The 55,181-nt window shown below is 61.3% G+C and carries 55 protein-coding genes, 1 tRNA gene and 1 pseudogene (2 of these 57 only partly in view); 30 read left to right on the top strand and 27 right to left on the bottom strand.

Annotated features, from left to right (window positions below):
- Window positions 1-320, bottom strand: the start of a protein-coding gene (mksB, locus tag HX821_RS21955; RefSeq protein ID WP_003214377.1) for an Mks condensin complex protein MksB. Its footprint begins 958 nt before the window's first position; only the first 320 of its 1,278 coding nucleotides appear in the window; it begins with the start codon at window positions 318-320; its stop codon lies beyond the left edge, outside the window.
- Window positions 321-526: 206 nt separating this feature from the next.
- Between mksB and HX821_RS21950 the strand changes: the two genes are divergently transcribed.
- Complete coding sequence (locus tag HX821_RS21950) at window positions 527-1,264, top strand: hypothetical protein (protein ID WP_003214379.1); 738 nt, start codon at window positions 527-529, stop codon at window positions 1,262-1,264.
- A complete protein-coding gene (gene rimI / locus HX821_RS21945) occupies window positions 1,257-1,709 on the top strand; it encodes a ribosomal protein S18-alanine N-acetyltransferase (protein ID WP_003214382.1) in 453 nt (150 codons plus the stop codon). The genes HX821_RS21950 and rimI overlap by 8 nt, the downstream gene beginning before the upstream one ends.
- Window positions 1,710-1,844: 135 nt before the next feature.
- Here the strand turns inward: rimI and HX821_RS21940 are convergent, their stop codons facing one another.
- Window positions 1,845-2,249: a hypothetical protein gene (locus HX821_RS21940; RefSeq protein ID WP_003214383.1), complete on the bottom strand. Its 405-nt coding sequence runs from the start codon at window positions 2,247-2,249 to the stop codon at window positions 1,845-1,847.
- A gap of 150 nt (window positions 2,250-2,399) precedes the next feature.
- On the opposite strand from HX821_RS21940, the gene can reads away from it, so the two are divergent.
- Complete coding sequence (gene can / locus HX821_RS21935; protein ID WP_003214385.1) at window positions 2,400-3,044, top strand: carbonate dehydratase; 645 nt, start codon at window positions 2,400-2,402, stop codon at window positions 3,042-3,044.
- On the opposite strand, the gene HX821_RS21930 is transcribed toward can, so the two are convergent.
- From HX821_RS21930 to HX821_RS21910, 5 genes are all read right to left on the bottom strand, one after another.
- Entirely contained in the window at window positions 3,041-3,565 is a 525-nt protein-coding gene (locus HX821_RS21930) for an SET domain-containing protein-lysine N-methyltransferase (protein ID WP_177036396.1), read from the bottom strand. The two genes, can and HX821_RS21930, sit on opposite strands and share 4 nt — an antisense overlap.
- 171 nt (window positions 3,566-3,736) lie before the next feature.
- Complete coding sequence (locus HX821_RS21925) at window positions 3,737-4,906, bottom strand: hypothetical protein (protein ID WP_177036395.1); 1,170 nt, start codon at window positions 4,904-4,906, stop codon at window positions 3,737-3,739.
- A gap of 122 nt (window positions 4,907-5,028) precedes the next feature.
- The gene (locus tag HX821_RS21920; RefSeq protein ID WP_177036394.1) at window positions 5,029-6,729 is read right to left on the bottom strand and encodes an acid phosphatase; all 1,701 of its coding nucleotides are present in this window, start codon (window positions 6,727-6,729) and stop codon (window positions 5,029-5,031) included.
- A gap of 101 nt (window positions 6,730-6,830) precedes the next feature.
- Entirely contained in the window at window positions 6,831-7,151 is a 321-nt protein-coding gene (locus tag HX821_RS21915; protein ID WP_010177091.1) for a hypothetical protein, read from the bottom strand.
- A gap of 137 nt (window positions 7,152-7,288) precedes the next feature.
- Complete coding sequence (locus HX821_RS21910; RefSeq protein WP_177036393.1) at window positions 7,289-8,707, bottom strand: TIGR00366 family protein; 1,419 nt, start codon at window positions 8,705-8,707, stop codon at window positions 7,289-7,291.
- A 188-nt stretch (window positions 8,708-8,895) separates the two neighbouring features.
- Between HX821_RS21910 and HX821_RS21905 the strand changes: the two genes are divergently transcribed.
- A complete protein-coding gene (locus HX821_RS21905) occupies window positions 8,896-10,179 on the top strand; it encodes an MFS transporter (protein ID WP_177036392.1) in 1,284 nt (427 codons plus the stop codon).
- Between the two features lie 105 nt (window positions 10,180-10,284).
- Here HX821_RS21905 and HX821_RS21900 read toward each other — a convergent pair whose 3' ends face one another.
- Window positions 10,285-11,655, bottom strand: a complete 1,371-nt coding sequence (locus HX821_RS21900) for a gluconate:H+ symporter (RefSeq protein ID WP_023659163.1) — start codon at window positions 11,653-11,655, stop codon at window positions 10,285-10,287.
- A gap of 217 nt (window positions 11,656-11,872) precedes the next feature.
- Between HX821_RS21900 and HX821_RS21895 the strand changes: the two genes are divergently transcribed.
- Entirely contained in the window at window positions 11,873-12,778 is a 906-nt protein-coding gene (locus tag HX821_RS21895) for a cation diffusion facilitator family transporter (protein WP_003214407.1), read from the top strand.
- A 3-nt stretch (window positions 12,779-12,781) separates the two neighbouring features.
- Here HX821_RS21895 and HX821_RS21890 read toward each other — a convergent pair whose 3' ends face one another.
- Window positions 12,782-13,456 carry a heavy metal response regulator transcription factor gene (locus HX821_RS21890; RefSeq protein ID WP_008437506.1) on the bottom strand — a complete coding sequence of 225 codons (675 nt, stop codon included), beginning with the start codon at window positions 13,454-13,456 and terminating at the stop codon, window positions 12,782-12,784.
- A 161-nt stretch (window positions 13,457-13,617) separates the two neighbouring features.
- On the opposite strand from HX821_RS21890, the gene HX821_RS21885 reads away from it, so the two are divergent.
- From HX821_RS21885 to HX821_RS21875, 3 genes are read left to right on the top strand one after another with little or no spacing between them, the layout of a single operon-like run.
- Window positions 13,618-14,841, top strand: a complete 1,224-nt coding sequence (locus HX821_RS21885) for a TolC family protein (protein ID WP_102604738.1) — start codon at window positions 13,618-13,620, stop codon at window positions 14,839-14,841.
- Between the two features lie 18 nt (window positions 14,842-14,859).
- Window positions 14,860-15,972 carry an efflux RND transporter periplasmic adaptor subunit gene (locus tag HX821_RS21880; protein ID WP_177022673.1) on the top strand — a complete coding sequence of 371 codons (1,113 nt, stop codon included), beginning with the start codon at window positions 14,860-14,862 and terminating at the stop codon, window positions 15,970-15,972.
- Window positions 15,973-15,990: 18 nt separating this feature from the next.
- The gene (locus tag HX821_RS21875) at window positions 15,991-19,152 is read left to right on the top strand and encodes a CusA/CzcA family heavy metal efflux RND transporter (protein WP_177036391.1); all 3,162 of its coding nucleotides are present in this window, start codon (window positions 15,991-15,993) and stop codon (window positions 19,150-19,152) included.
- A 37-nt stretch (window positions 19,153-19,189) separates the two neighbouring features.
- Here the strand turns inward: HX821_RS21875 and HX821_RS21870 are convergent, their stop codons facing one another.
- The 4 genes from HX821_RS21870 to HX821_RS21855 form a co-directional block, all read right to left on the bottom strand.
- A complete protein-coding gene (locus tag HX821_RS21870) occupies window positions 19,190-20,593 on the bottom strand; it encodes a heavy metal sensor histidine kinase (protein WP_177022675.1) in 1,404 nt (467 codons plus the stop codon).
- Complete coding sequence (locus HX821_RS21865) at window positions 20,590-21,264, bottom strand: heavy metal response regulator transcription factor (protein WP_003214417.1); 675 nt, start codon at window positions 21,262-21,264, stop codon at window positions 20,590-20,592. The genes HX821_RS21870 and HX821_RS21865 overlap by 4 nt, the downstream gene beginning before the upstream one ends.
- A gap of 219 nt (window positions 21,265-21,483) precedes the next feature.
- Window positions 21,484-21,669, bottom strand: coding sequence for a hypothetical protein (locus HX821_RS21860; RefSeq protein ID WP_008437498.1), 186 nt, complete (start codon window positions 21,667-21,669; stop codon window positions 21,484-21,486).
- A 160-nt stretch (window positions 21,670-21,829) separates the two neighbouring features.
- Window positions 21,830-23,158: an OprD family porin gene (locus tag HX821_RS21855; RefSeq protein ID WP_134325732.1), complete on the bottom strand. Its 1,329-nt coding sequence runs from the start codon at window positions 23,156-23,158 to the stop codon at window positions 21,830-21,832.
- Between the two features lie 238 nt (window positions 23,159-23,396).
- On the opposite strand from HX821_RS21855, the gene HX821_RS21850 reads away from it, so the two are divergent.
- The 4 genes and pseudogenes from HX821_RS21850 to HX821_RS21840 all read left to right on the top strand — a co-directional run bounded on the left by HX821_RS21850 (window position 23,397) and on the right by HX821_RS21840 (window position 25,782).
- Window positions 23,397-23,729 (top strand): DUF2790 domain-containing protein, encoded by a 333-nt coding sequence (locus tag HX821_RS21850; RefSeq protein ID WP_177022676.1) that lies wholly within the window; start codon window positions 23,397-23,399, stop codon window positions 23,727-23,729.
- 49 nt (window positions 23,730-23,778) lie between these two features.
- A pseudogene (locus tag HX821_RS32050) lies at window positions 23,779-24,612 on the top strand (PAS domain-containing protein); the annotation flags it as partial.
- A gap of 108 nt (window positions 24,613-24,720) precedes the next feature.
- Window positions 24,721-25,152 (top strand): methyl-accepting chemotaxis protein, encoded by a 432-nt coding sequence (locus HX821_RS32045; RefSeq protein ID WP_371132413.1) that lies wholly within the window; start codon window positions 24,721-24,723, stop codon window positions 25,150-25,152.
- A 54-nt stretch (window positions 25,153-25,206) separates the two neighbouring features.
- On the top strand, window positions 25,207-25,782 hold the full coding sequence (locus HX821_RS21840) for a flavin reductase family protein (RefSeq protein ID WP_003214424.1): 576 nt from the start codon (window positions 25,207-25,209) through the stop codon (window positions 25,780-25,782).
- A 164-nt stretch (window positions 25,783-25,946) separates the two neighbouring features.
- On the opposite strand, the gene HX821_RS21835 is transcribed toward HX821_RS21840, so the two are convergent.
- Entirely contained in the window at window positions 25,947-26,831 is an 885-nt protein-coding gene (locus HX821_RS21835; protein WP_177036390.1) for a LysR family transcriptional regulator, read from the bottom strand.
- Between the two features lie 121 nt (window positions 26,832-26,952).
- Here HX821_RS21835 and HX821_RS21830 point away from each other — a divergent pair, with 121 nt between their 5' ends.
- Window positions 26,953-28,323 carry an MFS transporter gene (locus HX821_RS21830; RefSeq protein ID WP_218168066.1) on the top strand — a complete coding sequence of 457 codons (1,371 nt, stop codon included), beginning with the start codon at window positions 26,953-26,955 and terminating at the stop codon, window positions 28,321-28,323.
- A gap of 121 nt (window positions 28,324-28,444) precedes the next feature.
- Here the strand turns inward: HX821_RS21830 and HX821_RS21825 are convergent, their stop codons facing one another.
- Window positions 28,445-29,245: an AraC family transcriptional regulator gene (locus HX821_RS21825; protein WP_003214430.1), complete on the bottom strand. Its 801-nt coding sequence runs from the start codon at window positions 29,243-29,245 to the stop codon at window positions 28,445-28,447.
- Between the two features lie 137 nt (window positions 29,246-29,382).
- On the opposite strand from HX821_RS21825, the gene HX821_RS21820 reads away from it, so the two are divergent.
- Both HX821_RS21820 and ddlA read left to right on the top strand, forming a co-directional pair.
- The gene (locus HX821_RS21820; RefSeq protein ID WP_177036388.1) at window positions 29,383-30,021 is read left to right on the top strand and encodes a LysE family translocator; all 639 of its coding nucleotides are present in this window, start codon (window positions 29,383-29,385) and stop codon (window positions 30,019-30,021) included.
- 43 nt (window positions 30,022-30,064) lie between these two features.
- Window positions 30,065-31,159, top strand: a complete 1,095-nt coding sequence (ddlA, locus tag HX821_RS21815) for a D-alanine--D-alanine ligase (protein ID WP_177036387.1) — start codon at window positions 30,065-30,067, stop codon at window positions 31,157-31,159.
- Between the two features lie 97 nt (window positions 31,160-31,256).
- On the opposite strand, the gene HX821_RS21810 is transcribed toward ddlA, so the two are convergent.
- Both HX821_RS21810 and ggt read right to left on the bottom strand, forming a co-directional pair.
- Complete coding sequence (locus HX821_RS21810; RefSeq protein ID WP_177036386.1) at window positions 31,257-31,985, bottom strand: polyphenol oxidase family protein; 729 nt, start codon at window positions 31,983-31,985, stop codon at window positions 31,257-31,259.
- Window positions 31,986-32,008: 23 nt separating this feature from the next.
- A complete protein-coding gene (gene ggt / locus HX821_RS21805) occupies window positions 32,009-33,835 on the bottom strand; it encodes a gamma-glutamyltransferase (RefSeq protein WP_177036385.1) in 1,827 nt (608 codons plus the stop codon).
- 196 nt (window positions 33,836-34,031) lie between these two features.
- Here ggt and HX821_RS21800 point away from each other — a divergent pair, with 196 nt between their 5' ends.
- Together HX821_RS21800 and HX821_RS21795 are read left to right on the top strand one after the other, a co-directional pair.
- Window positions 34,032-34,922 (top strand): bifunctional helix-turn-helix transcriptional regulator/GNAT family N-acetyltransferase, encoded by an 891-nt coding sequence (locus HX821_RS21800; RefSeq protein WP_218182506.1) that lies wholly within the window; start codon window positions 34,032-34,034, stop codon window positions 34,920-34,922.
- A 165-nt stretch (window positions 34,923-35,087) separates the two neighbouring features.
- A complete protein-coding gene (locus tag HX821_RS21795; protein ID WP_177036383.1) occupies window positions 35,088-36,128 on the top strand; it encodes a DMT family transporter in 1,041 nt (346 codons plus the stop codon).
- 81 nt (window positions 36,129-36,209) lie between these two features.
- On the opposite strand, the gene HX821_RS21790 is transcribed toward HX821_RS21795, so the two are convergent.
- Both HX821_RS21790 and HX821_RS21785 read right to left on the bottom strand, forming a co-directional pair.
- Window positions 36,210-36,286 (bottom strand) — tRNA-Met (locus HX821_RS21790).
- 269 nt (window positions 36,287-36,555) lie between these two features.
- Entirely contained in the window at window positions 36,556-36,876 is a 321-nt protein-coding gene (locus HX821_RS21785) for a DUF6124 family protein (protein WP_177036382.1), read from the bottom strand.
- Between the two features lie 425 nt (window positions 36,877-37,301).
- Between HX821_RS21785 and HX821_RS21780 the strand changes: the two genes are divergently transcribed.
- The gene (locus tag HX821_RS21780) at window positions 37,302-38,519 is read left to right on the top strand and encodes an MFS transporter (protein ID WP_093201834.1); all 1,218 of its coding nucleotides are present in this window, start codon (window positions 37,302-37,304) and stop codon (window positions 38,517-38,519) included.
- A 114-nt stretch (window positions 38,520-38,633) separates the two neighbouring features.
- Here HX821_RS21780 and HX821_RS21775 read toward each other — a convergent pair whose 3' ends face one another.
- A complete protein-coding gene (locus HX821_RS21775) occupies window positions 38,634-39,179 on the bottom strand; it encodes an RNA polymerase sigma factor (protein ID WP_177036381.1) in 546 nt (181 codons plus the stop codon).
- A 263-nt stretch (window positions 39,180-39,442) separates the two neighbouring features.
- On the opposite strand from HX821_RS21775, the gene sctW reads away from it, so the two are divergent.
- The 11 genes from sctW to sctU all read left to right on the top strand — a co-directional run bounded on the left by sctW (window position 39,443) and on the right by sctU (window position 49,663).
- Window positions 39,443-40,537, top strand: coding sequence for a type III secretion system gatekeeper subunit SctW (gene sctW / locus HX821_RS21770; protein WP_008430704.1), 1,095 nt, complete (start codon window positions 39,443-39,445; stop codon window positions 40,535-40,537).
- Window positions 40,534-42,630, top strand: a complete 2,097-nt coding sequence (gene sctV / locus HX821_RS21765; protein ID WP_177009594.1) for a type III secretion system export apparatus subunit SctV — start codon at window positions 40,534-40,536, stop codon at window positions 42,628-42,630. The genes sctW and sctV overlap by 4 nt, the downstream gene beginning before the upstream one ends.
- 85 nt (window positions 42,631-42,715) lie before the next feature.
- The gene (locus HX821_RS21760; RefSeq protein ID WP_008430700.1) at window positions 42,716-43,615 is read left to right on the top strand and encodes an FHA domain-containing protein; all 900 of its coding nucleotides are present in this window, start codon (window positions 42,716-42,718) and stop codon (window positions 43,613-43,615) included.
- A complete protein-coding gene (locus tag HX821_RS21755; protein ID WP_008430699.1) occupies window positions 43,612-44,970 on the top strand; it encodes a FliI/YscN family ATPase in 1,359 nt (452 codons plus the stop codon). Before HX821_RS21760 ends, HX821_RS21755 begins: the two co-directional genes overlap by 4 nt.
- On the top strand, window positions 44,957-45,385 hold the full coding sequence (locus HX821_RS21750) for a YscO family type III secretion system apparatus protein (protein WP_003208357.1): 429 nt from the start codon (window positions 44,957-44,959) through the stop codon (window positions 45,383-45,385). Before HX821_RS21755 ends, HX821_RS21750 begins: the two co-directional genes overlap by 14 nt.
- Window positions 45,382-45,840: a type III secretion system HrpP C-terminal domain-containing protein gene (locus HX821_RS31880; RefSeq protein WP_238544201.1), complete on the top strand. Its 459-nt coding sequence runs from the start codon at window positions 45,382-45,384 to the stop codon at window positions 45,838-45,840. Before HX821_RS21750 ends, HX821_RS31880 begins: the two co-directional genes overlap by 4 nt.
- On the top strand, window positions 45,837-46,850 hold the full coding sequence (locus HX821_RS21740) for a FliM/FliN family flagellar motor switch protein (protein WP_003208360.1): 1,014 nt from the start codon (window positions 45,837-45,839) through the stop codon (window positions 46,848-46,850). The genes HX821_RS31880 and HX821_RS21740 overlap by 4 nt, the downstream gene beginning before the upstream one ends.
- Window positions 46,847-47,500: a type III secretion system export apparatus subunit SctR gene (gene sctR, locus HX821_RS21735; RefSeq protein WP_003208361.1), complete on the top strand. Its 654-nt coding sequence runs from the start codon at window positions 46,847-46,849 to the stop codon at window positions 47,498-47,500. Before HX821_RS21740 ends, sctR begins: the two co-directional genes overlap by 4 nt.
- 7 nt (window positions 47,501-47,507) lie before the next feature.
- The gene (gene sctS, locus HX821_RS21730; RefSeq protein WP_003208363.1) at window positions 47,508-47,771 is read left to right on the top strand and encodes a type III secretion system export apparatus subunit SctS; all 264 of its coding nucleotides are present in this window, start codon (window positions 47,508-47,510) and stop codon (window positions 47,769-47,771) included.
- 10 nt (window positions 47,772-47,781) lie between these two features.
- Window positions 47,782-48,573 (top strand): type III secretion system export apparatus subunit SctT, encoded by a 792-nt coding sequence (sctT, locus tag HX821_RS21725; RefSeq protein ID WP_003208364.1) that lies wholly within the window; start codon window positions 47,782-47,784, stop codon window positions 48,571-48,573.
- A complete protein-coding gene (sctU, locus tag HX821_RS21720) occupies window positions 48,566-49,663 on the top strand; it encodes a type III secretion system export apparatus subunit SctU (protein ID WP_177036380.1) in 1,098 nt (365 codons plus the stop codon). The genes sctT and sctU overlap by 8 nt, the downstream gene beginning before the upstream one ends.
- On the opposite strand, the gene HX821_RS21715 is transcribed toward sctU, so the two are convergent.
- The 3 genes from HX821_RS21715 to sctC are packed head-to-tail and all read right to left on the bottom strand — an operon-like array spanning window position 49,660 to window position 52,357.
- On the bottom strand, window positions 49,660-50,019 hold the full coding sequence (locus HX821_RS21715; protein WP_177036379.1) for a transcriptional regulator: 360 nt from the start codon (window positions 50,017-50,019) through the stop codon (window positions 49,660-49,662). The genes sctU and HX821_RS21715 overlap by 4 nt on opposite strands.
- A 5-nt stretch (window positions 50,020-50,024) precedes the next feature.
- Window positions 50,025-50,219: an HrpT family type III secretion system protein gene (gene hrpT, locus HX821_RS21710; RefSeq protein WP_003208370.1), complete on the bottom strand. Its 195-nt coding sequence runs from the start codon at window positions 50,217-50,219 to the stop codon at window positions 50,025-50,027.
- On the bottom strand, window positions 50,216-52,357 hold the full coding sequence (gene sctC / locus HX821_RS21705; protein ID WP_177036378.1) for a type III secretion system outer membrane ring subunit SctC: 2,142 nt from the start codon (window positions 52,355-52,357) through the stop codon (window positions 50,216-50,218). The genes hrpT and sctC overlap by 4 nt, the downstream gene beginning before the upstream one ends.
- Window positions 52,358-52,429: 72 nt before the next feature.
- Here sctC and HX821_RS21700 point away from each other — a divergent pair, with 72 nt between their 5' ends.
- The gene (locus HX821_RS21700; RefSeq protein WP_173406097.1) at window positions 52,430-52,756 is read left to right on the top strand and encodes a hypothetical protein; all 327 of its coding nucleotides are present in this window, start codon (window positions 52,430-52,432) and stop codon (window positions 52,754-52,756) included.
- Between the two features lie 9 nt (window positions 52,757-52,765).
- On the opposite strand, the gene HX821_RS21695 is transcribed toward HX821_RS21700, so the two are convergent.
- The 4 genes from HX821_RS21695 to HX821_RS21680 form a co-directional block, all read right to left on the bottom strand.
- Window positions 52,766-52,984 carry a hypothetical protein gene (locus HX821_RS21695; RefSeq protein ID WP_003208375.1) on the bottom strand — a complete coding sequence of 73 codons (219 nt, stop codon included), beginning with the start codon at window positions 52,982-52,984 and terminating at the stop codon, window positions 52,766-52,768.
- Between the two features lie 107 nt (window positions 52,985-53,091).
- Window positions 53,092-53,679, bottom strand: coding sequence for a type III secretion system stator protein SctL (gene sctL / locus HX821_RS21690; protein ID WP_003208376.1), 588 nt, complete (start codon window positions 53,677-53,679; stop codon window positions 53,092-53,094).
- 551 nt (window positions 53,680-54,230) lie between these two features.
- Window positions 54,231-55,037 carry a type III secretion system inner membrane ring lipoprotein SctJ gene (sctJ, locus tag HX821_RS21685; protein ID WP_177009588.1) on the bottom strand — a complete coding sequence of 269 codons (807 nt, stop codon included), beginning with the start codon at window positions 55,035-55,037 and terminating at the stop codon, window positions 54,231-54,233.
- A 7-nt stretch (window positions 55,038-55,044) separates the two neighbouring features.
- A protein-coding gene (locus HX821_RS21680) for a hypothetical protein (RefSeq protein ID WP_177036377.1) crosses the window boundary here: on the bottom strand, window positions 55,045-55,181 show its final stretch. Its footprint extends 226 nt past the window's final position; the window shows 137 of its 363 coding nt (coding positions 227-363); its start codon lies off the right edge, out of view; it ends in the stop codon at window positions 55,045-55,047.

Raw genomic sequence — 55,181 nt, 5'->3', positions numbered from 1 at the left:
TCAAGGTGGCGCAGGTAGGCTTCGATTTCCAGGCACAGGCCTAGCCGGTGCTCCTTGCGAAGATACGCCAGGAAGTCGTGGATCTGTGCGTTGAGCTCGAAACGGTTCGGGCTCTTGGCGACAGGCACCAGGATATCCAGGCGAATCCACACGTCCAGCAGGCTGGTGATGTCCTGTGGCGTGCTGTCCAGTTGTTGGGCGGCCAGCTGGGCGCGCAGTTCGCTGAGGCTCAGGGTGCCTTGGTCGAAGTGTTCGCACAGTGGCTCAAGCAGGGCCCAGTGTTCGGCGAGGGCGCGCAAGACGCGCTTGGGTTCGATCATCGGAATGGCCGGCTGGTTAGCGATTAAAAGCAGCGATTGTACTGCATCGGGGGTGGGATTTATCCACAGCCGGTCGTGAGGCGCTCACCGGAACGATCAACTGCGGGCGATCTTCGTCGAAGGGCGGTAGAATCCCTGTTCTTTAGTTATCCACAAGTGGCCGACCTTTGCTTATCGAGTCCCGACGTCGCGCTTACTTGACCGCCATGCAGGTGGTCAACTGGCTGCCGCGCACTGAATTACCGTTCGCCGCCCCTTCGCGGCCCGAGCTGTTGGAGGCCCCGGAACCGTTCGAGGCTTTCGAGCCTTCGGGTGAGGAGGCGGCTGCTCCGGTGCCGCTGGTCAAGCCCGTGGCAGAAACCCCGGTGGTCCGGCCAAAGGTCGAAGTGCCGCGCCCGTCGCCGGTGGCGAAGCCGGTCGTCGCCGAAGAGGCGCCTGCCGTGGTCAAGGCTCCGGTCGTACCGCCGCCACGCTTTGCCCTGCAACTGCTGCGGGCCGGGCGTTGCCTGCTGCTGGTGGAGTTACCCACAGGCGAGCGCTTCCAGGCCCGCGACCCGGCCTATCTGCTGCTCAAGGACATGTTGCGCGCCGCCGGCCTGCCCGACAGTCCGCAAATCGTTGGCGAGCCGGTGCGCTGGCCGCTGCTGGCCCGGGGCACCATGGACCAGGGCCCGGAAGCTGCACGGGATTTTGTGCAAGGTTTTGTCTCGGCGCGCCTGGAAGACGAACCCTGCGTGTGCCTGTGGCTGATCGGCCTGCCCGCCGTGCGTTTTGCCGGCGAAGCGAATGCCGAGGCCTGGTACCGCGAACTGCAGGTCGAAGGCCTGGGCTCCGTCTGGGCCCTGCCGGGCCTGGAACTATTAATGGAAGAGCCACAGCGTAAGGCTGATGTCTGGCAAGCCATGCGCCGGCTGATGGCGCGCTGGAAAAGTACCGATGAGTGAAGCTTTATCCTTCCGCCCGATGACCGAGGCGGACCTCGACGCTGTACTGAAGATCGAATACGCAGCGTTCAGCCACCCCTGGACCCGCGGGATTTTTCTCGACGGGCTGGGCAAATACCAGATCTGGCTGATGTTCGAAGGCGAGCAGCAGGTGGGTCACGGGGTGGTGCAGATCATCCTCGATGAAGCACATTTGCTGAACATCACCGTCAAGCCGGAAAACCAGGGCCGTGGCCTGGGCTTGAGCTTGCTGGAGCACCTGATGTCCCGGGCCTACGAGGCCAAGGCGCGGGAATGTTTCCTGGAAGTGCGCGACAGCAACACCGGCGCGTTCCGGCTGTACGAGCGTTATGGTTTCAACGAAATTGGCCGTCGGCGGGATTATTACCCCGCCGTCGGTGGCCGCGAAGATGCGGTGGTGATGGCCTGCACCCTGGTCGACTAAACACAGGGCCCAATGTGGGAGCGGGCTTGGTGGGAGCGGGCTTGCTCGCGAAGGCGATGGTCCAGTCGCCAGATGTAATGACTGACACACCGCCTTCGCGAGCAAGCCCGCTCCCACATTCAGTTCGGCAGGGTGTCAGCGGTTGCCGTCTACTGGATCGATATCGGCCAACTCGGCCTCATCCAGGCCATTGCCGCCGCCGATCTCGTCCTCATCGACGATACTCAAATCGTAATCCGCCGGATGGTCTTCACCTGCTTCCTGCGCATCCCGCGCGCCATCCTCATGGATCAGCGTTTCCGGGCTCATGTCATCATCGGTTGAATCATGATCGTCAGTGGAAGCACCGGTCATCCCGGCTTCGCGCACCCGTTCGTCGGGCATCAGGTGCTCACGCTCCCGAGGCGGAATTTCGTCGCCGATTTCCGCAGTCGGCTCCTCCTTGTCAAAATCCAGCTCGCGCATTTCGCCCATGCGATCTTCGTTGTCATCAATCGGTTCCGGCTGTGTAGCGCCGTAGGGACGTCGTGATTCAGTCATGGCGATTCCTCATACTGTGGGGCTTATAGTGTGTGGACAGGCATGGCTCCCCAAGATTCAAGAAATTGCCGCCGGCTATCTTTATTGTTGGCGTGACCCGGACGGGCGGTCGAGTGTCAAAACTGCGCATCATTCCTGAGGCTTTCCCTGATGAACGAACTACAAGACTTGCTTGATAACAACGAACGCTGGGCGGATGCGATCAAACAGGAAGATCCCGAATTCTTCGCCAAGCTCGCCCGCCAGCAAACTCCGGAATACCTGTGGATCGGCTGTTCCGACGCCCGCGTGCCGGCCAACGAGATCGTCGGCATGCTGCCTGGCGACCTGTTTGTGCACCGCAACGTGGCCAACGTGGTATTGCACACCGACCTCAATTGCCTGTCGGTGATCCAGTACGCAGTCGACGTGCTCAAGGTCAAACACATCCTGGTGACCGGCCACTATGGCTGCGGTGGCGTACGCGCCTCGATGCAGGACAACCAGTTGGGCCTGATCGACGGCTGGCTGCGCACCATCCGTGACCTGTACTACGAAAACCGCGACGTACTGGCCCAGTTGCCCACGGAAGAGGAACGCGTAGACCGCCTGTGCGAACTGAACGTGATCCAGCAGGTGGCCAACGTCGGCCACACCAGCATCGTGCAGAACGCTTGGCACCGCGGGCAGAGCCTGTCGGTTCATGGCTGCATTTACGGGATCAAGGACGGCCGCTGGAAAAGCCTGAACACCACCATCAGTGGCTTCGAGCAACTGCCGCCGCAATACCGCCTGCGCCCGCTGGGTGCGGTCTAAGGGCTTTTGCGTTCGCGCCACTGCTCCATGAATTGCTGACCCTCGGGATTCAACGGCTCCTTCATGCCGGTGATCCAGCCCCGACAGTTGAGCTCGCCGCACTGGCAGCGAAACTGTCGGAACAATACGTCCTCGGTGTGGGCGTAATCCATGGTCAGCAGGGCGCCAGCGGGAATGGGCTGAACGGACCACAGTTCCAGGTATGTCATGTCGAGAAACGCGTTCGGGTTGCACGAGTGCGAAATCAGGCCGCTGAACCACGGGTCGTACAAGTGGATACGCGAGGACATCTGCACCGTATGCAGGCGCCGCTCATTCAATGCGTAGCCGGACACCCTGGCGATGCACATACGGCTGTCAAAGGTGACGCGGGTCTTGATTCCGTCGCCTGAACCGTCTCGGGTACGCACCACTTCATAGTCGCGAGCGCGGGGGTAGCCGTGTTCGGCGAGGGCGGTCGCGAACGGGTAAAGACACTTGCTCACAGCGGTTTTAGCCTTGTCCATGGCTTGAGTTTTCATGACTCTCCAGGAGGGGCTGCATCGACCTGCCGGTGGTGTCTTGAATGCCAGTCTTGCAGCGGATGGGCGCGGCTCAAGACTCGCTTAAGTGGGAACCAATTTCTACTGTCAAATCTGACAGTAGAAATTGGCTATCTTTTATGTAGGAAAATGCCCTTCTTGCAGCCTGCTTCAGAGCGCCGGTGCTTCAATCGCCGGTTCTGGCACGGCGCTTTTCAATTGCCTCAGCTGGGTTTTGATCGCCGGCTGGGCACACTTGGCGTTCGCTTGATCGGGCGTCAGCTCGCGGATAGAGGTGTAGAACAGTTCGCAGGTCTGCTCCTTGCGCGTTACCTGCCAGGTGTTCATGCAGCCTTTGAGCTGCACATTCGGATCGCTGGCTGGCTTCTGGCCCATCGAGGCCTGCCAGCAGGCGGCGCTCAAGTCCTGGCCCATCACCTTCAAACCGGCCTCGTCGGCCTTTTGCTCGTCACCGTCATAGGTGTCGGGGTTGGCGGCATACCAGATGTAGCTCGGGTGATTGGCACCCAGTACGGCGACCTGGCTCCCGACGGCCGGGCTGATTTGCGCCAGGCCCAGTACGGCAACGGTTTGCCCGTATTGCTGCTTGATCCAGCTGCGCACCGGCGCGCCGAAGGCCACCATCGGCAACGCGCCGCCCGCGTGCTGGCTCAGCTCCTTGACCATCCGGGTCTGATAGTCGGTGAAGTAACCGTACACACCTTCCAGGTCCTTGCCCGCCGTGGCAGGGGCGGCGATCGGGGCGATGTCGATGATGGTCTGGTATTCCGGCGTCTGGGGCGCCGGGATGCCGTTGGCCGTGAGCAAGGTCGCCCAGCGGTCGGTGGTGGCCGACTCCAGGTAGTCCTGGAAGTGGGTCAGGGAATAATCCGGCGGGAAGTGCAGCAGCTCGATGCTCTTGCGGTTTTCCAGGGCCATGCCCAGCGGCAGGAACAGGTACCAGTTGAACTGCCATTTGCCATCACCATTGAGTTTGCTGGCGCCCTGGTAAGCCAGGTCGGCGGTATCGAGCAAGGTGGTCAACGGCTGGCCATAACCGTCTGGCACACCGCTGAACGTGGCCAGCACCTGGTCATGCTCGGTTTTGACGCTGACTTTGGCCCGGCTGTAACCGTCGCGTTGCAGGCTCTGGTTCAAGTAGTGCTCGACGGTCTGTTCCAGCGTCCAGGGACGAAAACAGATGACGTTGCAATTGTTCGGGTACGCGAACAACTGGGTGACCCGTTGCGGGGTACCCAGCGGTACGGTGATATCAGCCTGTACGACCGCACTCAAGGTCAGTGCGGCCAGGGTGAAGGACAACCTGGTGAGTTTGAACATGGATGGTTCCCTGTCAGCGAAAGCCCGTCTGCGCGGGGTGAATGCCCACCCTCACACAGTAGCGGTTGACCGGGAAAAGCGCGTAGAAAAACTGCGCGCTTGTCGCTTTTGAGCAAGTGCGTCTACACCTTGAAGTGCAGGGCGTTGGTCAGGTCACCCATGGGTTTCTGGCCGCGCGCGGTCATGGCATCGTCACGCTGCTTGAGCCCGTCGAGGGTTTCCAGCTGGAACACCCGGGTGATCAGACGCAGGATCGACGCGGTGTCGTAGACGGTATGGTCCACCGTGCCCTTGCGCGCGAACGGCGAGACCACCAGTGCCGGAATCCGCGTGCCCGGGCCCCAACGATCGCCTTTTGGCGGTGCAACGTGGTCCCACCAGCCGCCGTTTTCATCGACGGTGACGATCACCACCATGTTCTTCCACTGCGGGCTTTCCTGCAGCACCTTCAAGGCGCGGGTGATATGTCGGTCGCCCGAAGCGACGTCGGCGTAACCGGCGTGCATATTCAGGTTGCCCTGGGGTTTGTAGAAGGTCACCGCAGGCAGCTTGCCGGCCTGGGCATCGGCGAAGAACTTGTTGGTGCTGGCGTCATCCCCCAGGCCGCCATCGCGCAGGCGTTTATTGCGCTCAGCCGGGTTTTCCGGGCCTTGCTGCTTGAAGTAGTTGAAGGGCTGGTGGTGGTACTGGAAGTTCGGAATCTTCGGAATGCCGCCCGAGTCCTTGAACTGATCCAGCGTTGCTTGCCACGCACCGGCGTACCAGGCCCAGTCGACGTTCTTTTTCGACAGTTTGTCGCCGATGTGCTCGTGGGTTTGTGGCACCAGCACGTTAGGCAAGTCGGGCTTGGAGTAATCCGGGCGCTCGGGGTCGCGAATCCAGGTAGGCCAGTAAGGCGGGGCCAGGGTGTTCACGCCGAAACCGTCCGGGGTCAGTGCGCTGGGGCCGAATTGCGGCGGGCCGGTCATGGCGCTGGCCGGGGACTTGTCCAGAGGCTTGAGGCGCGGGTCGGTCGGGTCGTCGCTTTGCAGCGTGGCGATCTGTGCCTTGGCCACCGATTGCGCAGCGTTTGGGTACACCGGCGGGGTGGCGCTGATCAGGTATTGGTGGTTGAGGAACGAGCCGCCAAACGCGCCCTGGAAGAAGTTATCGCAGAGCACAAACTCCTTCGCCACGTCCCACAAGCGCAGGGCGTAACGGCTCTGGGCGTAATGGCCCATCAGCAGGCCGCCGGAGTCGCCCCAGGCGACGAACGCATCGTTTTTACCGCCATTGATCTGCATCTGGTTCTGATAGAACACGTGCCACAAATCCCGGGTGACCAGGCTCAGGGGCTGGTCTTCGCCATTCGGGCCTTTGAGGGCGAACGGAGCGTTGGGCAGGTTTTCCTGGTATTGCACTTCGCTGGGGTACGTGACGCCATCGACGGTCTGCGGGCCGATTTGCAACACGCCGCCCCAGGTCGGGGGCAGCGTGCTCAGCAGGCTGCCGTCACGGTCGCGTTGTTGATACTCAGCGGCGTTGAGGGCCGAGAGGGGTTTCTCGACCCCGGGGAAATCAGCAAACAGGTTGTTGAAACTGCGGTTTTCAGCGTAGATCACCACCACGGTTTTAACCTGTTCGTGCAGGGCCTTGTCCAGCTCTTGCGGCGTCAGCGGGCGATCCACCGGCTTGCCGGGTGCCTCGCTGGTATTGCCGCAGGCACTCAGGGTCGCACCCACGCCCAGCACAGTCGCGCCTCCCAGGAAGCGCCGCCGGCTGGTGTCAACTGGCGGTTTGGCTTCAATGTCTTGGGAAGGGCGGTCTTTGTGCTCGTCGCTCATTGCTGGGAGTTCCTGCTGGTTGAATGTTGCAAGATATTTCGCAGGACGGTAGCAATGCAATGTGACGGAACGAAGACAGTGCCTTGAACGCTACAGGCCACTCATAACAAGCGCAGTGCCAATTGGCTGCCGGCGCGCAAGTACTCTACCTGGGACGCCAGCGCATCCTTGACGATGGCTTCGCCCGTGTCAGTCAGCTTGGCTTTCTTGGCATCGATGACGCAGGACTGCAGCAGTTGCATGGCCACATCCATGGCTTTCTGGAACGCCGTCACGTTGTTGTGCAGGCCAAACTCCTTGATAACAGTGGCCATGCGGCAATCGGCATTGTCGCGCAGGCCCTGGTACTCAACGAACGACACGTTGCCGTCCTTGTAAATAGCATTGATCAACTCTTCCAGCGATTTGGATAGGGGCGTCATCGGATTTTCCTTGGGGGGTGTGAGGCGTTATCCGAATCAGGTTAATCAAAGGCGTTGGCGGCAGAAATCAGGGGTTGCCACCGTAGTGAGTGGGACAACCCCGACGCGTTTGATCAGAAAGGTTACTGGCAGCTGCCCTATGGCATCACCGGCGGCAAATATTTAAGCGTCGTGCCCAACGCCCACAGCAGGAACAACACCAGCGGCGTATGCACCAGCAACTGCACAAACGAAAAGCCGATCAAGTCCCGCGCCTTCAACCCCAGCACGCCCAGCAGCGGCAGCATATAGAACGGGTTGATCAGGTTCGGCAGCGCTTCGGCGGCGTTGTAGATCTGCACCGCCCAGCCCAGGTGATATTCCAGGTCGTTGGCGACCTGCATCACGTACGGCGCCTCGATGATCCACTTGCCGCCGCCCGACGGGATAAAGAAGCCCAGCACCGCCGAGTACACGCCCATCAACAGCGCGTAGGTGTCGTGGGACGCGATCGAGGTGAAGAAGGTCGAGATATGGTGCGCCAGGGTCGCGCCGTCACTGCCTTTCACCACGGTCATCAGCGCGGCAATCGAGCCATATAGCGGGAACTGGATCAGCACCCCGGTGGTGGTGGGTACCGCACGGGCCACCGCATCGAGAAAACTGCGCGGACGCCAGTGCAGTAGGGCACCGACCATCAGGAACAGGAAGTTATAGGTGTTCAGCCCCGAGATCGCGCTGATCGCCGGCTTGGTCGAGAATTCATGGAACAACCAACCGGCGGCCAGCAACGCCAGCAGGATGGTCAGCAACGGGCTGTGCTCCAGCCACTCGCCCGGACGGGTCGGCGGTTGCGGCTTGGGCATGTTGAAGGCCGGGTCGATACCGCAAGCCTTGGCGTCACGGGCGGAGTTCGGCCCGGGCGCGGTGGCGTAGGCGATGATCAGCGACACCACGATCAGCGCCAGCAACAGCACGCCGGACTGCCACAGAAAGATGGTGTCGGTGAACGGGATCATCCCGGTGATCGACAGGATCGACGGCGGCAAACTGGCCGGGTTGGCCTGCAATTGCGCCGCTGACGACGACAGCCCCAGCGCCCAAACGGCACCCAGGCCGAGGTAGGCCGCAGCACCGGCCGCGCGGTAATCCATGCGCAAATCCGTACGCCGGGCCAGCGCACGCACCAGCAAACCACCGAACACCAGGGACAGGCCCCAGTTGAGCAACGAGGCGACCATCGAAATCAGCGCCACCCAGGCCACGGCAGAACGGCCGTTCTTCGGGATGCGCGCCAGGCGGTCGATCAACTTTACGGCGGGCGGGGAGCTGGCGACCACGTAACCGCCAATCACCACAAAGGCCATTTGCATGGTGAACGGGATCAAACTCCAGAAACCGTCACCAAACCCCTTGGCGGCCTCGGTCGGCGCGGCGCCCATGCCCAGGGTCGCCACCGCGACAATGATCACGGCGAGGGCGGCAAACACCCAGGAGTCCGGAAACCAGCGCTCGGCGAAGTTTGAACAACGCAGGGCGAATCGGGCGTAGCGGCTGTCTTCGATAGCATCGGCCACGTTCAGTACCTCTATTTGTATTTATTATGGGGGCGGCAGTTTTGCTGCATGTTCCTCTACGGCTATTCATTTGGGAATGTAGTTATCTTCATTGATCAATGAGTAAAGCAAATATATCCGGCGAGATTGCCATCACCGGGCCCAGCTCATAACCTGCAGGCCATTTTGTTTGTCTGCCGAGCTTTTCCATGACTGCCACCTCTTATCCACGGGCGCAGCGTTTCTCCCGCTCCGACTACAAAACCCTGGGCCTGGCCGCCCTGGGCGGGGCCCTGGAAATCTACGACTTCATCATCTTCGTATTTTTCGCGCTCACCCTCAGCCAGCTGTTTTTCCCGCCGGAAATGCCCGAGTGGCTGCGCCTGCTGCAAAGCTTCGGCATCTTCGTCACGGGCTACCTGGCACGCCCGCTGGGCGGAATCCTGATGGCGCACTTCGCCGATCACCTGGGGCGCAAACGGGTGTTCAGCCTGAGCATCCTGATGATGGCGCTGCCGTGCCTGCTGATCGGCATCATGCCCACCTACGCACAAATCGGTTATTTCGCACCGTTGATCCTGCTGGCGCTGCGCATCCTCCAGGGCGCGGCAGTGGGCGGGGAAGTGCCCAGCGCCTGGGTGTTTGTCGCCGAACACGCCCCGGACAACCATCGTGGTTATGCCCTGGGCTTCCTCCAGGCCGGGCTGACGTTCGGCTACCTGCTCGGCGCGCTGACGGCGACGCTGCTGGCGCAAGTCTTCACCCCGGCCGAAATCCTCGACTACGCCTGGCGCTTCCCGTTCCTGCTCGGCGGCGTGTTCGGCGTGATCGGTGTCTGGCTGCGGCGCTGGCTCAGCGAAACCCCGGTGTTCCTGCAAATGCAGGCCCGTCGCCAGGCCGGCGCCGAACTGCCGCTGCGTACCGTCCTGCGGGAACATCGCAGCGCGCTGCTGCCGGCGATGATCCTCACCTGCGTGCTCACCTCGGCCGTCGTCGTACTGGTGGTGATCACCCCGACCATGATGCAGAAAACCTTCGGCATGAGCCCCAGCCACACCTTCGCCCTGAGCGCGTTGGGCATCGTGTTCCTGAATATCGGTTGCGTGTTGGCCGGGCTGCTGGTGGACCGCATCGGCGCCTGGCGCGCAGTGTTGGTCTACAGCCTTTTGCTGCCGGTGGGCGTTGCCGTGCTCTATGCGAGCCTGATCGCGGGTGGCGTGTGGCTGGGCGCAGCGTATGCAATTGCCGGCTTGAGTTGCGGGGTGGTGGGCGCGGTGCCGTCGGTGATGGTCAGCCTGTTCCCGGCGCAGGTGCGGGTGTCGGGGATTTCCTTCACCTACAACATTGCCTATGCGCTGTGGGCGAGTACCACGCCGCTGATGTTGATCGCGTTGATGCCGACCAGCCCGTGGATCTGCGTGGGGTATTGCGTGGTGATGGGCGCGGTGGGCGCAGTGAGTGCGGCGCATTTTGGCAAGCGCCTACCCACCTGATCGTTCCCACGCTCTGCGTGGGAACGCCTCACTGGACGCTCCGCGTCCGCTCGTGTGACGCGGAGCGTCACGGATGCATTCCCACGCGGAGCGTGGGAACGATCATTACGTCAGGAAGTGCCACATCAGCAGCGTGCCCACCAGGCCCACCACCGACACAATGGTCTGCAACACCGACCACACCCAGATCGTCTGCTTCAGTTGCAAGCCGAAGTATTCGCGCACCATCCAGAAGCCGGCATCGTTGACGTGGCAGAAGAACACCGAGCCGGCACCAATCGCCAGGGCGACCAGTGAGCTTTGCGTCGCCGCCAACCCCGCCATCATCGGCGCGAGGATGCCCGCCGTTGTCGTGGTGGCGACGGTCGCCGACCCCGTGGCCTGACGCAGCGCCACCGCAATCAACCAGGCCAGCAACAGGTAAGGCATGTGCGCGCCTTCGGCCACCTTGCTGATGGTCTGGCTCACGCCGGCATCCAGCAGGGTTTGCTTCAACCCGCCACCGGCGCCGATGGTCAGCAGCAGCACCGCGATCGGCGCCAGCGCCTTGCGCAGGGTGTTGCCGACATCGGCCCGCGGCATGCCGCTGGCCCAGCCCAGGCAAATCACCGCGGCAATCACCGCCAGGCCCAGCGCGATCAACGGCTCACCGAGGAACTTCAAGGTCAGTGCCACCGGGCTTTCCGGCGACATGGCAACCTTGGCCAGGGTGCTGCCGAGCATCAGGATCACCGGCAACAGGATGATCAGCAGCGACACACCAAAACTCGGCTGGCGCGGCGCCTTGGGCGGTGCGCTGAACAGCGCGCCAATGTCGGCCGGCTCGTCCACGTGCATGCGCTTGGACAGCCAGTTGCCGTACAGCGGGCCGGCCAGAATCACGGCCGGTACCGCCAGGCAGAAGCCCAGCAACATGGTCAGGCCCAGGTCGGCGTGCAATGCGCCCACCGCAATCAGCGGCCCCGGATGCGGGGGCATCAAGGCGTGCAGGGTGGTCATCCCCGCCAGCGCCGGGATCGCGATTTTCAGCAGCGGCTGGTTCGAACGCTTGGCCATCACAAAGATGATCGGCACCATCATCACCAGGCCCACTTCGAAGAACAGCGGCAAGCCAATCACCATCGCCACCAGCGCCATCACCCAGGGCAACGACTTGCCCTTGCCCAACCCCAGCAGGGTGGTGGCGATACGGTCGGCAGCACCGGATTCGGCCATCAACGCGCCGAGCATCGAGCCCAGGGCAATGATGATCCCGGCTTCACCGAGAATCGCCCCGGCGCCTTTGCTGAAGGCCTTGGCCACTTCTTCCGGCGGCAAGCCGGCGCCGACACCGGCGATAAACGTACCGATCAGGATCGACAGGAAGGGCGGCAGCTTGGTCGCGCTGATCAACACAATGATGCTGGCGATGGCCAGTAATACGCAGAACATGAGGCGGGTGTCGTGAACCATCCACGCGGCAGTCGATAACTCCAAAATGGGACTCCTTATCGAACAGGTTGGCTAATGTGTTTCTTTTTGTTTCCTGCTCGAAAAGCATACCTGATACAACGGTTCCAGAGCGTTCATGTTCAATTTTGGTGCGTATGGCTTAACGCTCAGCTGACGGCGAGATGACAATTTTGCAACTCGTGCCGGTGGTTTTGGCCTATAGCTCTATGATCAACCGGACGACCACCCACGAGGATATTTCATGAGCGCAGGACACAGCCACGCCCAGGTACGCGCCGGCCACGAACGGCTGTTATGGATCGCATTGGCACTGACCGGCAGCTTTATGATCGCCGAGGTGATCGGCGCCTTTATCACCGGCAGCCTGGCGCTGTTGTCCGATGCCGCGCACATGATGACCGACGCCCTGGCGCTAGGGATTTCCCTGGTGGCGATCCAGGTCGCCAAGCGCGCCGCCGACCGCAAGCGCACCTTCGGCTATGCGCGTTTCGAGATCCTGGCGGCAGCGTTTAATGCGCTGCTGCTGTTCGGCGTGGCGTTCTACATCCTGTATGAGGCGTATCAACGCTTGCAGGCGCCCGCCGAGATCCAGTCCACCGGCATGCTGGTGATCGCGGTGCTGGGGCTGATCGTCAACCTTATTTCCATGCGCCTGCTGAGTGCGGCCAGCGGCGAAAGCCTGAATGTGAAGGGCGCTTACCTGGAGGTCTGGAGCGACATGCTCGGCTCCATCGGCGTGATCATCGCGGCGCTGGTGATCATGTACACCGGCTGGGGCTGGGTGGATTCGGTGGTGGCGGCAGCGATTGGCTTCTGGGTGTTGCCCCGCACCTGGACGCTGCTCAAGGAAAGCATGAACGTGCTGCTGCAAGGTGTGCCGGATGGCATTGATATCGACAAGGTGGAGCAGGCGATTCGCGGCGTTCCCGGGGTCAAGGACGTGCACGACCTGCATATCTGGGCCCTCACCAGCGGCAAAAATGTGCTGAGTACTCATCTGGTGGCGGATTCGGCGCAAGGCAGCGAGCAACAGATCCTCAGCCAGGTGACGGAGTTACTGCATGAACAATTCGATATTTCCCACGCCACGATCCAGATCGAGGGCGAAGGTTTTCAGCATGACGAGCATGACGAGGTGCACGCCTGACCGTCACTCACGGTCTTCCAGCACATAACCCACGCCGCGCAAGGTATGGATCAACTTGCGCTCGAACGGGTCATCGATCTTCGCCCGCAGGCGGCGGATCGACACTTCCACCACATTGGTGTCGCAATCAAAGTTCATGTCCCACACGAACGAGATAATTTGCGTGCGCGACAGCACCACGCCGCTCTGGCGCATCAGCAGGTGCAGCAGGGCGAACTCCTTGGTGGTCAGGTCGATGCGCTGCAAACCGCGAAACGCCCGGTGGCGGCCCTGATCCAATTCCAGGTCGGCCACCCGCAACACATCCGGCACCGGCGAATGCACGCTGCGGCGCATCAAGGTGCGCACCCGCGCGAGTAATTCGGGGAACTCAAACGGCTTGACCAGGTAATCATCGGCGCCCAGGTCCAGGCCCTTGATCCGGTCGGCGAGGCGGCCCTGGGCGGTCAGCATCATGATGCGGGTGCTGCTGTTCTGGCGGATGCGTTGCAGCACGTCCCAGCCATCCATCAACGGCAAATTCACGTCGAGCATCACCAGGTCGTAGGCGTGCTGGCGAGACAAATGCAGGCCGTCGGCGCCGGTGGCGGCACAGTCGACGATATAGCCACTTTCGCTCAATCCCTGATGTAGATAATCGGCGGTTTTAGGTTCGTCTTCGATAACCAGAATACGCATGTCGAGGATCCCGCTGGGCAGTGGAAAAGTTGCCCGGAGCTTAAAGCAAAAGCCCGCGCCAGAGCCGTTGCTAACGGATTTGTAATGTTCTGGCCACTCCTCTGATAAGTACCGAAAGTTACATTGCCCACCTGTTAATTCATGGGCATGGAACTCTTGTTATGCCAACTTTTGTCCGCACGTTTATCGGCGCTTCGGTGCTGTTGCTGATGACGGTCCAGGGCGCAAACGCGCAAACCCTGACCCTCGAATCGGCCCTGCAAACCGCCTTCGCCAACAACCCCGACATGGCCGCTGCGCAGTGGGAAATCGACATCGCCCAAGGCGGTCGCCAGCAGGCCGGTTTGATCCCGAATCCGGTGGCCTCCTGGGACGCCGAAGACACCCGCCGCAACTCGCGCACCACCACCGTAAAACTGAGCCAAACCCTGGAGCTGGGTGGCAAGCGCGGCGCCCGGATTGATGTCGCCACCCGCGCTCAGGAGGCGGCCGCACTCACCCTGGAACAGCGTCGCAACGGGCTGCGTGCGGAGGTCATCGACGGTTACTACGGCGCACTTCGCGCCCAGGAACGCCTCGACCTGGCCCAGCGCTCATTGGCATTGGCCGAGCGCGGCCTGGTGGTGGCCAATGGTCGCGTCACCGCCGGCAAAACGTCCCCGGTGGAAGCCACCCGCGCCCAGGTGCAACTCTCGGAAATCCGCCTGGAATTCAACCGCGCGCAGATGGGCCTGAGCGATGCCTACCGGCGTCTCGCGGCCAGTACTGGCGCGGCCAGCACCGATTTCCAGGCCGTCGCCACCCAAGCCCAGGCCGCCCCGGCATTACCGTCGCCCGCGCAGCTGCTGGCGCGCCTGGAACAGACCGCCGAGCTGCGCCTGGCCGAGCTGCAAATCGTCCAGGGCGAAGCGGCCCTGGGCCTGGAAAAAGCCCAGCGCATTCCCGACCTCGACGTGTCCATCGGCAGCCAATACGACGCCAGCGTGCGCGAGCGGGTCAACGTGGTGGGCGTGTCGATGCCGATCCCGCTGTTCAACCGCAACCAGGGCAACGTGCTGGCCGCGAGTCGCCGTGCCGACCAGGCCCGCGACCTGCGCAACGCCGCCGAACTGCGCCTGCGCACCGAAACCCGCCAGGCCCTGGACCTTTGGCAAACCGCGAATACCGAAGTGCGCTCGTTCAACCAACAGATCCTGCCCGCCGCCCAAAGCGCGGTGGACAGCGCCACCCGCGGTTTCGAGATGGGCAAGTTCAACTTCCTCGACGTACTCGACGCCCAGCGCACCTTGATTGCGGCCCGCACCCAATACCTCGCGGCGACCGCCCAGGCCACCGAAGCCTGGGTGCGCATCGAACGGATTTACGGCGACCTTGCCCGGTTTTGATTTTTTCAGGAGCGTTCCATGAACAACAAACACAGGATGGCGCTGGCCGTTGCGCTGATGCTGGCGTGGCCGGCCATCAGCGGTGCGGCAGAGACGGAAGAGGAAGGCAAGATCGAGCTGACCGAACAGCAGATCCAGGCCGCCGGTATTCAACTGGCCCCGGCGCAATCCCGGCAGATCAGCACTGTGCTTTCGCTGCCGGGCGAGGTGCGTTTCGACGAAGACCGCACCTCCCACATCGTCCCGCGTGCTGCCGGCGTGGTGGAGTCGGTGCAGGTCAACCTCGGCCAATCGGTGAAGAAGGGCGAGCTGCTCGCGGTGATCGCCAGCCAGCAGATTTCCGATCAGCGCAGTGAACTGGCGGCCAGTGAGCGCCGGGTGGTACTGGCCCGCATCACCTTCCAGCGCGAGCGCCAGTTGTGGCAGGACAGGATCTCCGCCGAACAGGATTACCTGCTGGCGCGCCAGGCGCTGCAAGAGGCCGAAATCGCCCTGAACAATGCCCGGCAAAAGATGAACGCCCTGAGCGGCAGCGCCGTATTGGTTGGTGGCAATCGCTACGAACTGCGGGCGCCGTTCGACGGCGTGGTGGTGGAAAAACACCTGGGTGTCGGCGAGGTGGTGAGCGAGACCAGCAACGCCTTCACCCTGTCGGACCTGTCCCAGGTGTGGGTCACCTTCGGCGTGTTCCCCAAGGATTTGAACAAGGTCCGGGTCGGCAAGCCGGTGAAAGTCACCTCCTCGGAAATGGGCACCGAAGTGCTCGGCACCGTTGCCTATGTCGGCAACTTGCTGGGGGAGCAGACCCGCACGGCCACCGTGCGCGTCACGGTGCCGAACCCTGATGCTTCGTGGCGTCCAGGGCTGTTCGTTTCCGTGCAGGTCGCCACCGACACCTACCCGGCCAAGGTCACCGTCCCCCAGGAGGCGATCCAGACCGTCGAGGACAAACCCTCGGTGTTCGTGCGCACCAGCGACGGCTTCATGACCCGGCATATCGAACTGGGCGTCAGCGAAAACGGTTTCGTCGAAGTGCGCCAGGGCCTCGACGCCGGCGCGCAGGTGGCCACCGTCGGCAGCTTCATCCTCAAGTCCGAGTTGGGCAAGGCCTCGGCCGAGCACGCCCATTGACCCTGCGAGTGATTTCCCATGTTTGAGCGCCTTATCCAATTCGCCATCGAGCAGCGCATCATCGTGCTGTTGGCGGTGCTGTTGATGGCCGGTGTCGGTATCGCCAGCTATCAGAAATTGCCCATCGACGCCGTGCCGGATATCACCAACGTCCAGGTGCAGATCAACTCGGCGGCGGCGGGTTTTTCGCCGCTGGAAACCGAGCAGCGCATCACCTTTCCCATCGAGACCGCCATGGCCGGGCTGCCGGGCTTGCAGCAGACCCGCTCGCTGTCGCGCTCGGGCTTGTCCCAGGTCACGGTGATTTTCAAGGACGGCACCGACCTGTTCTTCGCCCGCCAGCTGGTCAACGAACGCTTGCAGGTGGCTCGCGAGCAACTGCCCGATGGCATCGAAAGCATGATGGGGCCGATCTCCACCGGGCTCGGGGAAATCTTCCTGTGGACCGTGGAGGCGAAAGACGGCGCGCGCAAGGAGGACGGCTCAGCCTATACGCCGACCGACCTGCGGGTGATCCAGGACTGGATCATCAAGCCGCAACTGCGCAACGTGCCGGGGGTGGCCGAGATCAACACCATCGGCGGCTTTGCCAAGGAATACCAGATCGCCCCGGACCCCAAGCGCCTGGCGGCCTACAACCTGACCTTGGGCGACCTGGTCACGGCGCTGGAGCGCAACAACGCCAACGTCGGCGCCGGCTACATCGAGCGCAGTGGCGAGCAATTGCTGATCCGTGCGCCGGGGCAAGTCGGGTCCATCGACGACATTGCCAACATCGTCATCACCACTTCCGACGGTACGCCGATTCGGGTGCGCAACGTCGCCCAGGTCGACATTGGCCGCGAGCTGCGTACCGGTGCCGCCACGGAGAATGGCCGCGAAGTGGTGCTGGGCACGGTGTTCATGTTGATCGGCGAAAACAGCCGCACGGTGTCCCTGGCGGTCGCGAAAAAACTCGAAGAGATCAACCGTTCGCTGCCTGAAGGTGTGGTGGCCGTCACCGTCTACGACCGCACCAACCTGGTGGAAAAAGCCATCAGCACCGTGAAGAAAAACCTCTTCGAAGGGGCGCTGCTGGTGGTGGCGGTGCTGTTTCTGTTCCTCGGCAATATCCGCGCTGCGCTGATCACCGCGATGGTGATTCCCCTGGCCATGTTGTTCACCTTTACCGGGATGTTTACCAACAAGGTCAGCGCCAACCTGATGAGCCTCGGCGCGCTGGATTTCGGGATTATCGTGGATGGCGCGGTGGTGATCGTCGAAAACGCCATCCGCCGCCTGGCCCACGCCCAGCAGCGCCACGGGCGATTGCTGACCCGCAGCGAGCGCCTGCATGAAGTGTTTGCGGCGGCCAAGGAAGCGCGGCGCGCGCTGATCTTCGGGCAACTGATCATCATGGTGGTGTACCTGCCGATCTTCGCCCTCACCGGGGTGGCCGGGAAGATGTTCCACCCGATGGCGTTCACCGTGGTGATCGCGCTGCTGGGGGCAATGATTCTGTCCGTGACCTTCGTGCCGGCGGCCATTGCGCTGTTCGTCACCGGCAAGGTCAAGGAAGAGGAAAACCTGGTGATGCGCAGCGCACGCCGTGTCTACGCGCCGGTGCTGGATTGGGTGATGGCGCGCCGGCCGCTGGTGTTCGGCCTGGCGGTGCTGGCCATCGTTGCGTCGGGCCTGGTGGCCAGTCGCATGGGCAGCGAATTTATCCCCAGCCTCAGCGAGGGTGATTTCGCCCAACAAGCGTTGCGGGTGCCGGGCACCAGCCTGACGCAGTCGGTACAGATGCAGCAGCAACTGGAAAAGACCTTGATGGCCGAGGTGCCGGAAATCGAGCGGGTATTCGCCCGCACCGGCACCGCGGAAATCGCCTCCGACCCGATGCCGCCGAATATCTCCGACAGCTACGTGATGCTCAAGCCCAAGGACCAGTGGCCCGACCCGAAGAAGTCCCGCGAGGCAATCATCGCCGACATCCAGCGCGCCAGTGCGATTGTGCCGGGCAGCGTGTATGAACTGTCGCAACCGATCCAGCTGCGCTTCAACGAACTGATTTCCGGCGTGCGCAGTGACGTGGCGGTGAAGGTGTTTGGTGACGACATGGCGGTGCTCAACAAGACCGCCGGGGAAATCGCCGAGACCTTGCAAACCCTCAAGGGCGCCTCGGAAGTGAAGGTGGAACAGACCTCCGGCCTGCCGGTGCTGACCATCAATATCGACCGCGACAAGGCCGCGCGTTTCGGCCTGAACGTGGGCGATGTGCAAGACACGATTGCCGTCGCCGTGGGTGGGCGCCAGGCCGGGACGATGTACGAAGGCGACCGGCGTTTTGATATGGTCGTGCGTTTGTCGGACGCGCTGCGCACCGATATCGAAGGCCTGTCGCGGCTGTTGATTCCGATCCCGGCGCTGGCGAATAACGCGGCGGGGCAGTTGGGTTTTATCGCGCTGTCGGAAGTCGCCAGCCTGGACCTGGTGCTCGGCCCCAACCAGATCAGCCGCGAAAACGGCAAACGCCTGGTGATCGTCAGCGCCAACGTGCGTGGGCGGGATATCGGCTCGTTTGTCGAGGAAGCCGGGACGGCCATCGACACTCAGGTGAAAATCCCCGCGGGCTACTGGACCACCTGGGGCGGCCAGTTCGAGCAGTTGAAGGAGGCCTCCGAGCGCTTGCGCATCGTGGTGCCGGTGGCGTTGCTGCTGGTGTTCGGGTTGCTGTTCATGATGTTCAACAACCTCAAGGACGGGCTGCTGGTGTTCACCGGGATTCCCTTCGCGTTGACCGGCGGGATCATGGCGCTGTGGCTGCGGGACATTCCGTTGTCGATCTCGGCGGGCGTGGGTTTTATCGCGCTGTCGGGGGTGGCGGTGCTGAACGGGTTGGTGATGATTGCGTTCATTCGCAACCTGCGGGAAGAGGGGCGCTCATTGTCGGTGGCCATCAACGAAGGCGCCCTGACGCGCTTGCGCCCGGTGTTGATGACGGCGTTGGTGGCGTCGCTGGGGTTTATCCCCATGGCCCTGGCCACCGGCACCGGCGCCGAAGTGCAGCGCCCGTTGGCGACGGTGGTGATTGGCGGGATTATCTCGTCGACGCTGCTGACCCTGCTGGTATTGCCGGCGCTGTATCACTGGGCGCACCGGCGTGAAGAACAGGAAGACCGCCCGATGCCTGGCCAATAACCTGTGGTGAGGGAGCAAGCTCCCTCACCACAATGGTTTATTGGCAGATAGCGTTGGTATGAAGGGGAAACACCAACCGAAACACAGTGAAATCTCCGGGCTCGCTGCTGACTTCTGCCCGGCCTTGATGCAGGGTCATGATCGACCGCACGATGGCCAGCCCCAGCCCGGTCCCCCCTTCGGAGCGGGCGCGGCTGCTGTCGACGCGGTAGAAACGCTCGAACAGGTTCGGCAGGTGGTGCGCTTCAATCCCCGGGCCCGGGTTGCCCACCGACAGCGAGACTTGCTGCCCGTGGGTTTCCACCTGCAACGACACCGTGGAAGCGTGCGGGGTATGCCTGATGGCATTGGACAACAAGTTGGAAATCGCCCGCTGAATCATCAGGCGATCGCCATGCACCGAGGCATCACCGTGAAGGCTCAGGCTCAGTTGCTTGTCTTCGGCACTCAACGCAAACAGTTCCATCACCCGGCGTGCTTCAGCGGCCAGGGACACGGGCGCAAACGAAACCCGCGCCGCCGGGTGGCTGACCTGTGCCAGGAACAGCATGTCGGAAACGATCCGCGCCAGCCGCTCCATTTCTTCGGTGCTGGATTCCAGCACCGCCTTGTACTCCTCGGGCGGGCGCTCCCGGGACAACGTCACCTGGGCCTTGCCCATCAAGTTGGTCAGTGGCGCGCGCAGTTCGTGGGCCAGGTCATCGGAGAACTGCGACAGCTGCTGCACACCGCCATCCAGGCCCTGCAGCATGAAATTGATGCCCTGCGCCAACTCGCCCAACTCGTTGGGCAAGTTATCCACAGCCAGGCGGTGGGTCAGATCCTGTGTGGTGACCTTGGCCGCGACGCGGCTGAACTGTTGCAGCGGTGCGAGCCCGCGTTGCACCACCCACCACGCGCCGATGCCGATCAGCAGCAACAGCAGCGGCAGGGCGATCACCGTGGAACGCAGGTAAGCACTGAGCAATGCCTGATCGTCCCTGCGGTCCAGGGACAGCAGCACCCGCACGCGTTCGCCGCTGGACAGGCGCATCAGGCTGGAGGCGCTGAGCACCTGGTTGCCGTTGCTGTCGTCCCAGTTCAGGTAACCGAGGGTCTGGCGTGGTGCGAAGTCGGTCAGTAACGGTTCCTGTGGCTTGGCACCGACGCTCAGCAGCACCGCTTCATCGGGTGCGGTGCCGACGATGGTCAGGTAGAAATTGTCATGCCCCATCACCAGGTCCATCAGCGAATGCGGGCGGGCTTTTATGTCGCGGGTGTCCAGGCCGAGGGCGAGGCTGTGCTGGATCTGCTCCATCTTGCTTTCCAAGCCCTTGCGCGCCAGTTTCTCAAGCTCGTGGGTCAGCGCCAGGTAGGCCAGTGTCGCGAGCAGCACCACCAGGCCCGCGCCCATCAGGCTCACCGTCAGCCCGAGGCGCATCGACAGGCTGCTGGCTTTCATTGGCGGGCCTCCAGCACATAGCCCACGCCGCGAATGGTATGGATCAGCTTGACGTCACTCTGGTCATCGACCTTGGCCCGCAGGCGGCTGATGGAGACCTCCACCACGTTGGTGTCGCAGTCGAAATTCATGTCCCACACCAGGGAAATAATCTGCGTGCGGGTCAGCACTTCGCCGGACTGACGCATCAGCACATGCAGCAGCGCGAACTCCTTGGTGGTCAGGTCAATGCGCCGGGTGCCGCGATAGGCGCGGTGGCGGCGCGGGTCCAGTTCAAGGTCCGACACGCGGAAGACTTCCGGCACCGGTATGTGCTCGCTGCGGCGCAACAGCGTGCGCACCCGGGCCAGCAATTCGGGGAATTCGAAGGGTTTGACCAGGTAATCATCGGCGCCCATGTCCAGGCCCTTGATCTTGTCAGTCAGCCGGCCACGGGCTGTGAGCATCATCACCCGTTGGTTGCTGTCGCGGCGCAGTTGCTCAAGCACTTCCCAGCCGTCCTTGGCCGGCAGGTTTACATCGAGAATCACCAGTTCATAAGCGTGTTGCCCGGCCAGGTGCAGGCCGTCCACGCCGCTGGCCGCGCAGTCGACCACGTAACCGCTTTCGGTCAGGCCCTGCTGCAGGTAGGCGGCGGTTTTTTGCTCGTCCTCAACCACAAGGATACGCATGGGGATTTACCTTTTACTGATAGAGAGAGACTGAAATTCGAATTTTCCGAAGCCTGAAGGCTGAAGTAGCTACAGGGTCAATCAGCCAGTTTGTGACTGGTTGTTGCGTTGCAGAACGGGCGAGCAAAAAAAACGCCCCATCCGGGGCGTTAAAAATTCATCTCTTTCCAAAGGAGCTACACAAAAGCTTCAGAGATGAATGTGCTCGGTGTGCGCCGTTCAGATCGACTGCTTCTGTGCGTCGGCGGGCGCGGTCTCGGCCACGGACTGTTCACCGTGGACCTGTTGCTGTTGCTGGCGGAACTCGGCGAGGAACTGCCGGGAGCGGTCGGCGCCGTCGTCGGCGAATGCGAGGGTGGAAGTGGCGCCGAGAAAACTGATCAATAACAGGTGGGATGGCTTCATGACGTTTCTCCAAATAAGGCGTGTGCCGTTAGTTGTGGCCAGTATATGAAGCGCAACTTAACGAGAAGGTGAGGCGCATATTACAGTTCTGACAGGCTTCAATTTGTGAACAGATGTTAGTCAACGGCAAATGAATGTAAGCATTTGCCGTTGTGTTCATTTACAGAATTGCCAATGGGTATTCGACAATCAACCGAACTTCTTCCAAGTCCGACTCAAAGGCACTTGAGCGAACGGTCGCCTGGCGCAAACGCAGCGACAGGTCTTTCAAGTTACCGCCCTGCACCACGTACTTCGCCTCGATATCCCGCTCCCAGCGGCGTTGATCGGTCAGCGGGTCGCCGGCCGCGTCACGGCGCATGTACACGCTGTTGGCGTTGCTGTAGTCGGCGCCGGTACCTTTGCCATAGCGGGTCATGAAGGTCAGGCCAGGAATGCCGAAGGCCTGCATGTCGAGGTTATAGGCGAGCATCCACGAGCGTTCCCTGGGCGAGTTGAAGTCGCTGTACTGGATCGAGTTGTTGAGGAAGATCGAGTCCGACATGCGCAGGTAGTCAAAGTCGTCATCGCCGTTGTTGCGCTGGTGCGACAGGGCCAGGCTGTGGGCGCCGACCTTGACCCCAAGCCTGGCGCTCCAGATGTTGTTATCGAACTCGCCAAGGCGTTTCTTGCCCTCGTCCACGGCCTTGTAATAGTTGAAGTCGCCAAACAGCGACACGTCATCGTTCAGCGGGTAGCTGGCGGCGCTGCCGAAGTAGTACTGGTCCCAGGCATCCTTCAGGCGGCTGGTGTACAGGCTGACGCTGAGGTGTTTGTTCACCTGGTAGTCGCCGCCGGCATAGCCGATCCAGGGTGAATCCACCTTGCCCGCATAAAAGGTCGCGAAGCCTTTATCCATGCCGCTCTGGGTGGGCTGGCTCATGCCGCTCAAGTGCCCGGCCTGCAAGCTCAAGCCGTCAATGCTGGTGTTTTGCGCGGTGACGCCACGGAAGCTTTCCGGCAACACCCGTGAGTCGCCGTAGGCCACCACCGGGGTGAGCGGGAACACGTCACCGGCCTTGATCACGGTATCCAGCAGGCGCACTTTTACCGCGCCGCCGAGCTTGCTGTAGCCATCCTCGGGGTGGTTGTCGCTGTCTACCGGCAGTACGCCGAACGAGCCCTTGCCGCCGCTGCGGCCGGTGCCGGAGTCGAGTTTCAGGCCATACATCGCAAACGCATCGAGGCCGAAACCCACCGGACCCTGAGTGAATCCGGATTCGAACTTGCCGATAAAACCCTGGGCCCAGGCTTCGGAATAGCCATTGCCGGTGGGGCTCGACTGGCCCTTGCGGTCATCGCGGTTGAAGTAGAAGTTGCGGGCCAGCACGTTCAAGGTGCTGCCTTCGATAAACCCTTCGGGTTTTTCTTCCACGGCCATGCCTGACAGCGGGGTGAGCCCCGCCAGGGCGGCAATCATGGAGAGTGAAAATGTGCGGTTAGTGCTCATGTAGCGCTCCTCGGTAGTGGCAGCTATCAGCTTCTTATCGATGGGGCATTCTTGTTGTGATGGTGCCCGGGCAGATAGTTGCAAACACGAGATAACGGCGAGGTGGCGCACAGATTACAATTTTGGAATTTCAATAAAACATAACGGATAAGTAATCTTTCGGTGAACTTTGCGACAGGCTTGGTTAGTTATTCTTGCTCTGAACTTTTAATTCAATAAGTCAGACGAGGACGCCCTCATGAATACCCTGAAAACCACTGTCGCTGCATTGGCCCTGATCGTTTCCGCCAGCGCGATGGCCGAAGGTGGAGGCGACCGCACCTTCGCCCAATTGATGCAAAACAATGAGCAAGCCATGGCCGCCTACGCCGCCAGAAAGGGCAAGCCCGCGCCCGAGGTGCTGGTGTATCGCTACGGCATGAAGCTGGACATTGCCAAGGTGGTGAATGTCACGCCGCCGATCCGCTCGTGCAGCGCGGTGCCGTCACGCATGACCTACGAAGACTCCACCGGCAAGCTCAACACGCTCCACTACCAAGTGATGGGCATCTGCCGTAACAACGGCAGTTGAGGGGCCGAAAAAATATAGTTGGGCAATGGGCTAAAGCTCTCTTAAGAAAATGCCGGCAGCGCCGATGCAGGTCAGATCCCGCCCTCATTTGCCCACCGGTGCCTCCATGTTCAACACCCGTCTCAAGCAGGAGCTGTCTGCTCTTCGCGAAGAATTATCCAGTTTGCAGCAGGTCAAGGAGAGCCTGGAAAGCGAAATGATGGCCCTGACCCTGGATCCCGAAGGGCGCATCGAGTCCGTCAATGCCATCTTCCTTCAAGAGATGGCTTACCAGGCAAGTCAGCTGCAAGGCCGCCTGATCGAGGATCTGGTGCCGGCGCACGTCAAGCACGACACCTTTCAACTGCGCTTCACGAACGCCCTGGTGCGTGGCGAACACTTCGCCGGTTCCGTACGCCTGATGCGCGGCAACGGCAATGAGGCGTGGCTGCGCTCCATCGTGCAACCGGTGCGTGGCAGTGACGGGCGTATCAAGCATATTTCGATGTACTCCAGCGACCTGACCCGCACTATCGAGGCGTCCCGCGAGCACGAAAACCTGATCACCGCGCTGGTGCGTTCCACGGCAGTGATCGAGTTCGACCTCAACGGTAATGTGCTGACGGCCAACGACCGTTTTCTCAACGGCATGGGTTACAGCCTGGCGCAGATCCAGGGCAAACATCACCGGATATTCTGTGAGCCGCAGGATGCCGGCAGCGTCGAGTACCAGCAGTTCTGGAAGCGCCTGAACGCCGGTGAATTCGTCGCGGGGCGCTTCAAGCGGGTGGACAGCCACGGGCGGGTGGTGTGGCTGGAGGCTTCGTATAACCCGGTGCTCGACGCCAACGAGCGGCTGTACAAAGTGGTCAAGTTCGCCACGGTGATCACCGACCAGGTCAACCAGGAACAGGCCGTGGCCGACGCGGCCAACATCGCCTACAGCACCTCGCTGCACACCGACAGCAGCGCCCAGCGCGGCACCACCGTGGTCACCCAGGCGGTGGAGGTGATGCGCGACCTGGCCAAGCACATGGAGCAGGCGGGTGAGGGCATTGAAGCGCTGAACGCCCAGTCCCAGGTGATTGGCAGCATCGTCAAGACCATCAGCGGCATCGCCGAGCAGACCAACCTGCTGGCACTCAACGCCGCCATCGAAGCCGCCCGCGCCGGTGAGCAAGGCCGTGGTTTTGCGGTGGTGGCCGACGAGGTTCGGCAACTGGCGTCGCGTACCAGCAAGGCCACCGAGGAAATCGTCGGCGTGGTGCGCCAGAACCAGGACATGGCCCGCGATGCAGTGGCGCTGATGACCGATGGCCGCCTGCAGGCCGAGCAAGGGCTGGCATTGGCGGCCGAGGCGGGCACAGTGATCGTCGAGATCCAGGACGGCGCCCAGAAGGTGGTCAGCGCCGTAGGGCAATTCGCCAATCAACTGAGCAGCTAGTCACCCGGGCTCATGCTTGAGGTATCGTAGGTTTTTTTTCCGAGCCTTTCGTCCATGAGCCCTAACCATCGCCGTCCCGTCCCGCTGTCCAAGGCCTACCGCTTGCTCAACCACGGCCCGACCGTACTGGTCAGCGCCGCGCACAACGGCCAGCGCAACATCATGGCCGCGGCCTGGGCGATGCCGCTGGATTTCGAGCCGCCCAAAGTCGCCGTCGTGCTGGATAAGGCCACCTGGACCCGGCAACTGCTCGAAGGCGCCGGCACTTTCGTGCTCAACGTACCGTGTGCGGCCCAGGCCGATATCGTGCAGACCGTGGGCAACACCACCGGCAGCGAGACCGACAAGTTCGCCGCATATGACTTGCAGACGTTCAGCGGCGAACACACCGAAGCGCCGATGCTTGAAGGCTGCGTGGCGTGGCTGGAATGCCGCTTGCTGCCGGAACCGCATAACCAGCAGACCTACGATCTGTTCCTCGCCGAAGTGGTGGCCGCCCAGGCTGATGAGCGCGTATTCAGCGACGGTCGCTGGCATTTCGAAGGGCAGGATGCGCTGCGTACCTTGCACCATGTGGCGGGCGGGCATTTCCTGACGATTGGTGAGCCGATTGATGGGCGACAGCTTTAAGCCCAGTGCCAATTCTTCCGGTACAGCCTGGTTTTGTGGCGAGGGAGCTTGCTCCCGCTGGAGCGCGAAGCGGTCCCATTGTTTCCTGCCAATACACTTGGTCGGTAGATATACGACTGCTGCGCAGCCGAGCGGGAGCAAGCGCCCTCGCCACAAAGTTTGTGCTACCACTGCGCCTTGCTGAGCGCCTCGGCAAACGCCATCAACTTCGGCGAGTACTGCCGCGATGGCGGATACACCAGCGATATCGCCCGACTGCGCCCGGCAAAGTCCTCCAGCAAGGGCACCAGGCGCCCGGCCGCCAGATCTTCCCGCACCGCAAAGTCCATCACCTGGGCGATGCCGAATCCGCCCAGCGCGCCGTCCACCAGCGCATCGCCGATATCAAAGATCAACCGCCCCTCGACACTCACGTCCTGCACCCTGCCATCGAGCATGAACTGCCAGTCCACCAGCCGGCTGGTGCGCAGGTTACGTACGGTCAGGCAATTGTGGTCCTTGAGTTCATCGACGGTCTGCGGCGTACCAAAACGCGCGAGATAAGCCGGTGCGGCGACGGTGACCCAGCGCAGCGGTGGCAGTGCCCGGGCGATCAGGCGTTGGTCCTGGATATCGCCGGTGCGCAGCAAGGCGTCAAAACCTTCGTCGACGATGTCCACCAGGCGGTCGGTCATTACCGCTTCAATGCGCAGATCGGGGTATTGCAGGGTCAGCTCGCCGATCACCGGCATCACCACCTTGCGGCCAAATAACGAAGGTGTGCTGATCTTCAGCAAACCGGACGGTGAGGCACGGCGGTCGAGCATTTGCCGCTCGGCTTCGGCCAGTTCAGCCAGCAGCGGCGCGCTGCGTTCATACAGCATCTGCCCGTCGGGCGTGAGGCTGACGCTGCGGGTGTTGCGTTGCAGCAGGCGCACACCCAGCTGGTTTTCCAGTCGGGAAATGGCCCGGGACAAGCCCGATTGGGTCAGCCCCAGGTCTCCGGCGGCGCGAGTGAAACTGCGGGTTTCGGCGACGCGCACCAGCAGGCGAACAGCATTCAGATCCATGATTAAAGTCATTACTGAAAGAGTGATAGGGCTATTTATCATCTGTTGGGCATGAAAGAAACTGGCGCCTCTCATTTTCAGGCAGGACGCTGTGATGTCTTCTTCTCGACCCTCTGGCTGGATGCTGTTGCTGCTGGCAACCGCGCAACTGATCATCGCCCTCGACGCGACCATTGTGTTTGTCGCGCTGCCCCAAATCGGCAGCCACCTGGGGTTTTCTGCCCAGCAATTGCAGTGGGTGGTCAGTGCCTACAGCGTGGCGTTTGGTGGCTTCCTGTTGCTGGGTGGTCAGGCGGCGGACCTGTTGGGCAAGCGGCGCTTGTACATGCTTGGCCAGTCGCTGTATGCGCTGTCTTCCCTGGCGGCGGTGCTCGGTGGCAGCGCCTTGCTGCTGGTGCTGGCGCGGGCGGTGCAGGGTGTGGGTGGGGCGCTGTTGTTCCCGGCCACGCTGGCGCTGATCAACACCCACTACGCCGAAGGGCCCGCGCGTAATCGGGCGTTTGCCGTGTGGAGCGCGGCGTCTGCGGCGGGCCTGGCATTGGGCGCGTTGCTCGGCGGCGTGCTGACCCAGGCCTGGGGCTGGGAAGCGGTGTTCCTGGTGAACGTGCCATTGGCCGGTGCCTGTGCCCTGGCGGCGCGCTACTGGATTCCCGCCGATGGCGAACGGGCCCGCGGGCGCAACTTTGATATCAGCGGCGCGTTGACCGTGACGCTGGGCGGCACCTTGCTGGTGTTCTCCCTGGTGCAGGGGCCGGAGTGGGGTTGGGCGGCACCGTCGACCCTGGGCTGCATGGCCCTGGCGTTGGTGCTGCTCGGGTTGTTTGGGTGGATCGAACACCGGGGCCGTGATCCGTTGATGCCGCTTCGCTTGTTGGGCTATCGCGAGTTGCGCATGGCCATGGTGTTGACGGCGGTGTTCATGAGCAGCTTTGGCGTGCAGTACTACTTTTTGGCGGTGTATTACCAGCAGGTCTACGGCTACAGCGTGTTGCAGGCGGGGTTGGCGTTTTTGCCGGCGACGCTGGTGTGCACCGCGGGCATCTGGCTGGCGGAGCGTTCATTGGCGCGTCTGGGGTTGCGCAACACCCTGGTCAGCGGCCAGTTGGCGGGCGCGGTGGGTATCGCTTTGGTATGTGTGGCGTTGCCGACGGGGGCGGGGTTCTGGTCGTTGCTGCCGGGGATTTTCATCCTGAGTATTGGCCAGGGCATGACCTGGACGGCGATGTGGGTGGCCGCCGGGCTGGGCATCCGGCCGGGCGAGCAGGGCGTGGCGGCAGGCATGGCGTCCACCAGCCAGCAGATTGGCGGTGCGTTGGGGCTGGCGTTGCTGGTGTCGTTGGCGAACGCCGGTGGGTCGACGGGCGCGGCGCAGGCGGGCGGGATTGAGCTGGCGTTGTGGTGGAGCGCGGCGATTGCCCTGGCGGGTGCGGTGCTGGCGTTAGCACTTAAAGAGCGAGCCCCAGCGTCGAATACGATTTCGGCAGCGACATAGTTCAACTGTAGGAGCTGGCTTGCCTGCGATAGCGGAGTGTCAGCCAACAATTTATTAACTGATCCACCGCTATCGCAGGCAAGCCAGCTCCTACAGGTTGATCGCATTTCAAGGCGGGATTTCAGCGCCCGAGCATCTTCACCCAGCGCGACGGCGGCATGCCGAAAGTGCTGCGGAACTGGCGGGTCATGTGGCTCTGGTCGGTGAAGCCGGCGGTCAGTGCCGCATCTACCAATGACTGGCCCTGGCCCAGCAGGCTGCGCACCAGGTCCAGGCGGCGCATGGTCAGGTAGCGATAGGGGCTGGTGCCGAACAACAAACGAAAATCCCGCGACAACGCCCAGCGGTCGCGGTTGGCGTATTCCGCCATTTCATCGAGGGTAATCGGCCGGCCCAGGGCACTGTGGATAAATTCCCGTGCGCGCTCGGCGGCCCGGTAGTCGAAGGTCTTGCGATTGACCGTGATGCCCGACGCGTTATTCAGCGCCTGGGCCAAGTCAAACATCGCGTCCTGTTCCTGCAGCGGGTCAATCGGGCAATCCAGGCTTTGCAGCAACACTTCACTGGCGCGGTACAGCCACGGGTCGCTGGACAATCCGCCGGGGATGAACGGTAACGGCTTGCCGCCGAGCACCTGCTGGATCAGCGCCGGCTCCACGTAAATCATCCGGTATTTGAAACCTTCCTCGCTGCCGGCCCAGCCGTCATGCACTTCATCGGGATGGATCACCATGGTCCGCCCCGGCAGGCTGTGGGTCATGCCGCCGCGATAGTGAAAGCTCTGCACACCGAACAGGGTACGGCCGATGGCATAGGTGTCGTGGCGATGGGGGTCGAAGCCAAACCCGGCAAAATACGCCTCGATGCGCTCCAGGCCACTGGCGTGGGGCGCGCGGTGCAGCCAGTCGATATTGGTCGCCATGATGAGTTGTCGCGCAAAGAGATCGAAATACGGTAACCCAGTCTGAATCCGCTGTCTGCCGGGGTCTTGTACGATTGTGCAGGGCGGGTACCGGGCATATGATCCTTATTCCTGCACTGCCCTCGGCGGAATCCCACATGGAATTGTTCAATCCGGCCTACGTGGCTCCTCTGGTCTCGCTGGCCCTGCTCTGGACCGTCGCGGTCGTCACGCCTGGCCCGAACTTCTTCAACACCGCGCAACTGGCCGCCAGTTGTTCACGCCGCCATGGCGTGGTGGCGTCGGCTGGCGTGGCCACCGGCACCGTGATGTGGGGTCTGGCAGGCGGTTTGGGGATCAAGTCGCTGTTCACCGCAGCACCCATGTTGTACCTGGCGTTCAAGATCATCGGCGGCTGCTACCTGATTTACCTGGGGTTGAAACTGTTCCGGCGCTCGGCACCGTCGATGGCCCAGAACCTGTTGCCCGACGAACCTCGGCGTTCACTGTTCTCCGCCTGGCGCCTGGGTTTGCTGGGCAACCTGTCCAACCCCAAGGCGGCGTTGTTCGTCGCGACGATCTTTGCATCCACCATGCCCCAATCACCCTCGCCGATGCTGCTGACCCTGGCCGTGATCACTATGGCGACCTTGTCATTCAGTTGGTACTCCTGCGTGGCGCTGGTGTTTTCCAGTGAGCGGATGGCCAACGTCTATGCCCGCTCGCGCAAGTGGCTGGACCGGTTTGCCGGTGGTTGTTATGTGCTGTTCGGGGCCACGCTGGTAGCGAATCGCTGACGGCTCATGGTAAGAAGCCTTACTTTCAAACGTGAGGCCGATCATGAGCAAGCTGCGGGTAGGGATTATTTTTGGTGGCCGTTCGGCCGAGCACGAAGTGTCGCTGCAATCGGCGCGCAACATCGTCGATGCACTGGACCGTTCGCGCTTTGAGCCGATCCTGATCGGCATCGACAAGGCTGGCCACTGGCACCTCAACGACACCTCGGGCTTTCTGCTCAACGAAGAAAACCCGGCGCTGATCGCCCTCAATCAATCCAATCGTGAACTGGCCGTGGTGCCGGGCAAGGCCAGCCAGCAACTGGTGGAAACCGCCAGCCAGGCCTCGCTGGAACATGTCGATGTGATCTTCCCGATCGTCCACGGCACCCTCGGCGAAGACGGCTGCCTGCAAGGCCTGCTGCGCATGGCCGACTTGCCGTTTGTCGGCTCCGACGTGCTGGGCTCGGCGGTGTGCATGGACAAGGACGTCAGCAAACGCCTGCTGCGCGATGCCGGGATTGCCGTGACACCGTTCATTACCCTCAACCGCAGGAATGCGGCGCGTACCACCTTCGAACACGCCCAACAAAAACTCGGATTGCCGATGTTCGTGAAACCGGCGAACCAGGGTTCGTCCGTGGGTGTGAGCAAGGTGGGCAGCGAGGCTGAATATCATGCCGCCGTAGAACTGGCCCTCGGGTTTGATGAAAAGGTGCTGGTGGAGTCGGCGGTCAAAGGCCGGGAAATCGAATGCGCCGTGTTGGGTAACGAGAATCCCATCGCCAGCGGCTGTGGCGAGATCGTGGTGCGGGACGGGTTCTATTCCTACGACAGCAAATACATCGATGACCAGGCAGCCCAGGTGGTGGTGCCGGCGGACATCAGTGTTGAAGACAGCGAGCGTATTCGTGCGTTGGCTATCGAAGCGTTTGAAACCCTGGGCTGTGCCGGGCTGGCGCGGGTGGATGTGTTTCTGACGGATGAGGGGGAGGTGCTGATCAACGAGATCAACTCGTTGCCGGGCTTTACGCGCATCAGCATGTATCCGAAGCTGTGGCAGGCGGCTGGCATGAGCTACAGCGAGCTGGTGAGCCGGTTGATCGAGCTGGCGCTGGAGCGGCATGCGGGGCGTAAGGGGCTGAAGATCAGCCGCTAAAGATCAAATGTGGGAGCTGGCTTGCCTGCGATAGCGGTGGATCAGTGAATAAAATATTGACTGACACTCCGTCATCGCAGGCAAGCCAGCTCCCACACTAGATTTGCGCAGTCCTGGAAATCCACGAATACAACAACGTCTTGCGCTCCGTACTGTCATGGGTCCTTCGGCGGTAACTCGCAAATGCAGGCGAGGTGCAATACGTACACACCTCGCTCACTTCAACCTGCTCAGGATTTATCCCTGCCGCCTCCAGCAAGATCAGCGCATAACGGCCCAAATCAAACCACGCACTCAACGCCTGCCTGGGTTCTGGCGGCTGAATCTCCGGTGCCAACAACGGCGCCGGCTGCTCAAACGTCCACGGCGCATTTGCATCCCGCCACAAATGCCCCTGACTCGCCTGCAGCTGCGCCACAAACTCGCCACTCACCTCATAACAACACGGCTTGATCGACGGCCCGATCGCAATCCGCAACTGGTCCAACGCCACTCCCTCGGCGGCAAACCGTTGCATGGCATTGGCGATGATCCCGCCTTGCAGCCCCTTCCAGCCGCCATGAATCGCAGCGACAAAATCCCCGCTCTCCGAGGCCATCAGCAACGGCAGGCAATCGGCGGTGATCACCGCAATCGGCTGCACATCCCGGCTGAAAACCCCGTCAGCCTCCACCGTGTTGGGCGTAAGCTCCGGGTGCCATTCAATGGTCGTGGCGCTGTGCACCTGCTTGCAGATGAACACCTCGTCGGGCCGCAATGGATCGTCAATCGTACAAAACCCATGGTCGACGCCAGCCAGGGCGCCGAGGTTATTTGCCTTGTGCACGCGCAGCTCTCCAGTGAGTCAATTCAATCCCCCAGCGCTTCGCCTTCACGGCGTGGATCAGCCCCGCCGATCAACGACGCCTTGCCCTGCGCATCGCGCACCCGGACGATCGCCTGGGCGCCGCTGGTCATGTCGATTTCGCTCAGGGCGTGGCCCTTGTCCTTCAGTGCCTGTTTCAGCTGAGCACTGAACAACCCGGCTTCCAGCTCGGTCGCGCCGTTGCGACTGCCGAAGTTGGGCAGGCCGACGGCCGCTTGCGGGTCGAGGTTCCAGTCGAGCATGGCCACCAGGGATTTGCTCACATATTCGATGATCTGCGAACCGCCCGGCGAACCCACCGTGGCCACCCACTCACCGCTCTGGCGATCAAACACCAGGGTCGGTGCCATCGACGAACGCGGGCGCTTGCCCGGCTCGATCCGGTTGGCCACCGGCTGGCCGTTCTCTTCGGGGATGAAGGAGAAGTCAGTCATCTGGTTATTCAGCAAAAAGCCCTGGACCATTACATGGGAACCGAATGCGGACTCCACCGTGGTGGTCATCGACACCGCGCCACCCACGTCATCCACCGCCACCACTTGCGAGGTGGAAATGCGCAACGGCGAGCGATCCGGCGCGTAGGCCACTTCAATTCCCGCAGGCTTGCCCGGCTTGGCGACGCCCATGCTGCGCTCACCGATCAATGCGGCCCGCCCGGCCAGATAGTCCGGCGCGACCAGCCCGGCCACCGGCACCGGCACGTAGTCGGAATCCGCCACGTACTGGGCGCGGTCGGCATAGGCCAGGCGGTCGGCCTCGGCGATCAGATGCACCGCTTCAGGCACCGGTTCCAGGCCGGCCGGGGAGTCGCTCTTCACCGGCTTCAACAGCCCAAGCGTCATACGCGGGTCGCGGGTTTCCAGGGCCTGCAACGTGCCGAGGATCTGCGCAATGGCGATCCCGCCCGACGACGGCGGCGGCATGCCGCAGACTTTCCAGCGTTTGTAGTCGGTGCACAACGGCGCCCGCTCAACTGCGCTGTAGCCCTTGAGGTCGGTCAGCGTCAGGCTGCCGGCGTTACTGTTGCCTTGCACCTTGCGGGTGATTTCGTCGGCAATCGGGCCGTAGTACAGCGCGTCCGGCCCTTCCTTGGCGATGCGCTTGAACACGTTGGCCAGCGCCGGGTTTTTCAGCAGCGTACCGGTGGCCTTCGGGCTGCCGTCGGCATTCAGGAAGTACGCGGTCATTTCCGGCGAGCGGCTGATGTAGCGGTCAGCGGCAATCAGGCTGTGCAGGCGCGCAGAGATCGGGAAACCCTCTTCGGCCAGGCGAATGGCCGGCTCAAACAGTTTGGCCCATTGCAGGTGGCCGGTCTTTTTATGGGCCATTTCCAGGGCACGCAACACCCCCGGGGTGGCCACCGAACGCCCGCCAATCTGCGCCTGCGGGAACGACATCGGCGTGCCATCGGCGTTGAGGAACAACCGCTCGGTAGCGCCCGCCGGTGCGGTTTCGCGACCGTCGTAGGCGTGCACCTGCTTGCCGTCCCACAGCATGATGAACGCGCCGCCGCCGATCCCGGAGGACTGCGGCTCCACCAGGGTCAGCACAGCCTGCATGGCAATCGCGGCGTCGATGGCCGAGCCGCCCTTGCGCAATATCTCGCGCCCGGCTTCGGCGGCCAGCGGGTTGGCGGCGGCGGCCATGTGGCGCTCGGCGTGGCGGGGGCTCATGTCGGTGCGATAGCCCGAGCCGAGCTCCGGGGCGGGCGGCAGTTCCGGCGCGGTAGCGCTGTGGCAGGCGGCGAGGGTGAGGGCGGCGGTGATCAGCGAGAGGGTGAAAAGGCGTTGGCGGTGAAAAATCGAAAACACGCGATGACTCCGTTCATTTGAGAATGATCTGTTGTCCGTGGGGAGGGAATGTACCTCAGTGGTTTGCAGGTTGGGAGATTGATCTGTATTTGGTTGTGCGGTACAACTATGTCTCTCATCATTCGGGCAAGAGGTTTCCCCCGTGAACCGTTCCAAGCCAGACCTTATCGATCAGATCCGCTGTGCCTCGCGTCTTATGGTGCGAGAGCTGGGCTTCATGCAGCCGAAGTTGGCGGCCAGCAGTTACCCACCGTCATCGGTGCACACGATTGTTGAAATCGGCGAGCATGGCGCGCTGACAGCGGCTGAACTGGTCATGTTGCTGGGGCTGGAAAAGTCGTCGGTGAGCCGCATGGTGCGCAAGCTGGTCGAGGCGGGCGAGCTGGAAGAGTTTGCCAACGAGGACGATGCCCGTTCGAAAAAGCTGCGCCTCACCACACGAGGCCAGAAGACGTTACGCGACATTGAAACGTTTGCCCGGCGCCAGGTGGGCGAGGCGTTTGGCGACTTGTCCAGCGAACAGCAACAGGCCGTCAGCCGCGGGCTCGATCAATACGCCGCAGCCCTGCAAACCCAACGTACTGGCGCCCGGCAGCCGAGGCACTACCGCATTGCCCATGGCTACCGGCCAGGCATCATCGGGCGTATCGCGCAGATGCACGCCGAGTACTACGCCCAGCATGCGAATTTTGGCCAGCCGTTTGAAAGCCTGGTGGCGGCGGACATGGCCGAGTTGATGGGGCGCCTGGCCAACCCGCGCAACCAAGTCTGGGCAGTGCTGGACGCAGAGCAGATCGTCGGTTCGATCGCGATTGATGGCGAGGGCGAAAACGGCGAGGCGATCCTGCGCTGCTTCATCCTCGACCCGTCTGCCCACGGCCAGGGCTTGGGTAAACGGTTGTTGAAAGAGGCGCTGGATTTCTGTGACGGGCACCGGTTTCCGGCGGTGCGGCTGTGGACGTTCAAGGGCCTGGATGTGGCGCGCAAGCTTTATGAAAGCGCGGGTTTTGTGCTGGCGTCCGAGCAGGAGGGGCAGCAGTGGGGCAAGTCTGTGGTGGAGCAGTGTTTTGTGCGGCAAGGGGTTTGACATACAGCGCCCCAGTAAGAGGCGCTCAGTGCTGATGCCGGTAGCGGGGAATGTTATGCGTCACCTTCTTGTGGTTCGCCAGCCAGGCTGGCATTCACATAATTCTTACCCGGGCACGGCTATGATGCTCGTCCTTATGCAATAAGCCTGACAGGGCGGCCCATTATGAATGTGAGCATTCTCTACGCGTTGGCGGCGGCGGCGTTGTTCGGCGCCAGCACTCCGCTTGCCAAGCTCCTGGGGGTGGATACGCCGCCCATCCTGTTGGCCGGGCTGCTCTATCTGGGCAGCGGCCTGGGCCTGGCCATCGTTCGGTTTGCTCGCGACCACGGCTGGAAACAGCCCGGGCTTGCAGCCGGAGAGTGGCCCTGGTTGGTGGGCGCCATTGTCTTTGGGGGCGTGCTTGCGCCTGTGGCGCTCATGTACGGGCTCACCCGCACAGCGGGCGCCACCGCATCGCTGATGCTCAATCTTGAGTCGGTGCTCACGGCCGTGCTGGCGTGGGTCGTGTTCAAAGAGAACGCAGATCGCCGCATCGTGATCGGCATGATCGCTATTGTTCTGGGCGGGATCGTTTTGTCATGGCCGCACGGGACAGCGACGGCTCATGATTGGACGGGGCCGTTGGCCGTGGCTTTCGCCTGTTTTTGTTGGGCCATCGACAATAACCTGACCCGTAAGGTCTCTGCCTCGGATGCGCTGTTTATCGCCGGCAGCAAAGGCTTGGCGGCGGGTGTGGTCAATTGCTGTTTGGCGTTGGCCATCGGGTCGCAACTGCCAGCGGTGGCCACGCTCGGGTCAACCATGGTGGTTGGGCTGCTTGGGTATGGCGTGAGTCTGGTGCTGTTTGTGCTCGCTCTGCGCGGGCTTGGCAGTGCGCGCACCGGGGCCTATTTTTCCACGGCTCCCTTCCTGGGCGCGGTGATCTCGATCCTGATCCTGGGCGAGTCGGTTTCGCTGATGTTCTTGCTCGCGGCCGCCTTGATGGCCATCGGGGTGTGGATTCATTTGATGGAACATCATGCGCACGAGCATCAGCACGATCCCCTCACACACGGTCATCGCCATACACACGATGAGCACCACCAGCATGTGCATAACTTTGCGTGGGACGGTACCGAGCCACATAGTCATGCCCATGAGCACGCACCGATCCAGCACAGTCATGCGCACTTTCCCGATGTACACCATCGGCATAAACACTGACTTTTCTAGGGCAATAGGGCGGTGTGCTTTTCTTCAGGCATAAAAAAACGGCCTACCTTTCGGTAAGCCGTTTTTAGTACTTGGTGGCTACACAGGGACTTGAACCCCGGACCCCAGCATTATGAATGCTATGCTCTAACCAACTGAGCTATGTAGCCAAGTGGCGCGCATTATTCGCGGAGAACGGGAATGCGTCAAGCGCTTTTTTTGAAAATTTATCTACGCTATCAACTGTTTAACGGGAAACACCGGGTTTGGTGACGAGCGGTTGGGGTTTGCGCAGGTCCCAAGGCAGCGAAGATCAAAAGGTGGGAGCGGGCTTGCTCGCGAATGCGGTGTGTCAGTCAGCAGAGGTATTGGCTGGTCCACCGCCTTCGCGAGCAAGCCCGCTCCCACATTTGATCTGCGGTGTTCTGGCGTTCGCGCGTCAGGTTTTGCGCGGGTGCAGGCACTCTATCGAGCGGTCGACCATGGCCTTGGCGATTTCCAGCAGGTGCCACACGGCGAGCACTTTGGCGCGTTCGGGGCTTTGCAGTTGTTCGCCACAGTCGAGCGCAGTCGCCGAGGCGCTGTGCAGCAGGTCGGCAGTGAAGAGCAGGGAGTCTTCGAAGCTGATTTCGTCGCTGATGGCGTAGAAGTTTGCCGAGGGTTGCGGCGGGTCGGTGGGCAGGTAGTGGTCGAGCGCTCGGTTGAAGGCGGCGCGGTCTTTGGCTTGGTCACGGGGTGGATCGGGGACGATCTTGAACATGGTGTAGCTCCTATTGACCTGAAGAAGCTGCCACCTTCGCTGCTAAACGTAGGGTGGCGGCTGTACGCGGGTTAGCAGACCAGTCAATAGGAAAACCGGCGCACCAGAAGGTGCCCCACGCACAGCCACCATAAACGTGACCGTAGAACGTGTGCCTATTGAGTTCAGGCTGCTAAACCCGATCACTGAAAACCAGCGACGGACCGAAGACTAGCCACCGACTCCCCCAGGCACAAGGCCGAAAGATTCTCTAGGAAACGTCCCGCAAATTAAAGAGATTCATCTTGCTGGCCCTTTACAAACCATGACCGCTGCATCGATTCATCTACTCGTTAGCCTGCTAACGGGATAGCCTTCCTGCACCCAAAAGTGGCACATTGTCGCACCTGCACCTGTGCATCCATCTGCTGTACGGAAAACCTCCCATGGCTCTGAGCAATTCCCAGCCCTCCGTGGCTACGACGCCTGCCGCCGGGCAAACCAGCCCGTTGGTGATGCGTGTAATCGGCGCGGTGGCGCTGGCGCATTTGATCAATGACTTGATCCAGTCGGTACTGCCCTCGATCTACCCGATGCTCAAGGCCAATTACGGCCTGACGTTCACCCAGGTCGGCCTGATCACCCTCACGTTCCAGCTCACCGCGTCCCTGCTGCAGCCGTGGGTGGGTTATTACACCGACCGCCATCCCAAGCCGTACCTGTTGCCCTGCGGGATGATTTGTACGCTGGTGGGCATTTTGATGATGTCCCAAGTGGGCAGCTTCCCACTGATCCTGCTGGCGGCGGGGTTGATCGGCATCGGCTCGTCGACCTTCCACCCGGAAGCCTCCCGCGTGGCGCGCCTGGCCTCGGGCGGGCGTTATGGTCTGGCGCAGTCGACGTTCCAGGTGGGCGGTAATGCCGGCTCGGCCTTCGGCCCGTTGCTGGCGGCGGCGATCATCATTCCGTTCGGCCAGGGCAATGTGGCCTGGTTCGGCCTGTTCGCGGTGTTTGCGTTGTTTGTGCTGTATGCGATCAGCCGCTGGTACGCGCACCACTTGAACCTGTTCAAGCTCAAACAAGGCCAGGCGGCCACTCACGGCCTGTCCAAGGGCCGGGTGCTGAGCGCGCTGGTGGTGCTGGGGCTGCTGGTGTTTTCCAAGTACTTCTACATGGCCAGTTTCACCAGTTACTTCACCTTCTACCTGATCGAGAAGTTCGACCTGTCGGTGGCCAGTTCCCAGCTGCATCTGTTCCTGTTCCTCGGCGCGGTGGCGGCGGGCACGTTCTTTGGCGGGCCGATTGGCGACAAGATCGGCCGTAAGGCAGTGATCTGGTTTTCGATCCTCGGGGTGGCGCCGTTCACCCTGATTCTGCCCCATGTGGACCTGTTCTGGACCAGCATCCTGAGCGTGGTGATCGGCTTTATCCTGGCTTCGGCGTTCTCGGCAATTGTGGTGTACGCGCAAGAGTTGGTGCCGGGCAATGTGGGGATGATCGCCGGGGTGTTCTTCGGTCTGATGTTCGGTTTTGGCGGGATCGGTGCGGCGTTGCTGGGGCACCTGGCAGACATCCACGGCATCGAGTACGTGTACACGCTGTGCTCGTTCCTGCCGCTGTTCGGGGTGTTGGCGATTCTGTTGCCGCGTACCAAAAAGGCCTGATACCAGATCAATCGAGTCGGGCAGATATCCCTGCTGCCCAACGCTTGCGTCAAACGGGTAAATCAACTGCTCCTGCAAAGGGTGTCGGCGTTGCGCCGGTGCCCTGATTTACGCCTACAGCGGGTTGTAGGTGGCCCGCTTCAGGTGTTCGCGCGCCCGGGACAAACGTGAGCGCACGGTGCCAATGGGGATGTCCATGGCGTCGGCGGTGTCCTGGTAGCTGCCGTCGGTCTCCAGTGAGGCGTACAGCGTTTTACGCATTTCCAGCGGCAAATCCGTGATCGCCCGCAGGGTTCTTTCGAGCTTGCGGTTGACCTCGAACTGCCAGTCCAGGTTGTTGTTGTCTTCCTGCCCATGCCACAGCGCCTCATCGAACTCGCAATGCACCGGCTTGGCATACATGCGCCGAAAGTGATTGCGGATCAGGTTCTGGGCAATCCCGCACATCCACGTGCTGATGGTGGCCTGGCCGCTGAAGTGGTCTCGGCTGCGCCAGGCCTCCAGGTACGTCAGTTGCAGAATATCGTCTGCATCTTCCGGGTTGAGTACGCGTTTATGAATGAAGCGCCGGAGTTTCTTGTGGTGGTCTTCCGACAGGTTCTGGATGGAGCGGTGCGGGTCAGGTGTAAGGTGAACTAAAACATCGATAGGGATATCCATGATTTTTTCCTCAGGGTAGACACGGTCGAAATGATTTCGACGGGAACCCTCTTAGCACTGCCTGTGCCAAGGGAAAAAAATTCACAACTAATTGATTTATATAAATAAATATCTTGTTTCCAGGCTTTTTTGTGCAAGGTTTTGCACAAGTGGCTGCGGGCGCGTGCCGATCTTTTCACATGCCTGGTATCGTCGATAAACATGGAACCGTAACGGGATTGCCAGCCACACAAGGAAACGAAACTTCCTGTCCAGGCATCTCCATGAAACTTGATCCTTCTATTGATGTGCAAAAAAACCAGAGCCTGGATCAGCCTGTTCCAGCGAGTATTGATAACCCGCCAGTTCGCCAGGCACCCGCCGGGACGGCGGTCGACAATTTCGAGGCGCTGTTCGGCCTGGAGGTTGAACTCAACAGCAAGGCCTTGAGCCGGCGTATGTTGGGGCTGGGCGTGACGCCTGTGGCGCAGTTGACACAACTCTATGAGCAACTGGGCCATCCCGCTCAGGCAACACTGGCGACCATTGCGCGCTCCATCAGGGTTCAACTGTTGCTCAAGCCCAGCCTCGAGAAGTTGCTGGAGCTGACAGGAAACGACCCGGCCCGTACGTTTGTCGTGCTCAAGCAGGTGGCTGCGCAGGCACAAGCTGAAGCGCGTACCTCCGAGGCGGCGCTGGCCAGCGATGCCCTGGCGCGGCTGGAGGTCCGCTTCAAGCCGCAGATCCAGGCCGGCTTGAACATCGCGCAGGCCTTGCAGGCAAGCAGTGACGACCCGAGTTTGCGGCAGGCGGTACGCAGTGTGTATTACGCCAGCGTGGTCGCCCGGCAATCGCTCGCCAGCATGATGCAGGCGCTGTTGGGGTTGTTCGGTGGCGATGAGTTTGGCCGCGGGTTGAAATTGATGCGTCGGGCCCTGGCAGACGACATTGCGGCGTATTGCCCTTCGCTCCCCACCGCCCAGCTGCGCACCTTGCTGTTGGGGTTGAGCAGTTGTGGTCAACTGGGCAGTGTGCTGGCCAGCTGCCGTGACTTGATCGATCGGCTGGCCGTATTGCACCCCGAAATTGATCGGGACACCGTAGCGCTGCTGCAGCGCATTCTCGGTTACGCGGGCACGGGTATCGCGTCTGCCGAAGTCCAGCGCCTGGCCTGCGAGTTGGGTGGGCCGGCATCATCCGTCCAGATTGTTTCGCTCAATGCCCTTTACCCCGTGCTCGGGAGCCTGCCCCTGGCGTTGTGGCGCGACAGCAAGGGCCGCCAGGAAGCGTTGCACAATTTCATGGTGGTAATGGATGAGTACGCTCGCATCGAACGAGGCTCCCGGCATGTCGGCGCGCTGCCGATAAACCACTCATGAGTGCGCTGCGGGCAGTCAACGCGATACTGCTCAAGGTTGCACAACGCGCCGAGGTGCTGGGTGCGGTCGTGATCCTGGGCATTGTGTTCATCTTTATCGTGCCGTTGCCGACCTGGCTGGTGGATATCCTGATTGCCGTCAACATTTGCATTTCGTGCCTGTTGATCGTGCTGGCGCTGTACCTGCCCGGGCCGCTTGCGTTTTCCTCGTTTCCGTCGATCCTGCTGTTGACCACCATGTTCCGCCTGGCGTTGTCGATTGCGACCACGCGCCTGATCCTGCTGGAGCAGGACGCCGGTGACATTGTGGAGGCCTTCGGCAACTTCGTGGTGGGGGGCAACCTGGCGGTGGGGTTGGTGATCTTCATGATCCTGACCATCGTCAACTTCCTGGTGATCACCAAGGGTTCGGAGCGTGTCGCCGAAGTGGCGGCGCGCTTCAGCCTGGATGCCATGCCCGGCAAGCAGATGTCCATCGACAGCGACTTGCGTGCCGGCCTGATCGATGGTGGACAGGCGCGCGACAAACGCGAGCAGTTGTCCCGTGAGAGCCAGCTGTTCGGGGCGATGGACGGGGCCATGAAGTTCGTCAAGGGCGATGCCGTGGCCGGGCTGATTATCGTGGTGATCAACTTGCTGGGCGGGTTCAGCACCGGCATGTTCCAGCATGGCATGAGCGCCGCCGACTCCATGGCGCTGTATTCGGTACTGACGATTGGCGATGGCCTGATTGCGCAGATTCCCGCACTGCTGATCTCCCTGACCGCCGGCATGATCATTACCCGTGTGGCACCGGCCGGGGCGAATAAAGGGGCCAATAACATGGGCGCCGAAATCGCCCGGCAAATGACCAGTGAGCCCAAGAGCTGGATCATTGCTTCGATCGGCATGCTGGCTTTTGCAGCGCTTCCGGGCATGCCGACGGTGGTCTTTATCCTCATTTCGCTGATGACGGGCTCGCTGGGTTATTACCTCATGCGTCAGCGTCAAAAGCAGGACGCGCCCGCAGATGCGGCGGCTGACGCCGTCCCGGCGGAGATCAACGGTGACGAAGACCTGCGCGCCTTTGATCCATCCCGGCCTTACTTGCTGCAGTTTTCATCGGGCCTGCAGGGCTCTGACCGAACAGCGCAAGTGGTTCATGGCATTCGCCAGGCCCGAAACCGCCTGGTTGCCCATATCGGCCTGACACTGCCGCCGTTTAACGTCGAGTTTATTCCCGCCTTATCCGACGATGAGTTTCGCTTTTGCGTGCACGAAGTCCCTGTGATCAAAGCTACCTTCGGTGATCGGGTCGCGGTGGAATCGGCGGCGCTGGGCGTCGAGCCACAAGCAGGTACCCAGGGTCTGGCGGAGCGAGACGAGCAAGACTGGTTATGGTTGGCGCCCGATGATCCGCTGCTCGACGATGCACAGCTTGAACGCCATACCGCCCATGACTTGATCATCGAGCGCATGACACGCGCGATGCTGCTCAGCGGGCCGCAGTTTCTCGGTATCCAGGAGTGCAAGTCGATTCTTAGCTGGCTCGAGTTCAACCAGCCGGAGCTGGTTCAGGAGCTGCAGCGGATCATGCCGCTTTCGCGCTTCTCTGCCGTGTTGCAGCGCCTGGCCAGCGAGGGCGTTCCGCTGCGCGCGGTGCGGTTGATTGTCGAGTCGTTGATCGAGTACGGCCAACATGAGCGTGAAGCGGATGCCCTGGCCGACTATGCGCGAATCGCCCTCAAGTCGCAGATTCTGCACCAGTACAGCGAAGCTGATGGCCTGCACGCCTGGTTGTTGTCACCGCATACCGAGAATGTCCTGCGCGAGGCGCTGCGCCAGACCCAGACCGGGGTGTTCTTTTCCCTCGACAACGACAGCAGTGCGACGCTGGTGAGCTTGCTCAAGCAAGCCTTTACCGTGCGGGCCAAGAGCAAAAGTGTGCTGCTGGTTGCGCAAGACTTGCGCAGCCCCCTGCGGACATTGCTTGTGGAAGAGTTCAACCATGTGCCGGTGTTGTCGTTTGCCGAGTTGGGCAGTTCGTCGAAGGTCAAGGTGCTGGGGCGGTTTGACCTGAGTCATGACGATCTGCTGCGTGGGGCCGTGGCATGAGTACTGTTTTGGCGATTGCGCATTGCCTTGAAACGGACGGTGCTGCGTGGGGCCGTTTGGTCCGTGCGGCCATGAGGGCCTGACAATGTTTGAGCTACGAGTACTCGATGGTATGCACCAGGGGGCTGCGTTGCCGTTGTTCGGCGAGCAATGGAGCATTGGTGCGCACCCTGACGCTGACCTGGCGCTATACGACCCGGGCATTGCCGAGCGTCATGTGCGATTGCAGTGTGTTGACCAGCGCTGGTCGGTGCAGGCCGAGGGAGGGGTGATGCAGGATGCCGCCGGCCTGATCCTGGCGCAGATTGCCGACCTGGCACTCAACACGACATTTTCGATTGGCAACGTTCGGCTCTGCGTCACCCGCGCCGACCAGCCTTGGCCTCAGCCGACGGTGACTGCCGAACAGGCGCCCACGCCTGCGGCCGAGCCCCTCGTGCCGCTGAAGCTTTCTTCAATTTCGAGCACGCAGCAGAAACGCTTGATCAGCCTGGTCGTCGTCGTTGCGGTCATCATCACCGCGCTGGGCATGACCACTAGCGGTGACCGCGAAGCCCAGGCGTCGTTGATGTCACCGGTGATCCGCAAGAACGAGCTGGCCTCACCTTTCGAGGTGCGCCAGCAGTTGCTCAGGATGCTCAGCGAGCGCGAATTGATCAACCGTATAAGCATCCAGTTGGTCAATGACCAGGTGCTGCTCGACGGCGATGTACTCCAGGAAGACATGGAGTTGGTATCGCGCATGCTCAGCCGGTTTGGCGAACAGTTCGATACCGCGGTGCCGGTGATGAGCCGGGTCAGGACTCGCGACGGAACGTTCCCTTTCAAGATTTTGCAGATTGTCGGCGGCCCCAACGGTCACGTGGTTCTGGAGCAGGGGAACCGACTGTTTGTGGGGGATGAAGTGGACGGCTTGCGACTGGTGCTGATCGATAACACCAAAGTGGTGTTCGACGGTAAGCAACGCTTCGAGGTGCGCTGGTGAGCCGTGACCTGCAAGCCCGTCTTGAGGCCTGGGAGCAACGCCAGTCGAGTGCGCTGGTCAGCTTCGCGCCGGTGTCGGTGCGCGGTCGTATCCAGCGGGTGAACGGCATGTTGTTGCAATGCCGGCTGCCCCAGGCGCGCATCGGTGATTTGTGCCAGGTCGAAAAGTCCATCGGTGAATACATGCTGGCGGAGATCATCGGTTTCGACCAGCAGGATGCAGTGCTCAGTGCGTTGGGCAATCTTGAAGGCGTGCGCGTGGGTGCCAGTGTGCAACGCCTGGGGGTGCCACACCGGGTACGGGTCGGCGACGATTTGCTCGGCCAGGTGCTCGATGGGTTTGGCCGGCCGATTGCGGGCGATGGCCCCAGCGCCTTTGTGGAGGCCGACATCGCAGAGGCGAGCACGGTGTTGTGCGAGGCGCCGTTGCCTACCGAACGCCCCAGGATCAGCCGGGCGTTGTCCACCGGCGTACGCTCGATCGATGGATTGATCACGCTGGGAGAAGGCCAGCGCGTCGGCCTGTTCGCCGGTGCGGGGTGCGGCAAGACCACCTTGTTGGCCGAGATCGCCCGAAACGTCGAGTGCGATGTGATCGTGTTCGGGTTGATTGGTGAGCGCGGACGCGAGCTGCGGGAATTTCTCGACCATGAGCTGGATGATCAGCTGCGCGCCAAGGCGGTGCTGGTGTGTGCCACCTCCGACCGCTCAAGCATGGAACGCGCCCGCGCAGCGTTCACTGCGACAGCGCTGGCCGAAGGGTTCCGGCGCAAGGGCCAGCGGGTACTGCTGCTGATTGACTCCCTGACCCGATTTGCCCGGGCCCAGCGTGAAATCGGCCTGGCCGCGGGCGAGCCCCTGGGCCGCGGCGGCTTGCCACCGTCGGTATACAGCCTGATGCCGCGCCTGGTGGAGCGGGCCGGGCTGACCCGTGACGGAGTGATTACCGCCATCTACACCGTGCTGATCGAGCAGGACTCGATGAACGATCCGGTAGCGGATGAAGTGCGCTCCCTGCTCGACGGCCACATCGTGTTGTCACGCAAGCTGGCCGAGCGTGGCCACTACCCGGCGGTGGATGTGCTGGGCAGCCTTTCGCGGATCTTGAGCAACGTCGCCACGCCCGAGCATATAAGGGCGGGCACCGCCTTGCGCCGCTTGTTGTCGGCGTACCAGCAGATCGAACTGATGCTCAAGTTGGGCGAGTACCAACCCGGCAGTGATGCCCTGACCGACCTGGCGGTGGACAGCCGCCAGGCCGTCGATGGCTTTCTGCGCCAGGACCTGCGTGAGCCGGCCGCGATGGCGATGACGCTGGACCAATTGATGGAGTTGACCACCGATGTCCCTTTCTGAAATCGATACCTTGCGGCGTTTGCGCAAGCATCGGGCTGACCGGGCGGAGCGCGCGCTGCGTGCCGCCAAAAGGCAACAGCAAGCGCTGCTGTTGCAGATCCGGCAGGCGGCGGATGCCCTTGAACAGACCCGGCTGGACGAAGCCCGGAAAACCGCTGAGTTGCTGAGCAAGCATCAAGGGCAAGTGATCTCGTTCCAGGACATCAAGTCCTGGAATGCCCAGGAGCGCACCTTGTCCGCCGACACTCGCCGCGAAGAAGGGCAGTTACATGAGCTGCACGGCCAGCGCGATGAGCAGTTGATCCACATCGACAGCGCGCAGAAGCAGGTTACCCAGTGCTTGCGCGAGGTTGAAAAACTCCAGGAACTGTCCCTTTTGTTGGGGCAGGAAGAAGCCGTGCAGGAAGAAACATGACGCAAGTTCCAGTGAACAGTCCTGAGCGCCCGCGTCCGGGCGAGCCTCGGGATGAACGTGAACCCGGCCCGGGGGCGATAGTGCCATGGGAGCACGGACGGTTATTTGCCCAGCTGTTTGGCAACGATGATGAAGGGGGCGGTTTCGGTTCCGCCCTACCGGGAACCCCTGCATCAAGTCATGCCGCGATGATCGCGGCCATGACCGAGCAGTTGGTACCGCGGATTCACGCCGCTGTTCAGTGGCCTTTGCACGCTGTGCTTTACCTGCCGAGCCTGGGGCGGATCAACGCCAGCGTGCGCCGCGAGCAAGGTACCTGGAACGTTGAGCTGGAGGCGCAGGAAGAGCGCACCGCGCGCTGGCTGCCTGGGGTGCGCCAGCACCTTGAGGACGGGCTGGCCGGCGCGTTGGCGCAGCCTGTCACCGTACACCTGGCACATGTGGACCCGGCATGATCATGCCGTTTTTAACCTTGCCGGTGGTCAGCGGCGCCAATGTCGCGGCGCGGCGCAGGCTGGGGCGCGGCTTGCGCATGGCGTTTCAGGTCGCGGGGCAGAACGGGGAACTGTTGATGGAACCGGGCCGTGCCCCCGCAGGCGTCAAGCCGCTGTTTTTCGAGAGCGCCTGCGGGGTGCTGGCTTTCGCCGAACCAGGGCCGCTGTTCAGCCTGCTGGGGGAGTGCCCGGTGACGCTGGCAGAGGCCGATAACGATCCAGACTCGTGGTTCTGGGAACTGTTCCAGCACCACCTGAGCCCGCAAGTGCGGGGGCTGTTTGGCTTCCTGCGGTTGCTGCCGGCGCCCAGGAAATTGAACTTCGGTTGTCGCTTCACGGTGACGCTGGGGAAGTCCAGGGTCGTGGGTTACCTGTGGCTGACTCCTGAGCGCTTGCTGGCACTGTGCGAGGCCGGTCCGTGGCAGTCGATAGCGGGGCCATTGCCGGCGTCGTTCCAGTTGGCAGTGTCGATGACCCTGGGCCGCCTGAAGCTATCCATCACGCAATTGAGCGGTGTCCGTGCCGGTGACGTGGTGATGCTTGAGCAACCCTTTTTCGATGTGCAGGGCAATGGTCATCTGTATGTCGGCAAGCACCGGCTGCAAGGGTGCATTGATGATGAATCCGGGCCGTTGTGCCTGACGCTTGTTTCGATCGAGGAAACGTCCGTGGACGAGGATTTTGCAACATCGCAGTACCCGGGGGATGAGCTGGATGAACCGGTAGTGGATGTCTTTGGCCACGAGCCTTTCGATGAGTTGAACATGGCCCTGACGGTACGTTGTGGCACCCTGAACCTGACCCTGGGCGAACTGCGCAATCTCGCCCCCGGTGCGGTGTTGGGCATTGCCGGGTACGCGCCGGGCATGGCCGGGCTTTATTACGGCGACAGGCCGATAGGGCAAGGGCAGTTGGTGGAAGTAGATGGGCGCCTTGGTTTGCAGTTGTCCCGCGTGATTTTTTCGCGATGACATTTCAGGGGGTCGACCCTCTTGTCCTGGCGCTGTTTTTAGGTTCGTTGTCGCTGATGCCAATGCTGCTGATCATCTGCACATCGTTCTTGAAGATCGTGATTGTGCTGATGATCACCCGTAACGCCATCGGCGTGCAGCAGGTACCGCCGAGCATGGCCATCAACGGAATAGCGCTGGCTGCGACACTGTTCATCATGGCGCCCGTGGGGTACCAGATTGCCGAGAACGTCAAGGCCTCGCCCGTGGACACGAGTAGCGTGCAAAGCCTTCTGGAAACCGGGCAGGCGGCCATACAGCCGTTGCGTGCGTTCATGCTGCGCAACACCGATGCAGATGTGTTGACTCACCTGCTGGAAAACAGTGCGCGCATGTGGCCGCCTGAAATGGCGCAGAGCACCCAGCGCGAAGACTTGATCCTGCTGGTCCCGGCCTTCGTGCTGTCGCAACTGCAGGCGGGGTTCGAGATCGGCTTTCTGATCTACATTCCGTTCATCGTCATCGATTTGATTGTGTCCAACCTGCTGTTGGCCCTCGGTATGCAGATGGTCTCGCCCATGACCATTTCGCTGCCGCTCAAACTGCTGTTGTTCGTCATGGTTTCCGGGTGGTCGCGGCTGCTCGACAGCCTGTTCCTTTCTTACCTCTGAGTGCCCTATGGAACCGATCGTGCTGTTCAAGCAGGGCATGTTGCTGGTGGTGGTGCTGTCGGCGCCGCCGCTGATCGTGGCGGTGGTCGTCGGTGTGTTGACGTCGCTGGTGCAGGCCCTGATGCAGATACAGGACCAGACGCTGCCCTTTGGCATCAAGCTGGTTGCGGTGGGCATCACGCTGATTTTGACCGGTCGCTGGATTGGCGTGGAGCTGATCCAACTGATCAACCTGATGTTCGACATGATTGCCCGCTCGGCATTGAACTGAGGGCCTGCGTGTGCTGCTTTATCTTGAATTCCTGCCCAGCCTGCTCGTGGCCATGGCGCGCATTTATCCCTGTGCATTTCTGGTGCCTGCGTTTTGTTTCCAGCATATACGCGGTATGCCCCGCCACATCATCGTGATGGTCATGGCGTTGATTCCGGCGCCCGGCATTCATGCCGTCCTGGCTGCCAAGGATTACTCCGCGCTGATGATCAGCGGGTTGGTACTCAAGGAAGCTGCCCTGGGGTTTTTGCTGGGGATTCTGTTGGCCATGCCGTTCTGGATGTTCGAGTCAGTGGGCGCACTGCTGGATAACCAGCGGGGGGCTTTGGCGGGTGGCCAACTCAACCCCTCGCTGGGGCCGGATGCGACGCCGATCGGGCACCTGTTCAAACAGTTGGTGATTTATTTGCTGATTGCCGTCCTGGGCTTGAGCGTGCTGACCCAAGTGATCTGGGACAGCTACCTGATCTGGCCGCCAACCGCCTGGTTGCCGCTGCCGGCGGTCAATGGGTTCAGTGTATTCATCGGGCTGCTGGGCGATACTTTTACCCACATGATGCTGTATGCCGCACCGTTTATTGCCGTGCTGCTGTTCCTGGAGTTCGGCTTCGCCTTGTTGGGCCTGTACAGCCCGCAATTGCAAGTCTCTACCCTGGCAACGCCGGTCAAGAGCCTGGCGGGGCTGGTTATCCTGCTGCTGTACTTCCCGCTGTTGCAGGACTTGATCGTCGGGCGCATGGCGCAGTTGGGAGACCTCAAGCATTCCCTCGGCCTGATGTTCAGGGGCTCGGGACATGAGTGATTCGGGTGAGAAAAAACACGCGGCCACGCCCAAGAAACTCAAGGATCAGCGCCAGAAAGGCCAGGTCGCCCAAAGCCAGGACGTCGGTAAGCTACTGGTGTTGACCGCCCTCAGCGAAATCGCGTTGTTCACCGCCGAAACCAGCATGCAGCGCTTCCAGCAGTTGCTGGTGATGCCCATGTCACGTTTCGGGCAGCGCTTTGTGCGGGCGCTGGAGGAAGTGCTGACGGAAGGCTTGATCGTGTTTTTTTCCTTCGCCTTGCTGATGGCCGGACTGGCGATCGCGGTGAAGTTGATCAGCGGCTGGATTCAGTTCGGTTTCCTGTTTGCGCCGGAAAGCCTGAAGCTGAATTTCAGCCGTCTCAATCCACTCAGCCAGGTCAAGCAGATGTTCTCTGCCAAGTCAGTGACGAACCTGTTGATGGGGTTGGCCAAGGCACTACTGCTTGCGCTGATTTTGTACGTGGTGATCAGGCCGTCACTAGGGGCCTTGATCAATCTGGCCACCAGCGACCTGCAGAGTTACATCCTCGCGCTGATCATCCTGTTTCGCCATCTGCTTCACGCTTGCCTGGGATTGCTGCTGGTCCTGGCATTGATCGACATGGCGCTGCAGAAGCACTTCTTTGCCAAGAGCATGCGCATGACTCAGGTAGAGGTGGTCAAGGAATACAAGGACATGGAGGGCGACCCTCACGTCAAGGGGCAGCGCCGCGCCCTGGCCCAACAGCTGGCCCAGGAGGAGCCGAAGGTCAAGTTGCCCAAGCTGGAGGAGGCTGACATGTTGGTGGTCAACCCGACGCACTTTGCGGTCGCGCTGTACTACCGGCCGGGCAAAACGCCGCTGCCGCTGCTGGTGGATAAAGGCACGGATGCCGAGGCCCGGAAACTGATAGACCGGGCCAAGGCGGCCGACGTGCCGGTGATCCAGTGTGTATGGCTCGCGCGCACGCTGTACGAGAAGAAGCTTGGGGCGAACATTCCCCGGGAGACGTTGCAGGCGGTAGCGTTCCTCTACCGCACCCTGCGTGAGCTCAATGACGAGGCCAAGCGTGAAACGCTGGAGTTTCCGGAGCTTAAGCAACGTTAACGGTAGCGGTGCACGTCCAGCATATCGAGGCAGCCCAGCGAAAGCAGCTTGCCGATGATCTCATCTGCCTCCTCTGCACCTGGCGGCAGCGCGTGCCAGATCACCAGGGCATCCCTGGCATCGAGACAGGCAAAGCAGCCGTCAAACGCCACCGCCTGTTCAAAAAGCCGCTCCAGTACCCGTTCCAACTGTCCGGCTTCCAGCGCTCCACGGTCGACCAGCAACGCAAGCCCGGGTTTACCACCGGCCTTTAACCGGCACACGCTTATGCCCGGGCCGAGGGACAGGTGGGCGTCCTTGCCGCTCACCAGGTTATCCAGGAATACCTGGCGAGACGACGTATCGTTCGGCCCCATGGAACTTACCGTTCCAGTGAGATCGTTTGATAGTCGGAGCGCTCGCCGGCAGGGCCCGATTCGACGCGCATCTGCGGCGGCCACCAGACCACCAGCTTATCGGCGCCCGATTGCGGGCGTGAACAGGAGTCGCCCTTGCACGTCGGCGTACAACCAACGATAAGCAGGGCCAGGCCGAGGAGGGTGAGTAGGCGTTTCATGGCGCGTTCTTCCGGGTGGGGGTGATCAGGGAGGGGCGGGACACACCGATGTGTTCATCTTTGACCACGGGCCGCATGGCGATAAATACCTCCGCCTCTTCTCCCGGCTTGAGCCAGGCACGTGGCCAGACGCTGACGGCCAGGGTCTGGGAGTTGCTGCATTCTCTTTCATCGATGCGCACGTTACGGTTGAACTGATTGCGTACCACCACCACGGCCACATTGAACTGCGGGCCTGCATACCATTGGCTGCGTTCGGTGTTCAGGGCCAATAGCTCGCGGGTGCTGCACAAGGTGTCCAGGCCCAGTGGCATGGGCGCGGCCTTGAAGGCCGTGGGTACTTGCCCGCTGACGAGGTGAGCCAGGGTGCTGGTGATGTCGCTGCGCTTGATCACCGGTTGATGCTCGGCATACCGCCGGGCCAATGGCTTGAGTGCGGCCTGCAGTTCGGCTTGATCCTCCTGGGGCAAGTAGCGTGAAGGATCAGCCTGATCGCCGATCACGCGCGGCGTCAGGATAAACAGGCGTTCGCGCCGGTTGTTCTGGCGCTCGGAGGAAGAAAACAGGGCCTTGCCCAGCAGCGGAATGTCTCCCAGAAGAGGGATCTTGCTTTGTTTGTCGGTGCTTTCAGTGACATGGAAGCCACCGACCACCAGCGAACGTTTTTCCGCCATGACCGCCTGGGTGCTGACTTTGCCGCGGCGTACATCGGGGCTGGTGCGCGCGGGGTTGGACTCGTCGAAGTTACCGTCCTCGATATCCACCACCAGGTGGATCTGGTGATTGCCGCGGGTAGTGATCACCCTCGGTACCACCTGGAAGCTGGTGCCGACCGTGATGGGCAGGATGGTTGCAGTCTCGGTGCCAGCGGTGAGGTATTGGGTGCGGTTGAAATCGATCACCGCCGGCTGGTTTTCCAAAGTAAGCACCGACGGGTTGGACACCATGGTCGCCAGGCCACGTTGCTCCAATGCGCGAATATCGGCGTTGAAACGATCACGGTGCTCGATCGACAGCTGTGATGAAGACCCGGGCGCCATGTTCACGCCACCCCGGAAACGGCTGTTTTGAAAACCCCATCTAATGCCGAATTCCCGCAGTTGAGTGCGCTCGATATCAAGGATGATCGCATCGATTTCCACCAGCTTGCGGGCTACGTCGAGCTGGCTGATCAGCTCACGGTACATCGCCTGGCGCTCCGGCAGGTCGTAGATCAGGATGGCGTTGTTGCGCACATCGGCTTCGACTCGGATTTTGCTGGTGGAGACCGGTACCCGAGGGGTGAGTGACATGCCGGTGTCCGACGGCACCGGGTTCATCGCCTGGCCGAGCATTTGCCCCAGCATCGGGTTACTCAGGCGCGGAAATACCGGGGTTATGGGTGAGGGTTGGGAGGCAGAGGGAGGGCGTGGGCTCATGCCTGAAAGCGTCGAGGCCGTGCGAGGTTCCAGCAGCCCCCGCAGCATGCTGGCAACGCCTGGGATGGTCAGTTTCTCGCCGCGATAATCAATCTGGCGGTCCGCCGCATTGGCGAACTTCAGCGGGTAGCTGAGGACGCTCTGCTTTTCATCCGGGGACTTGCGCTGGCTGCTGAACTGCTTGATCTGTTCGATATAGCGCTTGGGCCCGGAGACCAGTACGACGCCGTCCTCAGGCAATTCGCCCCAGCCGAAGCGGCTATCGAGCAAGCCTATATCGGTGAGGGCCTGCTTGAGGTCGGCGATGGTCTCGGAGGAGACCTCCAGGCGTGCAGATTCCTGTTGGTCCAGGGTGCTGACGTACAGCGTGTTGTTGTACAGGTACCACTGGAAGCGGTGCTCTACGCCGAGCCTGTCGAGAAGCGATTGTGGGGTATTGGCGCGTATCTTGCCGTTGACGTTGCCTTCGAGGAGGCCGTCGATTTGCAGTTGGGTGCCGAAGGTCTGGGCGAAGTCTTCCAGCACATCCCGCAGGGGCTTGTGTTCGGCCTCATAGGCATAGGCGGTGTTTTTCCATTCGCTGGGGACGGCGGCCAGGGTGCTTTCCAGGGGCGCCAACAACCAGGGCATGAGGATCAGGTAGCGCCAACGGGCAGGCTTTACGGCGGCGGCAGGCGAATTGACGCGCAAGCGGATGTGCTTGTCGATCTTGTTAGGCATTGAGAATTCTCTGTTTTAGTGACGCAGCGACCGAAGCGAAGTAGGCCTAAGTTTCCGGGCTGGGCTGGCAAGGTGCGCAACAATGCCCCGCCAGGTATCACGCTGGTTCAGCAGGGTTTCGAGTTTGCCAAGCAGGTGGGGCAGGGCACAGTCGCCAGGGAGTTTTTGAAGCAGCCAAAGATGACCAGTCATTGCTTCCTGCGCCAAGGCACCCTGGAAATGCCTCAGACTTTCCAGTCCGAGGCGCATCCACGCCTCCAAGGCTCTTTTGTCGACCCGATGGTGGGTCAGTTGAACACTGATCAAAAAAGCTTGTTGGTCGCGCCGCACCTTGATTTCGTCATTATCTTCAAACAACGTGATCAGCGGTTCGCTGCTACTCAACCAACGACCGAGTAACGCTTCCACTCACTGTATGCCTTCGATAACGGTCTTGGCTGTTTCGCTCATGTAATTGGTGTAGGTGGAACTGGCTGATAACGTGGCCGCGAGGAAGACTTTTTCGTCATTCATTGCCGCCAGGGCTTCGTCGTTGTTCAATCCATCGCGTTCTATCTTTTCAAAGCGCTTTTGCGAATTTTCCAGTTGCCTGTAGAGATTCGCTTGCAGGCGATAATCAAAGCTCATTGGTTTTGCTCCAGAGGATGTTACGTCCTGTGTGGCTCGACGCGTGATTCCAGTTCCACGGGTATTTCGTTAAACGTCAGCGCTCGTTGAACCGCAGCCCCTGCGTGTTATTGGGTTGAACCCGACGTGCCGGAATTCCATAGGGTTTCCACCATCGAATCCCAGTCGATCCGAAATCCACCTTCGGGCGTTTCCAGAATGAGCATTTGAGGTGCGATGTTCTCCTCGGTGCGCAGTGTCCAGGGAAGGTCTGTGTGCCTGCTCAGCCACTGGTCTACGTTTTTACGGTCCAATGGATTGCAGAGCAAAGTGGCTTCGATTCGCGGGACCTGGGTGGCCAGTAATTGCTTTAGCAGGACGCTCAGGCGTTGGGGGGAGACTGTTTCCTCCAGTAGGTTACGAATGGCCAGGCTGGTGATGGAGGCGGCAATGGGTTCAATGTTGTCGCAGATAGCCTGGCGTTCAATCTCCCAGCGTTGCAACTGAGTGTTGGCGCGTTCCCAGAACTCACGGCAAGCATTTGCGTAAAGTATTTCGCGCTGCTCTTCGGCCTGGCGTAGTAGTTCGCGCGCTTCGGCTTTGGCGCGAATAAGTAATGTGCCCGCCTGAGCACAGTCGATAAGCATCTCTCGGGCAATCAGGGTTTGTGGCAGGTCCTGGCCTTTATTCAGCTCAATTTTACGTCGGCATAACATGCAGGTTGTTTGCTCCTGATCAGGGCCACGCGTGATCATTCGTGATGGCGGTAGCTCGCCAGATGACGGCTCGCCACAGAGTATCCAGCCGACCATGACGGTCGGGCAGGTTGGAATATCTCTCCAGGTCGACTACCCGTTGATTCGCAAAGCCAAGTCGTAGGCGTTGCCATACCGCAGGCTCAACCCAGGCGCGCAGGTACTGCAGAGGATCGTCTGTGTTCAGTACCCGTGAGTCCGCAGGGAGCGCTTTGGCAAGGCGCTGACACCAGAGGTATTCATCCTCCTCCAGCAAGTGGTCGCGTACAGGCTGGCAGACACTGCCGATCAGCGTCAGCATGCGGTCGCGTTGTGGTGGGGAGGCTTGCACCAGGTGCAGCAAGGCAGGGGAGGGTGAGGGTGGCAGGCAGGGGGTGATGGCCAGTGCGGTGCTCACTCGTTCATGCCGGCTGCGACATAGATCGGTCGAGGCGATATATGGTCTGAGGACCTCCCAGTCACACGCTGGCGTTTCCCATGGGCGGGCCCACCATCGAACCCACGCCAGCTGATTACTCATGAACAGACGGGTTTAGTGAGGCATGAGCCGGTACGACAGATGAGTCGTGTTGTTGATTCACTCCCCGTTTGCGCCAGATAAACGCGCCAGCCCCCGCAAGCGTCAATATGATGAGCAATACGGTAAGACTCATGCGCCAGAAACCGAGATCGTTATCCTGAACCAGGAACGGACCAAAATAGGTCAGACGTTGCTGCTCCAGATACGCCGCGGCGGGGACAAACACTACGGTTAATTTTTGAGTGTTTTCTACAGCGGCTGCCATGCCGGGGATACTGCTGGCCACCATCCTGCGTACTCGGGGGCGGATATTATCAGGCTCAAGTCGTGGATCATGTTTGATGAACACCGAGGCTGATGCCGGTTGTACGGGTTCACCCGGGGCAATCCGTTCGGGGAGCACGACATGGACTCGAGCGACGATGACCCCGTCGATGTTCGACAAGGTTGCCTCCAGCTCCTGAGACAATGCATAGATATAGCGGGCACGTTCTTCCAGCGGTGTTGAGATAACGCCTTCTTTACGGAAGATATCGCCCAGGGTCGACCGGGCCAGTTTGGGCAGGCCAGCGGCCTCGAGCGTCCGGACCGCCCTGCTGATGTCCGACGCGTTGACGCGCACAACAACGCCGTCTTTGGCTGGCACTTTTTGGGCCCGGATTTGTTTATCCGCGAGTTCTGCAACAACCTCATTAGCCTCCTGTTCGGACAGTCGGCTATGGAGTTCTACTTTTTCACCGCAACCGGCCAGCAGCAATGCCAATGATAAAACTAATGGGGTGGTGATCCAGCGGAGCATGACTTACCTACTGAAGGTTGGTTATTTTCTCGCAACATTGCACGGTTTTGCTGATGACCTTGACTGACATGGACAGCTCCCGATGGGCGTCTGAAAGTGACTTGGCAATTTGATGCATTTCCGTTGATTTTTTATTAAGGCTCA

The sequence above is a fragment of the Pseudomonas sp. B6001 genome (genome assembly GCF_013386015.1).
Taxonomy (GTDB): domain Bacteria; phylum Pseudomonadota; class Gammaproteobacteria; order Pseudomonadales; family Pseudomonadaceae; genus Aquipseudomonas.
The sequence above is the reverse complement of the archived record's forward strand: the minus strand, read 5'-3'. Positions and strand labels throughout refer to the sequence as shown.

Excerpts from the sequence above, each read along its gene's own strand:
- HX821_RS21950 (WP_003214379.1), top strand. The coding sequence starts at position 527 with ATGCAGGTGGTCAACTGGCTGCCGCGCACTGAATTACCGTTCGCCGCC.
- rimI (WP_003214382.1), top strand. The coding sequence starts at position 1,257 with ATGAGTGAAGCTTTATCCTTCCGCCCGATGACCGAGGCGGACCTCGAC.
- HX821_RS21940 (WP_003214383.1), bottom strand. The coding sequence starts at position 2,249 with ATGACTGAATCACGACGTCCCTACGGCGCTACACAGCCGGAACCGATT.
- can (WP_003214385.1), top strand. The coding sequence starts at position 2,400 with ATGAACGAACTACAAGACTTGCTTGATAACAACGAACGCTGGGCGGAT.
- HX821_RS21930 (WP_177036396.1), bottom strand. The coding sequence starts at position 3,565 with ATGAAAACTCAAGCCATGGACAAGGCTAAAACCGCTGTGAGCAAGTGT.
- HX821_RS21925 (WP_177036395.1), bottom strand. The coding sequence starts at position 4,906 with ATGTTCAAACTCACCAGGTTGTCCTTCACCCTGGCCGCACTGACCTTG.
- HX821_RS21920 (WP_177036394.1), bottom strand. The coding sequence starts at position 6,729 with ATGAGCGACGAGCACAAAGACCGCCCTTCCCAAGACATTGAAGCCAAA.
- HX821_RS21915 (WP_010177091.1), bottom strand. The coding sequence starts at position 7,151 with ATGACGCCCCTATCCAAATCGCTGGAAGAGTTGATCAATGCTATTTAC.
- HX821_RS21905 (WP_177036392.1), top strand. The coding sequence starts at position 8,896 with ATGACTGCCACCTCTTATCCACGGGCGCAGCGTTTCTCCCGCTCCGAC.
- HX821_RS21895 (WP_003214407.1), top strand. The coding sequence starts at position 11,873 with ATGAGCGCAGGACACAGCCACGCCCAGGTACGCGCCGGCCACGAACGG.
- HX821_RS21890 (WP_008437506.1), bottom strand. The coding sequence starts at position 13,456 with ATGCGTATTCTGGTTATCGAAGACGAACCTAAAACCGCCGATTATCTA.
- HX821_RS21885 (WP_102604738.1), top strand. The coding sequence starts at position 13,618 with ATGCCAACTTTTGTCCGCACGTTTATCGGCGCTTCGGTGCTGTTGCTG.
- HX821_RS21880 (WP_177022673.1), top strand. The coding sequence starts at position 14,860 with ATGAACAACAAACACAGGATGGCGCTGGCCGTTGCGCTGATGCTGGCG.
- HX821_RS21875 (WP_177036391.1), top strand. The coding sequence starts at position 15,991 with ATGTTTGAGCGCCTTATCCAATTCGCCATCGAGCAGCGCATCATCGTG.
- HX821_RS21870 (WP_177022675.1), bottom strand. The coding sequence starts at position 20,593 with ATGAAAGCCAGCAGCCTGTCGATGCGCCTCGGGCTGACGGTGAGCCTG.
- HX821_RS21865 (WP_003214417.1), bottom strand. The coding sequence starts at position 21,264 with ATGCGTATCCTTGTGGTTGAGGACGAGCAAAAAACCGCCGCCTACCTG.
- HX821_RS21860 (WP_008437498.1), bottom strand. The coding sequence starts at position 21,669 with ATGAAGCCATCCCACCTGTTATTGATCAGTTTTCTCGGCGCCACTTCC.
- HX821_RS21855 (WP_134325732.1), bottom strand. The coding sequence starts at position 23,158 with ATGAGCACTAACCGCACATTTTCACTCTCCATGATTGCCGCCCTGGCG.
- HX821_RS21850 (WP_177022676.1), top strand. The coding sequence starts at position 23,397 with ATGAATACCCTGAAAACCACTGTCGCTGCATTGGCCCTGATCGTTTCC.
- HX821_RS32045 (WP_371132413.1), top strand. The coding sequence starts at position 24,721 with ATGCGCGACCTGGCCAAGCACATGGAGCAGGCGGGTGAGGGCATTGAA.
- HX821_RS21840 (WP_003214424.1), top strand. The coding sequence starts at position 25,207 with ATGAGCCCTAACCATCGCCGTCCCGTCCCGCTGTCCAAGGCCTACCGC.
- HX821_RS21835 (WP_177036390.1), bottom strand. The coding sequence starts at position 26,831 with ATGGATCTGAATGCTGTTCGCCTGCTGGTGCGCGTCGCCGAAACCCGC.
- HX821_RS21830 (WP_218168066.1), top strand. The coding sequence starts at position 26,953 with ATGCTGTTGCTGCTGGCAACCGCGCAACTGATCATCGCCCTCGACGCG.
- HX821_RS21825 (WP_003214430.1), bottom strand. The coding sequence starts at position 29,245 with ATGGCGACCAATATCGACTGGCTGCACCGCGCGCCCCACGCCAGTGGC.
- HX821_RS21820 (WP_177036388.1), top strand. The coding sequence starts at position 29,383 with ATGGAATTGTTCAATCCGGCCTACGTGGCTCCTCTGGTCTCGCTGGCC.
- ddlA (WP_177036387.1), top strand. The coding sequence starts at position 30,065 with ATGAGCAAGCTGCGGGTAGGGATTATTTTTGGTGGCCGTTCGGCCGAG.
- HX821_RS21800 (WP_218182506.1), top strand. The coding sequence starts at position 34,032 with ATGGTGCGAGAGCTGGGCTTCATGCAGCCGAAGTTGGCGGCCAGCAGT.
- HX821_RS21795 (WP_177036383.1), top strand. The coding sequence starts at position 35,088 with ATGAATGTGAGCATTCTCTACGCGTTGGCGGCGGCGGCGTTGTTCGGC.
- HX821_RS21785 (WP_177036382.1), bottom strand. The coding sequence starts at position 36,876 with ATGTTCAAGATCGTCCCCGATCCACCCCGTGACCAAGCCAAAGACCGC.
- HX821_RS21780 (WP_093201834.1), top strand. The coding sequence starts at position 37,302 with ATGGCTCTGAGCAATTCCCAGCCCTCCGTGGCTACGACGCCTGCCGCC.
- HX821_RS21775 (WP_177036381.1), bottom strand. The coding sequence starts at position 39,179 with ATGGATATCCCTATCGATGTTTTAGTTCACCTTACACCTGACCCGCAC.
- sctW (WP_008430704.1), top strand. The coding sequence starts at position 39,443 with ATGAAACTTGATCCTTCTATTGATGTGCAAAAAAACCAGAGCCTGGAT.
- sctV (WP_177009594.1), top strand. The coding sequence starts at position 40,534 with ATGAGTGCGCTGCGGGCAGTCAACGCGATACTGCTCAAGGTTGCACAA.
- HX821_RS21760 (WP_008430700.1), top strand. The coding sequence starts at position 42,716 with ATGTTTGAGCTACGAGTACTCGATGGTATGCACCAGGGGGCTGCGTTG.
- HX821_RS21750 (WP_003208357.1), top strand. The coding sequence starts at position 44,957 with ATGTCCCTTTCTGAAATCGATACCTTGCGGCGTTTGCGCAAGCATCGG.
- HX821_RS31880 (WP_238544201.1), top strand. The coding sequence starts at position 45,382 with ATGACGCAAGTTCCAGTGAACAGTCCTGAGCGCCCGCGTCCGGGCGAG.
- HX821_RS21740 (WP_003208360.1), top strand. The coding sequence starts at position 45,837 with ATGATCATGCCGTTTTTAACCTTGCCGGTGGTCAGCGGCGCCAATGTC.
- sctR (WP_003208361.1), top strand. The coding sequence starts at position 46,847 with ATGACATTTCAGGGGGTCGACCCTCTTGTCCTGGCGCTGTTTTTAGGT.
- sctS (WP_003208363.1), top strand. The coding sequence starts at position 47,508 with ATGGAACCGATCGTGCTGTTCAAGCAGGGCATGTTGCTGGTGGTGGTG.
- sctU (WP_177036380.1), top strand. The coding sequence starts at position 48,566 with ATGAGTGATTCGGGTGAGAAAAAACACGCGGCCACGCCCAAGAAACTC.
- HX821_RS21715 (WP_177036379.1), bottom strand. The coding sequence starts at position 50,019 with ATGGGGCCGAACGATACGTCGTCTCGCCAGGTATTCCTGGATAACCTG.
- hrpT (WP_003208370.1), bottom strand. The coding sequence starts at position 50,219 with ATGAAACGCCTACTCACCCTCCTCGGCCTGGCCCTGCTTATCGTTGGT.
- sctC (WP_177036378.1), bottom strand. The coding sequence starts at position 52,357 with ATGCCTAACAAGATCGACAAGCACATCCGCTTGCGCGTCAATTCGCCT.
- HX821_RS21695 (WP_003208375.1), bottom strand. The coding sequence starts at position 52,984 with ATGAGCTTTGATTATCGCCTGCAAGCGAATCTCTACAGGCAACTGGAA.
- sctL (WP_003208376.1), bottom strand. The coding sequence starts at position 53,679 with ATGTTATGCCGACGTAAAATTGAGCTGAATAAAGGCCAGGACCTGCCA.
- sctJ (WP_177009588.1), bottom strand. The coding sequence starts at position 55,037 with ATGCTCCGCTGGATCACCACCCCATTAGTTTTATCATTGGCATTGCTG.